Source organism: Dehalococcoidia bacterium, assembly GCA_030018455.1.
GTDB lineage: Bacteria > Chloroflexota > Dehalococcoidia > DSTF01 > JALHUB01 > JASEFU01.
Window position 1 is genome coordinate 459,860 of the sequence record JASEFU010000001.1, and the last position, 57,671, is coordinate 517,530.

Here is a 57,671-nt window from a genome sequence, read left to right on the forward strand (position 1 = left end):
CGATCGACCGCGCCCTTTCCGAGAACGCGGAGATGCGCAGCGCCTACGAGCTCGACGACCAGGTGCGGCGCCTCGTCGATACGGCGCAGCGGCTCGAGGGGCTGGCCCGACACGCCAGCACCCACGCCGCCGGCGTCGTCATCTCCGGCGAGCCGCTGGTCGAGCACCTGCCGCTTCAGCGGCCCGTCCGGAGCGCCCGGCCCGTCGGGGAGCAGGGCGACGAAGGATCCATCCCCATGACCCAGTTCGCGATGGAGCACGTAGCGGAAATCGGCCTGCTGAAGATGGACTTCCTGGGGCTCGTGAACCTGACCATCCTCGGCGAGGCGGTGAGAATCATCCGCGAGGCGCGCGGCGTCGATGTTGACATAAAGCACCTGCCCGACGGCGATGCGAAGACCTACGAGATGCTTGCCGCCGGCGAGACGTTCGGCGTGTTCCAGCTCGAAGGGCCGGGGATGCGACGCTATATCCAGGAGCTCAAGCCCGCTTCCGTCGGCGAGCTGGCGGCGATGGTCGCTCTCTACCGCCCCGGCCCCATGCAGCACATCCCCACATACTGCCGCGCCAAGCATGGCCTCGAGCAGATCCATTACCCCCACCCCGATCTCGCCGACATCCTCGACGAGACCTACGGCGTCATCGTCTACCAGGACCAGGTGCTGCTGGTGGCGCAGAAGTTCGCGGGCTACTCGCTGGGCGAAGCCGACATCATGCGCAAGGCGATGGGCAAGAAGATACCGACGGTGATGCGCGCCGAGAAGGAGAGGTTCATCGCCGGCGCGCGCGAGCGGGGCTACAAAGAGCGCGACGCGCAGCAGATCTTCGATCTCATCGAGCCGTTCGCCGGCTACGCCTTCAACAAGGCGCACGCAGTCTCCTACGCCACGATCGCCTATCAGACCGCCTATCTCAAGGCCAACTATCCGGCAGAGTACATGACGGCCGTCCTCATGCTCGCCTCCGGCCACCCCAGCGGCGCGCAGGAGCGCGTCGCGGCCGCCGTCAGCGAGTGCGTGAAGCTCGGCATCCCCGTCCTCCCACCCGACGTCAACCACAGCGACGTCAACTTCAAGATCGAGGCGCAGGCCGACGGGCGGCAGGCAATCCGCTTCGGGCTGGCGGTGATCAAGAACGTCGGGCAGGGCGCCGTGGACGGCATCGTGGCGGCGCGCGAAGAGAAAGGGCCGTTCGCCTCCATCGAGGACTTCTGCCGCCGCGTGAACGTCAGAGGGCTCAACAAGCGCGCGCTCGAGAGCATGATCAAGGCCGGCGCGTTCGATTGCCTGGGCGACCGCCCGACACTGCTCGCCGGCGTGGACCGCGTGCTTTCGTTCGCGCAGCGCGAGCAGAAGATGCGGGAGTCCGGCCAGACGACGATGTTCGACCTCTTCGGCGAGACGGTGGAAGCGCCCCTTCCGATGCTGGAGCTGGAGCGGGCGGAGGTGTCGCGCACCGAGGTGCTGGAGTGGGAGAAGGAGGTGCTGGGCATATACGTTTCTGAGCACCCCTTCACCGGCGCCGCCGCCGACCTCGCTGCCCACGTCACCGCCGTTTGCAGCGAGGTCAACGCCGAGATGGCCGGCCGCGAGGCGGTGCTCGCCGGCGTCGTCGTCTCCACGCGCAACCTCTTCACCCGCGAAGGCAAGCTCTTCTGCGCCGCCACCATCGAAGACCTCTCGGGCAACGTCGAGGTCACGGTGTGGCCGGACACCTATGAGCAGACCCGCGACCTGTGGGCCGAGGGCAACATCCTCATCGTCCTCGTCCGCGTGCGGGAGCGCAACGAGCGGCTGCAAGTTAGCGTGCAGCAGGTGGCGCTCTACCAGGCGGGCGGGTCGGAGCCGCTGCTGCTCCCGGGCTGGGTGCAGAAGAACAGGGAAGCGGCGCCGGCAGCGCCTCGCCCGGTGGCCGCCTCAGCGCCAAGGGAGAAGGCGGCCCCTCCGGCGAAAGCGGAGGTTCCGCCGTCGTCCAACGAACGCCCGATTCGGCGGCTCGTCATCTCGCTGCGGGAAACGGAAGACGAAGCGGCGGACCGCGAGCGGCTGCTGGACCTGGTGCAGGCGCTGGTGGCCTTCCCGGGCGAGGACGAGGTACGGCTGCGCGTCCACACGCGTCACGGCGAGGAGGTGGAACTGGCCCTCCCCTCCGCGGCCTTCTGTGACGGCCTGCACACGAGCGTCGTCCGGGTCCTCGGCGAGTGGGGAGAAGCGCGGATCGAGGAGCATCACGCGGAGACTTCGCCCGGCGCTTCCTGACACTCGCTCTTGCAGAGTCCCCCGGCCCCTTGCGTCGAAACAGGGATTGGGTTATAAACCGCTTGCGCGAAGGACGGAATCAATCAGCAGCACTAGTGTAACTAGTAGAGGAGGATCCAACATGGGTGACAGGCTAAAGGGCAGGGTTGCCATCGTTACGGGAGCCGGCCGTGGGATCGGCCGCGGCGAGGCGCTGGCCCTGGCGTCGGAAGGCTGCAACGTCATCGTCAACGACATGGGCGCCGCCGTCGACGGCACCGGCGGAGAAGCCACCCCCGCGGAGCAGGTTGTCCAGGAGATCAAGGCAATGGGCTGTCAGGCCCTCGCCGACTACGGCAACGTGGTCGAGACGGAGACGGGCGAGCGCCTGGTGAAGATGGCGCTCGACAACTTCGGCCGGCTGGATATCGTCATCAACAACGCCGGCATCCTGCGCGACCGCATGCTCTTCAATATGACGCCGGAGGAGTGGGACGCCGTTATCGCCGTCCACCTGCGGGGCCACTTCAACCTCGCCCGGCCGGCTGCCGTCTACTTCCGGCAGGAGCGCAAAGGCGGCGTGATCATTAACACGTCGTCGACCTCCGGCCTCGGCAACCCGGGTCAGACGAACTACGCCGCCGCCAAGGAAGGCATCGTCGGCTTCACGCGCACTCTCGCGCGGGAGCTCGGCCGCTACGGCGTGCGCGCCAACGCCATCAGGCCGCAGGCCGCCACCCGCATGACCCTCAGCCCGGACATGAAGGCGCGGTTTGAGCGCGCGGGAGAGGCGGGCGCGAGGATGCTGGCAGAGATCGAGAAGCAGGTGCCGGAGCAGGTCGGCCCGATGGTCGCGTGGCTCTGCACCGACGAGGCGGCGAACGTAAACGGGCGCACCTTCCTCGTGCGCGCCGGCTTCATCGGCCTCTACTCGGAGCCGGAGATCATCGCGTCAATCGAGTCCGACACGGAGTGGACGGTCGACAACATCTCGGAGCGGATATCGGCCGTGACGGGCAATCTCGTGAACGAGTGGCCGGCCCAGCCGCCGAAGGAATAGAATAAGGAGAGGACGCCGTCAGAGGAGTGGGCGGCCTCGCTGCCCACTCCTCCTTGCTTTTGTCATGAAGTGGGTAGACCTGGCAACCGCGCCCGACCAGCTCACCGCCGAGATGTGGTGCGAGCTCCTCCGCAACGAGGGCATCCCGGCGATGGTGAAGCCGTCCGACGCCGTTTCCTTCCTGGGCGTGTCGATGACGGGTTCGCGGGTGATGGTGCCTGAGGAGCGCAGGGCGGAGGCGGCGGCAGTCCTGACGGAGCAGACCGGCGGCGAAGCCGAAATCGAACCGTAGGCGGAGAGCAGGGAGGCGCAGAGGGGAACTTCCTGGGTCTCTGGGTGTCCCCCAGAATGACTCAAGACGCTTGCGGGCGGGCGGGCGCGCCCGCCGGTAGGCGGGTGGGAAGACAAGCGCCGATGTTACAGCGACCACGCCGACGCCGCCCGGCAAGAAGACGCCGCGGCTGCGCTCGAAGCGTTACCCTAGGGAGTGGCCGGCAGCGCGCCCTCGAGTTCGAGCAGCCGCTTCTTCAGGGGTAGACCGCCCCCGAAACCGCACAACCCGCCGTCGCCACCGATAACGCGATGGCACGGCACCACGAAGGGCAGCGGGTTCGCCCCCACCGCCTGGCCCACCGCCCGCGCCGCCCCCGGCCGCCCCACGCGCTCGGCGACCCACCGGTAGCTCCTCGTCTCGCCGCGCGGTATCTCCATCAGCGCCCGCCAGACCGCCTGCTGGAACGGCGTCCCGCCCGTCAGATCGAGCGGCAGGTCGAACGATACCGCCTCGCCGCTAGCATAACGCCGCAACAGCTCTCCCCACCGGCGCGACTCGTCGCTGTCGACAGGTCCGTCGGCGCCGAGCAGGCGCATCCCTTCCTCGACCCCCACAGCGTCGTCCTGCGGGCCCATCACGCCACACAGTCCCTGCCCGCCGAACGCGAGACCCAGCCAGCCCAGCTCCGTTTGACAAATGGAGTACTTCATCGCTCACCCCCCAGGCGCAGAATACGCCGCAGCAACCGCGATCGCAACTCCGCCCACAGCGTTTCCAGCCTTGCTCCCTCCTCCGTCGTCACAGGCTTCCTCCCGAAGCGCGCGCGCTCGTACGTTTGGAGCAGGAACGGCAGATCGCCCACCTCCGGCAGCCCGGCCTGCAGGTCGCGCACGTACTCCCGCGGCGTCTGCGTGGCCCTGCGGGGAAGGCCCGCCCAGGAAGCCAGACGCAGCGTCTTCTCCCATACCCGCTCCGGCGGGCTGAGCTCCGATAGGCCCCGGTTCCAGGCGTAGGCCAGGCCCGCCGCCGATCCGCCCGTAAGGAGTGCAATGCCCATCACCACCCCGAGGACGACCCAGAAGGTGGTGTCGTCGCTTTCCGAAACGGAAGTGGGCGTGAAGGGATGTGCGGGTGGCGCCCGTTCCTGCTGCGCATTGAAGTACTCCAGTCCCAGCAGCCCTTCCAGCGACGGCTGCTCCTTGGGGAGCATCGACATTTCCTCGTCGAGGCGGGCCACCCGCGGCTGCACGGGCGCGGGACTGAACTCGATCCAGCCCAGGCCAGGGAAGTAGACCTCCGGCCAAGCGAACGCGTCGGCGGCGTGGACGCGATAGATGTCGGTTGTCGGGTCGTCGTCCGGCCGCAGTGTGAAGCCCGCCGCCAGCCGCGAGGGAATGCCGACGCTGCGCAGCATCACGACCATCGCCGATGCGTGGTAGAGGGCGTGGCCGCGCTTCTGCTCGAAGAGAAAGTACTCGACGGCGTCCTCGTCCGCGGGAGGGCTCTCGGAGGTAAACTCGTGCGGGTAATCGCGCAGATACTCCTCAACAGCGCGGGCCTTGTCGTAGGCGTTGTCGTGGCCGGAGGTCAAAGCGCGCGCCAGCTCGCCAATCGGTTCCGGCAGGTCGTCAGGCAGTTGCAGATAGCGCTCCTCCACCCAGTCGGGATAGTCGTCACCGGCGCGGCGCAAGGCGCCTACGGACGCGGTCGACACCAGGCCGGTGGCCACGTAGGAGGTCCCCGCAGTGATCGTCCCCTCAGGCTTCAGCGCCGTCACGTCTGAGGGATCGCCGCCGTACTCCGCCTTTGCGGGGATGTCCTGCACCGCCAGCGGCTCGCCGAACGCAAGGAACACGGGCAGTTCCACCTCCGTCGTCACCTTCACGGGGACCGCCTGGCGGTGAGTATCCGTTGCCTGCTCGAGCGTTCGGGCGATCAATTCCAGGCGTTCGTCGAGCGGCTGGTCTTCTCGCTCCGCCATCTCCCACCCGCTCGACGTGTAAACCTCGTACACCAGGCCGCGCAGGAAGCCGTAGCGCGACGACTCCACGGTCATGAGGCTGCCCCGTCCCTTGCCTATGTACGTCCGGAACGGCAGGAACGATTCAAAGCGATGGGTCGGCGGCCCCTTCTTCCCCTCGACGGCGGCGAAGACGCGGCTCAGCCCCGCCACTTTGTTCGCCAGCGGCTGCGTCCACGGCTCCCACAGCGGCTCGAACGCCGCCGTCTTGTCTGCGAGCGGCATGAGCCAGGCGGCGCCGATCAGGAGGAGCGAGGCCCAGAGCGCCCCGTGCAGCGAAGAGAAGTGAAGATAGCGTGGATAGGGGACCCCCCGCCGCTTCCAGTCGCGCATCTTCCCCTGGAAGTGCATCCGCATGACCAGCAGGACCGCGCCGACGAGGTAGACGACGAAGGCGGGACTGAATTGCCCCGGAAGATAGCTGATGTTGAAGAGAAGCGCGATACCTCCCGGCACGAGGCCGACCCAGGGGCTGCGCCAGCGGAAGATGCTCCACGACGATACGTACGCGGCGATCCCGGTAAGGGTCACGACGATGAGGATGAAGGGAAAGTTATCGTTATTGATCCCGCCCAGGGTGAGGGCGTCGATCCAGGCGTCCATGCGCCGCACCATCTCATCCGCCCGTTCCCGAAAGCCTCCTTCCGGCAGCGCGGCCAGCACCTGCCGTAGAATCGCCGCGCTCCCGAGGATGACCGCCAACAGGTGCGCGACGAGCTCCGGCAGTCGCGTTCGGGCGAGGAAGAAGGCGAGCAGCAGGCCGAACGCGGCGATGGGGTAGAGGGAGGGCATATCGTCGACCCACTCAGCGCTGTCGATAGACCCGACGACGCTCAAGAAGACGATCATGACGATCGCCAGCGTGAGCCAGTCCTCCCATGAAAAGAACCAGCCGAGGAACCGGCCCGTCCGGCTCCTCCGGCCGCCATCGCCTTCGCTGGGACTATCGCTGGCTTCTCGCATTGCCCACTCCCGCGCTCATCCTGCCGCCGGTCTCGCTGCCAGAGGTCAAGGCGGTAAGAAGGTCGTCCGAGCGCTTGATCATGAACGTGTGGATGTCGGCGGCGGCCAGCGCGCCGAAGACGACGAGGGAATCGGGGGCGTCGCCGAAGGTGCTCGCCTCAAGCAGCACGCACGCCAGTCTCCCTCCTCTTTCGCCCATCGCCTTGAGGACGGCGACCCAGTCCTCCTGCGCGGAGGGCGTGATCGTCAGCACTGTTGTCTGGCGGCCGAAGCGCTTGCCTTCTTTGGGAAGCAGCTCCGCCAGCGGCACGTCGCCGGCCGCCTTCATGACCGCAAGCGATTCCAGTATGCGGACGTGGTGGTGGAGCCCCCGCTCCGGCTCGATGACGGTGAGCTTCCCGTCGAAGGCGATGAGCCCGACAGAGCGGTTGGCGCGGAAGAAGTAGCGCGCCACGGAGGCGGCGATGCGTATGACGTACTCCTCCGTGCTTTGCTCTCCCTTGCCGGCGTGCGCCTTCTTCTCCATGTCCAGCACGAGCCAGACATCGCTGGCGGGGTCCATCTCGAACAGCTTCACCATGAGATCGCCCGTCCTTGCCGTGCTCGGCCAGTGGATACGGCTGAAGCTGTCGCCGAACTCGTACGCGCGGATGCCGGCGGCGTTCGGCGTCACGTGATGTGTGGCGCGCCGCAACCGCTTCTCGCCCGTGAGCTGTGCGGGCGGAAGGTAGAAGCTCGTGAGGTCGAGCGCCTTCGGGTAGACGAGGATGCTTCGCGAGTGCCCGAAGCTGCGCGTGAGGCGGAACACGCCGAAGGGGTCGCCGCTGCTCACGGTCACGGGGCCGAGGGTGAAGACGCCGCGCCGCTCGCATCTCGTCGTCACCTTCCATGAGCGCGTCTCCCCGCGCCTGAGCCCGAGCACCCGGCCCGCGACGTGACCCGGCAGGTCCGAGGGGTCGTCCACCTCCAGCCACAGCTTGCCCAGAAAGTTGCGGTTACGGACGAAGAGCCGCTCCTCAAACGCCTGGCCCTGCTCCAGCCGGTCGACCCTACGTTCTGCCTCGGCGCTGACGCCCCACATGTTGACGCGCGCCCAAAGGTAGCACAGCGGTATCGCGGCGGCGATGACGTAGGCGAGGCGCGACGGCAGCCAGAATCCGGTCGCGAACGCCGAGACGAGGGAGGCTACGAGGATCACGATCAGCACGGTCAGCGACCGGTAGCGGCGGAAGACCAGGGTGAAAGCGGCAGACAGCGGCTTCATGGGTCGAAAACTAGCGGCCGTAGCCGCCGCGGGCGCGCGCTCCCGGCACGGGCACGCGCGTCATGCAGGCGGCGATGACGTCGCCGGGGGCGACGTTCTTGACACGAGCGGTGGGACTCACGATCACCCGGTGAGCGAGCGTGGGAACGGTAAGCTCTTTCACGTCGTCGGGCAGGACGTAGTCGCGGCCGCGGAGGAGGGCGAGGGCCTGCGAGGCGTGGAACAGCGCCAGCGAGCCTCGCGGCGAAGCGCCCAGGTAGACCGCCTCATGCTTTCGGGTCTCGTTGACGAGCGCGACGATGTACTGCTTGATGAGCGCATCAACGTACACTTCCGTCGCCGCCTGCTGGACTTCGAGGATCTCATCGGCGTCGGTTACTTGCTCCAGCGTCTCGATGGGATGTGAGCGCTGCTGCTGTTCCATGATCGTTATTTCATCGCTGTGCGACGGATAGCCGAGATGCACGCGGACGAGAAAGCGGTCGAGCTGGGCCTCCGGCAGGGGAAACGTGCCTTCGTATTCCACGGGGTTCTGCGTCGCCATCACCAGGAAGGGCCGCGGCAGCGGGCGCGTTACGCCTTCGACGGTGATCTGTCGCTCCTCCATCGCTTCCAGGAGCGCGGACTGCGTTTTCGGGGTCGCGCGGTTGATCTCGTCGGCGAGGACCACCTGGGCCACGATAGGGCCGGGCCGGAACTCGAAATCGCCGGTCTTCTGGTTGTAGACGGAGACGCCGGTGACGTCGCTGGGCAGGACGTCGGGAGTGAACTGAATGCGCTTGAAGGAGCAGCCGGTGGAGCGAGCGAGGCTGCGGGCGAGCATCGTCTTGCCGACGCCGGGCACGTCTTCGATGAGGGCGTGGCCGCGGCAGATGAGGGCGATGACAACGAGCTCGATCTCGCTGCGTTTCCCGATAATGACCTTCTCGACATTGTTGATAATGCGGTCGGCGATGTGTTTGGGGTCGTCGTTCACGTTCTCCCCTTTCTACTTGACCTCATTATATCAACCGATCGGGGTGGCGTCAGTCAACTTGACGATAAGTCACTGGCGGTCGGCTGCTCCCATTGTTCCCGATGCGCCCTATCCGGCGCTTGACGCCTTCGCTACGTTTTCCTTTCGGTTTCGTTGCGCTTTGGCGGGCGGGGGCCTGTCAACGGACATGGAAACGGATAAACGGATGGCTGAAGCGACGTCCGGCCGCAAGCATCGCGGGGCCTCACCGCTCCCAAGCGTTTGCCACAACCGTCGAATGCTGCTAGAGTTTATGTCTCCTACCTTTGCTCAGGGACGAGAAAGCGTGGACGGCAGAAAGCCCGATATCAACTACCGGATCGAGCAGTTCCCGCTCTACGAGGAACGTCAGACCCACTTCTATCTCCACCGCACCGAAGCGGCCGTCATCGAAGTGGTCGGGCGGGCAGGGGAGCGCGGCGCCAACCGCCGCCGCCTGCTCGACGTCGGGTGCGGGCTCGGCACGCAGGCGGCGAAACTCTGGCTCCGAGGCTGGGAGCCGCACGGCATGGACGCCTCCGACTCCATGCTCAGGTTGGGGCAGTACCGCTACCGCGTCGTGCACAAGACGGTGCGCGCCGTCCGCGCCATCGCCGAGAACCTCCCCTATCGTGACGCCACGTTCGACGCCGTCATGTGCCAGGGGGCGATGGACCACTTCGCCGATCCCTATGCGTTCGTCGAGGAAGCCGCGCGCGTCCTCAAGCCCGGCGGCCGCCTGATTATCGCCCTCGCCAACTACGAGAGCCTGTCCTGCCGCATCGGCCTGACAGTGAACCGCATGATGGGCTACATAGGCGTGACGACTCCGCCTAGGTACCGCTTCTGGACCATACCGGAAGACCACACCTTCAGAGGGAGCTACGCTTTTCTGAAGCGGCTCGCGCGCGGCCGGCTACGGCTGCTGAGGATGAAGGGCGCGTCGATGTTCCTCTTCCTGCCGCCGTGGCGCGGCTTTCTCGAAATGCTGCCGTTCGCCGCCGCTTCCGCCGTCTTCCGCGTCGTCGACCGCATTGCCTGGACGTTTCCCACCACTGCCGACGTCGTAATAGGAGTGTGGCAGAAGGAAGAGGTCAGCGAGAGAGCGCGCTGGCGAGAAGCTCTGGCTGAGTGGAAGAGACGAAGTAGCGCCGTGCCTTCTTATCTCGAGCGACGGTAATCTCCACTCCCCGCGGCGCCCCCAGCATGCTGTAGGCGCGCCTTCCGCCCCACGATAGCCGGATGCCCCAGCCGCCGAACAGCAACGGGTTGTACTTCTTGACCTCGCACGCCTGTATCGATCCCAGCGGCAGCGACTGCCCGAGCACGCCGAAGCCGAACTTCACCCTGTCGTCGTCGACCACCGTCTTCAACCGGCGGAACGTGAGCGTCGCCAGCGCAAGGACGACGACGCCCGCCAGCCGCGGCCCGCGCGTCGTGAGCCACGCCTTCCGCCCCGTCCGTCCGCCCGGCAGCGGCGCCATGAGTCCCGCCAGCAGGCCCACCATTCCACCCATGATCGCCGCCCACATGTATCGCGGCATCGTTACCGTCTCTTCGAAGCGGTATCCAGCGGCCATATTGCGCCTCCTATCGCTCCAGTGACGCCCTGCGGGCCTCATCATGATACACCACTCCGCGATCGGCCCACGGGGCGTCGCCGCGCCGCCTGTGCTATGATCTGAGGAAAGGCGGGGCCCGCAAATGGACAGAGAGCGGTTCCTGGGACTGGTCGAGCAGGCGCTCCTCGCCCTCCCCGAGCAGTTCCGCGACAAGCTGTCGAACATCGACATCCAGGTGGAGGACTACCCCTCGGCCGACGACCTGCGGGCAGCGAGAGCGCGCGGCAGAACGCTCCTCGGGCTCTACCGGGGCGTGCCGCTCACCCGGCGCGGCGTCAGCTACAACCTCGTCCCTCCCGACCGCATCGTCATCTTCCAGCGCCCCATCGAGAGGGTTTCGGGGAGCGACGAAGAAGTGGTCGAGCGCGTGGGGCGCGTCGTGCGGCACGAGATCGCGCACCACTTCGGGATCGACGACGAGAGCCTGCGCCGCATGGGCGTGTACTGAGGTGGACATCGATGACGATGCGTGACGAGGAAGCGGTCGACTCGTTCGAGGACGAGGCGGGAGAGCGCTGGGAGCTCGACCCCACCGACCCCGATCACCCCGACTTCGACCTCTCGGAGGCGGCGCCCTATTACGATTGGGAGCGTCCGCGCGGTTTCCTGCCCCTGCGCCGGTGGGTGGTGCTGCTGGTGACCGCGCTCGTGCTGCTCGCGCTCATCTGGCCCGCCTGCGCCCGCATCTTTGACTGATTCGCGTGGCTCAGAGAGCTGGGGACACTACTCCGCGACACTCCCCTGATGCCGGTGGATTTACCGGGTTCAGTCAAGGACCTCCGCATCACTCTCGTGGCAGTCGCTTGACTCGTACGTGTACTCCGCAAGATTGTCGCCGTAGGTAATATCGGCACCAACTATAGACGTAAACGCAACGGCAGCCAGAGCCGCCCCGATCGCGGCCAAGCCCAGCAGACTCAGGCGCCTGCCCAGCGTAAGAAGCGACTCTCTCATTCCCGGATGCTCCCTTCGCTAGAGGCTGGCCCGCCAGCCAAGGTGGGGGTCGGCGGAAAAGGTACGAAGGTGGGTTCGACGTAGGGAGGACACCTGTCGAAATTGGGCGGTGGGAGGTTGGAATCGGACAGATCTACGCTGACATTTCCAAGTGGAGTTAGTCGCTCTATCGCCCTTTCCACTCTTTCTGCGGAGCCACCGACCGCAATCATGGAGTCGCCTGTCCAGATGCGTACTCCGTGTTCATCCCGAAGCACCTTTGCCCCCCCGCGGAACTCGGACAAGTCATCTCGGGACATTCCAAGCTTCTCGGGAGGCGTGAAACAAAGGGGTTCTACTATGACCTGCAGAGGAGGTGGGCAGCCTTCGTTTCCGGGCTTAATAATGCACTGCCCATATACAAAGTACACCGAATTCATGGTAGGAGAGCCGCGGTCGGGGGTGGCCCAATGGATCCTCAGGTTCAGTGAATCGAAGCTCTCGCCCAGCCACCAGAGGGGGAATTCCTTGAAGTCACGCGCTTCCTGTAGCTTTTCGGGCGCTACTGGCGTGCCGGGAAGGGCCTGCTCCCCGACGGCGGATGGAGGCTCGAAGCTCTCGCCGCCGCGGTCATAAAGCAGCAGGAATGCAAGCATGCCTGCTGCCCCGAGCAGGGGAGCCAGCAGCCAGAGCCCCCACTTGCCAACCCTTTTTATTGTCTATCTCCTCTCATAGCGGAAATATCATCCGCTACGATACTCCGAAAACGCGGCTTGTCAAGCCTTGTATGACAAGTGAGGGGACGAAAGTATAATACTCTATACTTCCTTGAGCTTCCAGGCGCCGGCGTTGAAGCGGCGCCAGATAAGCGCGCCGCGCGCGTTCTGCTCCGCCACCGCGCCCAGCCACGCCCCCGGCGCCCCTAGCCCGAGCACGTGCGCGAACAGAAAAGCGGCCGGGATCCGCACCGTCCACGCTGTCACCGTCAGCACCGCGAGGACGTAGCGCACGTCGCCGGCGCCGCGCAGCGCGCCCGAAAGCGCCGTCCCCACGCCCATCATCGGGAACGCCAGGGCGAAGACCCGCAGGCAGTTCGCGCCGATGTCGACCACCTCCGGGTCGTCGACGAAGACGCGGACGATCCAGGGCGCGAAGAGCGCGACCACCGCCCCGAGCGTGACCATCGTCAGCACCGTCCAGTTGCGGGCCACCCTTCCCGCCCGTTCCGCCAGGCCGGGGAGGCGCGCGCCCAGGAACTGCCCCACCATCGCGGTGCCCGCCGTGCCGAGCGCGAACCCCGGCACCTGCGCGATCTCCAGCGCCCGCAGCTAATACGTGTAAGGCGGGATATAGCCCCAGCGGTTGAACGCGGCATCGCCGCTGTGGTCAGAGCTCGCGCCGCAGGTGTTGTAGGTCCCTATTGTGTGACCGCGAGTGCCCAGCTTGTGGGTGGTGAAAGCGGAGGTGCTGTAATACACCGGATTGCTGATGTAGCCGGAGGCCAGGCACACGGTGTTGTACAGGGTGGTGCTGCCGGTGGAAGAGCCGTTCTTAATGTGCAGCTTGAGGCCTATCGGCACCCCGTAGTAGCTCATCCAGTTAATGTATTGAAAGACCGTTGAACTCCCGCTGCGATAGTGGGTGAACATGTAGTTCCACCCGTCTTTCAGCGCCTGCTGGCTCATTATATAGTCGGAGCTCAACGGGCCACAGAAGCCGCTGTTCGAGCAGCTCTTGACCTTGTTGTACCACTTCGTGCCGTCGCCGGACGGCATGTTTTGATCCGACTGCGTGCCGAAGACCGTATTGCAGCTGGAGAAGCTGCCGGACAAGGATGTGTCCCAACACACCTTATAGTAATTGGCCCCACCTACGGCTGACCGCGTCAGCCGATTCTTGTAGTTGTAGCTGCCCAGGTAGACGAAGCTGGAGGTTATGCTGGATGGCGCGGGGGGTGGTGCCGTAGTGGCCGTAACCCAGAATGACGTGCTCTCTCCCCAACCGGCGTTGCCTACCGAGGCTATTCGAAAGTTGTATGTTGTACCCGGCGTCAACCCGGAGAACGTGTAAGGGGAGGAAATCCCCGATATCTGGGTCCAACTTGAGAGACTCGTCGATCGATATCCATTAAACGAAGTTTGGCCGGAGGCCCCGGAAAAGCCGACCTGTACGGAAGTAGGAGTCACGGACAGCACGGACAGACTCGTGGGTGGTTGAGGACGCCCTACGAATTCGGCCTCGGCGGTTGTCATCTCATCGAAGGTGGCCGCGCCGAGTGGCGTGCATTGCTGACTGAAAGCGCTGCACATCAGACCGGCCACATCGGCATTGGCCAAGAAGTGATCGTGGCCCAATTCGTGGCGCATCAAGCGAGAATAGAAGAGAACCCCGTCGATATACTCGGGATAAGTGGGGTTCATCAACTGCTCATCAAAGTCGTCTGTGTTCCAGATCAGGACACGCACGTTCAGGTCCGGGAAGGTGTGCAGCATTGCCAGCGGATACCCGCCGCCGTAGTCCTCCATGCTCAGACAGTGTTGACTGTCGAAATAACAGTAGGTCGTGCTCTCTTCTCCAGCGTCGAAAACCAGATCTACTTGAGCTGGGTTCGACGGCTCCCACCTCACCCCGTCAGCTAGGTACGAGTTTATCTGCCAGGATTGGGCCCTTTCATTCCAGTGCTCGATGGCGTTCTGCTGATACCCGTACATGTGAATGTAGAGCCTGCTCTCATTGTAGCCCCAGACTTCGGCTGCATTGACTGGCCGCGGAACGTCTCGGCCGAGAATTGCAGCAGCCGATGCGCCAGTGGGGGACAAGAGTGGCAGTGTCCCAAGGGAGATTAGTAGCAGCAGGCTGGCTGTCCGCAGTCTCATGGTGTGGCCGTCCCTTCCGCCGTCGCAGTCGGGGTGACCGGCACAGGTGTACTCATTCGTTCGGAGACAAGAGGGGGAGGTGTTCCCACGAATATCATGGTCGGTCGTGGCGGCGGGGGTGGTTGCTTCTCCATCCACTCTGGGACCCAGTCAGGAAATGGTTTGGCCGCAGTCAGCACCATGCATCGACCGTTAGGCAGGCTGTAGTATCTGGATATCCCTTTGTCGAAGACGCGGCCTCCGTGCGCCACCGCTTCCTCCGGGAACACTTCGACGGCGCCGCCGCCGGGAACCGTGCAGTTCCCGTACTCCCACCCCGGATGAACGATTCGCGGCGAATTCACAGTCCTCGGTCCCAACTCTTCAGACCGAGGTGACGCCGGCGCCTCGGGAGCGAGTGCGTCTTCATTTCCCCTGGCTTCTAACCCCCAGAAGCCGATGCCCAGTAGTCCGCCCCAGAGCAGTGTCAGAGCCATAAGTTTGGCGCCCGGTCTTCTCATGGCAAGACTCCCTTCTGTCGCTCGGTTTCTGCCAAACAGGATTGTCGCGCTACGCCGGTATTCGATCCTCACAGCTAGGTAGCTTGTACGTCGCGTCAGATCGGATGTCAAGCCTTGTATGACAAGTGAGGGGACGAAAGTATAATACTCTATACTTCCTTGAGCTTCCAGGCGCCGGCGTTGAAGCGGCGCCAGATAAGCGCGCCGCGCGCGTTCTGCTCCGCCACCGCGCCCAGCCACGCCCCCGGCGCCCCTAGCCCGAGCACGTGCGCGAACAGAAAAGCGGCCGGGATCCGCACCGTCCACGCTGTCACCGTCAGCACCGCGAGGACGTAGCGCACGTCGCCGGCGCCGCGCAGCGCGCCCGAAAGCGCCGTCCCCACGCCCATCATCGGGAACGCCAGGGCGAAGACCCGCAGGCAGTTCGCGCCGATATCGACCACCTCCGGGTCGTCGACGAAGACGCGGACGATCCAGGGCGCGAAGAGCGCGACCACCGCCCCGAGCGTGACCATCGTCAGCACCGTCCAGTTGCGGGCCACCCTTCCCGCCCGTTCCGCCAGGCCGGGGAGGCGCGCCCCCAGGAACTGCCCCACCATCGCGGTGCCCGCCGTGCCGAGCGCAAACCCCGGCACCTGCGCGATCTCCAGCGCCCGCAGCGATATCGTGTGCGCGGCGGCGGCGGCCGTCCCCAGGCCGGTGATGATTCGGGAGTAGACGAGGAACGCGAGCATGAACTGCAACTCCTCGAGTCCGACGGGAATGCCGATGTTCAGAAGACGCTTGATCTCCCGCGCGCCGAACCGGAGCGCCTGCGTCGGGCGGAAGCGCAGCGGCCCGTATCCGCGGATGATGACGGCCAGCGCAAGCACGCCGCCGGTGAAGCCCGCGCTCGCGAAGCCGGCGCCCGCGGCCACGACGCCGAGCTGCGGCAACCCCAGGAAGCCGCTGATCAGCAGGAAGGCGACGACGGCGTTTACCGTGTTCGCGATGACGAGGATGATCATGGGGGTGCGCGTATTGCCCACGCCCCGCAGGCAGCCGCTCGCCGCCGACATGAGGACGGAAAAGGGCATCCCCAGCGAGCTGACGAGTATGTAGTCGACGCCCGCGTTCAGCACGCCCGGTCGCGCTGCCATGAGCCGCATCAGCAGCCCCGCCATCGGCATGAGGAAGGCGATGACGGCGAGTCCCCAGAGGACCGCGAACGCGACCGTCGCGCGCACCGAGCGCTCCAGCTCGTCGAACGCCCGCGCGCCCGTGTCCCGCGCGACGACGACTGTGGCGCCGACGTTAACGGCCCACGCGCCCGACATCGGCAGCCAGAAGAGCAGCCCGGCGATCCCCACCGCGGCGACGCCGTCGGAGCCGACGAAGCGGCCGACGAGCACGGCGTCGACGATGTTGATCACCGTCATCGACAGCCGCTCGGCGACGAGGGGAATCGAGAGGCGGAAGAGGGTGCCGCGCAGCCGCTCCTCGCGCAGGTCTATGCCTACTGCCGGCGGCGCCGCTTCCGCGAATCCGTCCTCAACGGTCAATGGAGGGTCCTTTCTGCGGTTCCATCATTGTACCTGCTGGCGCGTCAGCGGACACGCTCCCGCGGGCGCAACGCGGCCCTGACCCACGTGCCACCGCTCTCGCCTTCGCCAGGCCTACCGCGCGAGGGAGAGTCTCCCTCTGAACTCCGCCGGGGACTTCGCTGTTGACGCTCACGCCGGCTTGTGTGCATGTTTAGCGCGAGTCCTTGCGCTTCGAGGGAGCGGAACACGATGGCATTCGCGGGCAGAAAGACGGCGCTGTCGGAGCGGAGACCGGCGGGCGCGTACGGATGGGTGATCGTCGGCGTAGCCTTTGTCGCCGCCCTCACCGAGGTCTCCTTCTACAACCCCGTGCTCGGCGTCTTCGTGCGTCCGCTCCAGGAGGAGTTCGGCTGGGACCGGCTCACCGTTTCCCTCGCCGTCACCATGGGCAACGTCGGCGGCGCTCTCGTCTCCCCGCTGGCCGGCGCCTTCCTCGACCGCCGCGGCGCGCGCCTGCCGATAAGCGGCGGCGCCCTTGTGATGGGCGGCTCGCTTATCGCCATCGCCTTCACGCAGGCCCTCGGCTGGTTCTACATCTTCTACTTCCTCGGCCGGGCGACGGCCATCGGCGTAATCGATTTGGCGGTCGCGGTCGCCGTGTCGAACTGGTTCATCCGCAGGCGCGGCGTCGCCATGGGGATCGCACTTCTCGGCAACCGCGCCGGCATGGCGCTGCTGCCTCTGCTGGTGCAGCTTGTCGTTGTCTGGGCGGGATGGCGCCAGGCCTGGTTCGCACTCGGCATACTGGTGCTGTCCCTTACCGTGCTGCCGGCGCTCCGTTATCTGCGAAGGCGCCCTGAAGACATCGGCCTCCTGCCCGACGGCGACCCGCGGGAAACCGTCGCGCCTGAGGTGCCCGCGCTCGCGCCCGAAAACGATTGGACGCTGCCCCAGGCGGTGCGGACGCCCGCGTTCTGGTTCGTGACCCTCGCCACCTCGAACGTCTTCCTCATCAGCGGCGCCGTGAACCTGCACCAGATGCCCCATCTCGAAGACAAGGGGCTCAGCGCGACTCTAGCGGTGGGCGTCGTGGCCGTCTTCGCCGTGTTCGGCGGCGTGGGCGGGCTGATCGCGGGCATGCTGCGCGACCGGATCGGGAGCCGCTGGACGATGGCGCTCAGCCTCATAACCTCGGCTTCGGGGATCGTTCTGCTCATCCACGCCACGAACCCCTTCCTGGCCTACTTCTACGGCGTATGGTACGGCCTGTCTTTCGGGGTGATGGTGACGATGATGGGAGTCATCCACGCCGACTACTTCGGGCGCACTGCCCTGGGGAGGATCCGGGGCTTTGTGGCGCCGGTGAACATCGCCTTTAACGCCGCCGGCCCGCCTCTTGCCGGATGGGCGTTCGATGTCTCGGGCAGCTACGCCCCCGTCTTCTGGGCATTCGCGGCGCTGCTGCTCCTCGCCTTTCTCTGGATGGTCCTCGCCTCGCCGCCGAAGGCGCGCCCCTCTGTCGCGTCCGTTTGACAACAATCCGGCGGCGAGATGATAATCTGCCTGATTCCGCCGATAAGAGGGCGGTGTTTGGCCGGGGGCATCAGAGTCCCCGGGCGAAAGCTCCTCAGTTTGAATAGAGATGCGAGGCATTTGAGATCGCCGTACGCGGGCTGGAGGTAGAGACCAATGGAAGTCTTGGACGAAGGAACCGGTGAGTTCAAGCCGCCCGATCCCGACGGCGTGCGGGAGTGGGTGAGGACGCACAAGGAACGCAAGCCGATCGTCAAGCTGATGACGGAACAGGAAGCCGTGTCGCGCTTTGTCGAGGACGGCGACTACATGGCCTACGACCAGAACGTCGCTTGCAGGGGCCCCTCGTCGCTGTTCCGGGAGATCATCCGTCAGCGCAAGAAAGACCTGTGGATCGCCGCCAAGTTTAGCTGGTCCGATACGAGCCTTCTGGTTGCCGGCGGCTGCGTGAGCAAGGTCGATGTGGGCTGGATGGAGACCGGCGCTATCGTCAATAAGGCGTTGCATGAGGGGCGCGTCAAGTTCATCGAGTGGTCAAACGGCACCCTGACCTATCGTCTCCTCGCGGGCTCGCTCGGGGTACCCTACCTGCCGATGCGATGGCTGGGCGGCACCGATACCTTCAAGAAGTCGGGAGCGAAGCTGGTGAAAGACCCGTTCACCAACAAGCCAATCGTCGTCGTTCCCGCCCTGAACCCCGACGTCGCTATCATTCACGCCCATCAATGCGACATCCACGGCAACGCCCGCATCTTCGGCGCCGGCGTAGCGCCCAAAGAGATCGCGATGGCCTCCCGCAAGCTGATCATCTCGACGGAGGAGCTCATCAGCAACGAGGAGATCAGGCGGGAGCCTCAGCGCACGACCATCCCATATTATCTTGTCGACGCCGTGGTGTACGCGCCTTTCGGCACCTACCCCGGCAGCACGCCCGGCCGCTACGCCGCCGACTTCGAGGCCGTGTTCGAGTTCGCGATGGCCCAGATGCAGGGCACCGTCGACCAGTACCTCGACAAGTACGTCTACAGCGTCGCCTCGCACGAGGAAATGCTCGACAAGAGGGTTGGCGCCGCCAAGTTACTGCGCCTGCGCTCCGAGGAGCTTATTCGGGAGGGCTACCTATGACAACCGAGATCACTTTCACCGACCTCGAAGCCAACATTTGCAGCATTTCCCGGCTCATCGAGGAGGACAAGCTCTACTTTGTGCAGATGGCGGGCCCGCCCCTGTTCGCGGCGCTGCTCGCCAAGAGGACGCACGCGCCCAACGTAGGCTACCTGGTGGAAGAGGGCGCCATTACCCCCAGCCCCAGCTTCCCGCTCCCTCGCATGATGCTCGGGGCCGGCCGCTCCCACTTCCGCTCCGTCGCCTGGGAAGGGATGAACATCGTCGACGCCCACTCCTGCCTGGGGTACGCCGACTACGGCATCCTCTCCGCTGTCCAGATCGACAAGTACGGCAACTTCAACTCCACCATCCTCGGGCAGGACTACGACAAGCCCGACCGCCGCTTCGGCGGCCCCGGCGGCGCCAACGAGATCGCCTCCACCGTATGGCGGACGATCATCATGACCAAGCTGGAGAAGCGTAAGTTCGTGGAGAAGTGCGACTTCGTCTCGTCGCCCGGTTACATCGACGGCTCGCCGGGCGCCCGAGAGCGCGCCGGTATGCCGCCGAACACGGGCCCGTACAAAGTGGTCACCGAGAGAGCGATCTTCGGCTTTGATGAGGAGACCCACGTGATGCGCCTGGAGGCGGTTGCCCCCTGGATCACGGTCGACGAGGTGCTGGAGCGGATGGAGTTCAAGCCCCTCATCGCCGAGAAGCTGGACGTGCTGCAGCCGCCGACCGAAGAGGAGTTGGCGATTATCCGCGCCGAAATCGACCCCGGAGGCTACACCCTCTCGCGCGGCGAATGGATCACGGCGACCGTATAGGGCCCGGTCGGCCGAACACCGGGCTTCCCATTCGACCCTCAGTTAGCACAGGAGAGAACGAATGACCGACAGCGAGGAGAAGCCGGCGAAACAGATGGTCCCCCTCAGACAGGGGATGTTTCGCCTGCCCGAAAAGCCGGACGGCAAGCCCATCCTCATCGGTAGCCGCTGCCCCGACTGCGGCACCTACTTCTTCCCCCGCCGCTACGTCTGCCTCACGTGCTATCGGCAAGGCCTCGATGAGGCAGACCTCAGCACGCGGGGCAAAGTGTGGACTTACACCATCGCCCGCCAGACGCCGCCCGGCTCCATGATCGAGGCGCCGTACGCCATCGCTGTCGTGGAGTTGCCGGAGAAGGTGGCGATCGAGACGGTGCTGACCGATGTTGACCTGGATGCCGTGCGCGTGGGAATGGACGTCGAAATCAAGCTTGTCAAAATGAAGGAAGACGAGGAAGGGAACGACGTCGTCTCCTTCATGTTCAGGCCGGTCAACAGCCGCTGATTCGAAGGGTTCTCCGAGGAGGAGCGAAATGAGCGACAAGAGAGTTGTGGTGCTCGGGGTGGGCCTTCACCCCTTCGGCCGCTTTCCCGAAAAGAGCATTAACGAGCTGGGCCGCACTGCGGGCCTGGAAGCGCTGAAAGACGCGGGAATGGACTTCCGGGACATCGACGCCGGTTTCTGCGGCCGGGTCGTCGCCGGAAGCGGCGTCGGACTGAGCGTCTTCGGCGAGCTGGGGCGAACGGGCCTGCCCGTTACGAACGTCGAGCTCGCCTGCGCCAGCTCCTCCCGCGCCGTTGACCTCGCCGCCAACTCGATCCTGGCCGGCATCTTTGACACGTGCATGATCATCGGCGTCGAGAAGATGGGGCGCGGCATGCTGCCCGTCGGCATGAACGCAGGGGGCGGCGTCAGCTTCCAGGGCGCGATGGGCCTCGCCCTCATGCCCGGCGCCTACGCCCTCATGGCGCAGCGTCACATGGCCCTCTACGGCACCAAGCCGGAGCACTTCGCGCAGGTATCGGTCAAATCGCACCGCAACGGCGTCCTCAACCCCTACGCGCAGTACCAGGCGCCTCTGACGCTGGAAGAGGTGATGAACTCGCGCATGATCGCTGATCCCATCACCCTCTACCAGTGCTGCCCGACGAGCGACGGCGCGTCGGCGGTGATCATTTGCTCGGAGGAGAAGGCGCGGCGGTACACCACGAAGCCCGTCTTTCTCGTCGGCTGGGGCGGCGCTACCCCTACTTACACGCCGGGCGAGGTCGCGCTGTCCGAAGGCCCGACCGAGATGCTGGCGAAAAAGGTGTACGAGATGGCGGGTCTCGGGCCGGAAGACGTCGACGTATGCCAGTGCCACGACGCCTTCACCCCCGGCGAGATACTCACCATCGAAAACCTGGGCTTCTGCAAGAAGGGCGAAGGCGGCCCCTTCGTCTGGGAGGGCGGCACGGAGATCACGGGCAAGAAGCCGGTCAACACCGACGGCGGCCTGCTGAGCCGCGGCCACCCCATGGGCGCGACGGGCGGCGCAATGATCACCGAGATCGTGCGTCAGTTGCGGGGCGAGGCAGGCCCGCGCCAGGTAGCCAACGCGAAGGTGGGCATCCAGCACAACGCCGGCGTCGGCGGCATCGAGATCATGATCTATCAGACGTGAGGCGGCTGCGCTGGCCATCTCGAGCGCACATTCCTCGTTGACGCTAGCCCCCCGGCGATTGTAAGATTGTGCAGAAATGCGCAATCAAAAAGCAGCGAGAGGGAACGTGGGGCTGTCGGCAGACAGCATCCCCCAGGTGGTGATCGACCGCCTGCCCGTGTACGCGCGCATGCTCTCGCTTCTGGAAAGCCAGGGGCGGCAGGTTGTCAGCTCGCAGGAGATGGGTGAGCACCTCGGCGTGACGCCGGCGCAGATCCGCAAAGACCTCAGCTACTTCGGCCGATTTGGGAAGCAGGGCCGCGGCTACAACGTCCGGCGTCTGGGCGAGGAGCTGAGGAACATCCTGGGACTCGACAGGGAGTGGGCGATGACGTTGGTCGGCGTGGGCGACCTGGGCCGCGCCATTCTCTGTTATCGCGGCTTTCCCCTGGGCGGCTTCCGCATCACCTCCGCGTTCGATTGCGACCCCGTTGTCGTGGGCGAGAAGGTGGGTGATGTTGTCGTTCACGACGTGAGCCAGTTGCGTTCAGTGTTGCGGCGGCACCCCGCTGACATCGGCATCGTGGCGGTCCCCGCGAGCGCTGCGCAAGAGGTCATCGACCGGCTGGCAGAGTGTGGAGTGAAGGCGATACTGAACTACGCGCCCATTTCGCCGCGGGTGCCGCCGGACGTCATTGTGCGCCACATCGAACCCGTGCTCACCCTTCAGAGCATGACCCACTACCTGAAGGAGTGCGGCAGGGCGGAGGCCGTCTCCTAGAGACTGGCCACCAGCGATTCCTCTTCCGTCGGCAGGCTCCGCTTGATCACGTCCAGATGCTCGAGGGCGATTCCCGCGCCTACCGCGGTGCAGTTCATGGGGTTCTCGGCGATGTGGCAGGGCACGCCCGTCTCCTGCATGAGGAGCACGTCGATGTTACGCAGGAGAGCGCCGCCGCCGGTGAGGACGATCCCCCGGTCGATGACGTCGGAGGCCAGCTCGGGCGGCGTTTTCTCCAGCACGGAGCGCACCGCCTGCACGATGCTCGCTAGGCAGTCCTGGATCGCCTGGGTAATCTCATTTGAGGTAGTTATGGTTGTTTTGGGGAGGCCGCTTATCTGGTCGCGGCCGCGGATCTCCATCGTCATCTCCTCCTCCATTGGAAGGGCGCTGCCGATGGCGATCTTTACCTCCTCCGCCGTCCTGTCGCCGATGATGAGGTTGTGACGCCTCTTGATATAGGCGGCAATCGCGTCGTCCATGCGGTCGCCGGCCACGCGCACTGATTCGCTGACCACGATCCCGTACATCGAAATCACCGCCGCCTCAGTGCGTCCGCCGCCTATGTCGACCAGCATATTGCCGCTCGCCGATCCTACGGGCACTCCGGCGCCGATAGCCGCCGCCAGGGGCTCAGGCACCAGGTGCGCGGGCCGTCGCGCTCCCGCCTGCTCGGCGGCGTCCCGCACGGCCCGCTGCTCGACGCTCGTGACTCCGGCGGGTATGCAGACCATCACCTCCGGCTTGATGAGGTTCAGCCGGCCGAGCGCCCTGCGGATGAAGTAGCGGAGCATCGACTCCGTGATGAGGTAGTCGGCGATGACGCCGTCGCGCATGGGCCGCACGACGGAGATCGCGCTTGGGGTCCGTCCCAGCATAATGCGGGCGTCGTTGCCCACAGCGACGACCGTGTTATCGCGGGGCGCCAGCGCCACGACGGAGGGCTCGTTGACCACGATCCCCTTCCCCTTGACGTACACGAGCACGTTCGCCGTGCCCAGGTCGATCCCCAACCTTTTCGTCAACATCAGCCTCTCCGAGCCTAGGTCATCATGATGACACTTGCATCAGACCCGCTGCACCGCCGCTCCCAGCGACCTGAGTTTCTGGTCCAGCGCCTCGTATCCTCTGTCCAGGTGGTACATATCGCTTATTTCGGTTTCTCCGCTTGCCGCCAGCGCGGCCAGCGCCAGCGCCGCTCCCGCCCTCAGGTCGACCGCGCGCACCGACGTTCCCACAAGACGGGTCGGGCCGGTTATGATGGCGGTGGTGCCGGAAGTGGTCACCTCCGCGCCCATCTTGCGCAGCTCGCTGACGTAGAGCAGCCGGTTCTCGAACACCCGCTCGTAGATCGAGCTCACCCCGTGCGCCTGGGTCAGCAGCGCGGCCAGGGGCGCCTGGAGGTCGGTAGCCAGGCCGGGGTAGGGTACCGCCTGGGCGTTGATCGCCTGCAGGCTGTCTTTTCCCCGGACAAGCAGATTGCCGTCCCTCTCTTCGATGTCGACGCCCGCCTCCCGCAGCTTCCAGAGCAGCGCATCGAGCTGCCGCGGCACCCCCTCGATGATCTCGACCTCGCCCTTCGTAATGGCGGCGGCGATGGCCAGCGTGCCCGCCTCGATGCGGTCGGGCAGGATGCGAAAGGTCACGCCACGGAGCTTGTCGACGCCTTCGATCTCGATGGTGTGCGTGCCGGCGCCGGATATGCGCGCTCCCATGGCGTTCAGCATGTCGGCGAGGCTGGCGATTTCGGGCTCGGAGGCGGCGTTGACCAGCGTGGTGCGCCCTTCCGCCAGAGATGCCGCCATCATCAGGTTCTGAGTGCCGAGCACGCTGGGGTAGTCCAGGAATATGCGCGTCCCCTTGAGCCGCTCTGCCCTGACGATGAATTTGTCCCCCTCCCGCTCGACGTTGGCGCCCAGCATGCGGAAGCCGATGAGGTGCACGTCCAGCGGACGCAGGCCGATAATATCGCCGCCCGGGGGGCAGCAGGCGCCCTCGCCGAAGCGGGCAAGCAACGGGCCGGTGACCAGAAAGCTGCCGCGGAGGTTAGTCGCCAGATCGCTGGGAGCGGTGAGGGTGTGGATATCAGCGGCGCTAACGCGCAGGGAGGAAGCGCCGGTCTGCTCCACTTCGGCCCCCAGACTGCGCAAGATGCCCGCCATCGATTTCACGTCGCCGATGTTGGGCACGTTTTCCAGGCGGCACTCTTCGCCCGTCAGCAACGTGGCCGCCATCGCGTGAATGGCGGCGTTCTTGTTGCCGCTCGTCCGCACCCGGCCTCGAAGCCGGCGCCCCCCCTCGATGAGAAAGCGGTCTCCAGACAAAGGCTGCTGTAGCTCCTGCGGTTTTCCCATAAACTACCATTACGGGCCTGCCACTTCAAGCAAGAGAGGGGATAAGAGGTCCGGCGACCCGCCGCCGCCGACAATCAAGTGGATGGGGGCGCCGTCCGTTTGTCGGTTTTCTTTCCGTTGACAGGCTGCGCGCATGACGGACGTGCGCAGGTCTGCCATGACCGGGCTTCGGCGGAAGCGCTGGCCCCGTGGTGATTCCTGCTGCCGGACGGGTGGAAAGGACAGGCGGGCAAGAACGGAAACGGAAAGGAACTAGACTCCGCCCGCCTGTCCCCCTCGTCGTCGCCTGCGTTCGGCGACCTTCAAGCGCGCGAGAGAACGGCGGAGCGCCGCCTCCGCCCGCGCAAGGTCTATCGCCTCTGCCCGCGATCTCAGCCGTTCCTGCGCCCGGCGGCGGGCTTCCTCCGCCCGCGCGATGTCGATCTCTTCCGCCCGTTCCGCCGCCTCGGCGAGGACGACGACGCAATTGTCCCGCACCTCCAGAAAGCCGCCGGTTACGGTCAGACTGGTCTCCTCGCCCGCCTTGCGAAGGCGGACCTCACCCGGCGTGAGGGTGGTGATGAGGGGCGCGTGAGACGGGAGTATGCCCAGTTCGCCCTCTATCCCCGGCGCTATGACGACGTCCAGATCGCTGTCTGAGAAGACCACCCGTTCGGCCGTGATCACTTCGATGCTAAGCTTGGCCATCGTCTTTGCCCCTACTCGCGGCCTGCCGCCGCCAGCCGCTCGCCTTCCTCCCGCGCCTCTTCGATCGTCCCCACCATCCAGAACGCCTGCTCCGGCAGGTCATCGTGCTTACCTTCGAGGATCTCCTTGAAGCCGCGTACCGTGTCGCGTATCGAAACGTAGCGGCCCGGACGCCCCGTGAACGCCTCGGCGACGAACATGGGCTGCGACAGGAAGCGCTGGATCTTGCGCGCCCTCTGCACCGTCAGCTTGTCCTCCTCGGAAAGCTCTTCCATGCCCAGAATGGCGATGATGTCCTGAAGGTCTTTATAGCGCTGGAGCACCTGCTGCACGCCCCGCGCCACCTGGTAGTGCTCCTCGCCGATCACGTTGGGGTCGAGGATGCGCGAGAACGAAGTCAGCGGATCGACGGCCGGGTACAGCCCCTGCTCGGCGATGGAGCGCTCGAGGGCTATGACGGCGTCCAGGTGCCCGAACGTCGTCGCCACGCCGGGATCGGTGTAGTCGTCGGCGGGGACGTAGATCGCCTGGAAGGAGGTGATCGATCCCTTGTGCGTCGAGGTAATGCGCTCTTCGAGGTCGCCGATCTCCGTCGCCAGCGTCGGCTGATAGCCCACGGCGGAGGGCATGCGCCCCAGCAGCGCCGATACCTCCATGCCGGCGAGGGTATACCGGTAGATGTTGTCGATAAAGAGGAGGACGTCCTGCCCCTCTTCGTCGCGGAAGTACTCGGCCATCGTCAGGCCCGTCAGGCCGACACGAATGCGAACCCCCGGCGGCTCGTTCATCTGTCCGAAGACAAGCACCGTCTTCGAGACGACGCCCGATTCGTTCATCTCCTTCCAGAGGTCGTTGCCTTCGCGGGAGCGCTCGCCCACTCCGGCGAAGACGGAGGTGCCGCCGTGCTCGGTGGCGATGTTGCGGATAAGCTCCATGATTACGAGCGTCTTGCCGACGCCGGCGCCGCCGTAGGCGCCCACCTTGCCGCCCCTCGTGAAGGGGGTAATGAGGTCGATGACCTTCAGTCCCGTTTCGAGCATCTGCGTCGTCGTCGCCTGCTCCTCGAAGGACGGCGGCTGTCTGTGGATGGGCCACCGCTCGGTCTCCGGCACTTCACCCTGCATGTCGATCGGCTCGCCGAGGACGTTGAAGAGGCGTCCCAGCGTCGGCGGGCCCACCGGCACCTTGATCGGCGCGCCGGTGTCGATGGCTTCGGCGCCCCGCGCCAGGCCGTCGGTGGAGCCCATGGCCAGGCAGCGCACCCAGTTGTTGCCCAGGTGCTGCTGCACCTCGACCACCAGCCTGCTCCCGTCCATCGGTATCTCTATGGCGTTGAACAGAGGCGGAAGCTCTTCCGGCGGAAACTCGACGTCCACAACCGTGCCGATTATCTGAACAACCTTCCCCTTGGCCATGCTGACCTCCGTACTACTGGCTCGTTCTCAGGGCTTCGGCGCCGCCGGCTATGTCGAGCAGCTCCTTGGTGATCGACTCCTGGCGCGCCTTGTTGTAGGCAAGCGTCAGGTCTTCCACCATCTCGTTCGCGGCGTCGGTTGCGCTGCGCATCGCCACCATGCGCGCCGACTGCTCGCTGGCGCTCTTCTCCAGCACCACTTCGTATATCTGCCGCTGCACGTAGAGCGGCAGCAGCCTGTTGAACACGTCGACGGGCGACGGCTCGTAGATGTACTGTATCGGCCGCTCCACGCCTCTGGGCACCTCTACCGGAAGCAGGAGCCTGCTCTCCGGCCGCTGCACCATCGTGTTGACGAACAGCGGGAATATCAGGTGCACCTGGTCCACGTTCCCGGTCACGTATTCATCGATGATGAGGCGGGCGATGGGGTTGATGTCCTCGAAGCTGGGGTAGTCGTCAAGGTTGGTGAACTCGGCGATGAGGGGGACGCCCGTCCGCAGGAGAAAGTCGCGGCCCTTGCGCCCGATTGCGATCGCCTGCACGTTGACGTCCTTCTGCTCGAGGATGAAGCCGGCGGCGAAGCGGTTGATGCTAGCGTTGAGGCCGCCGCATAGGCCGCGATCGGTGCTGATGACGACGACGGCCATGTTTCTGACGTTGCGGCGCTCGAGCAAAGGGTGTGGCGCTTCGAGCCGCAGGCTTTCGATGCTTTCCTCCAGGTCGATGAGCATCTCGCGCATCTTGTCGGCGTAGGGGCGCGCCGCGAGGGCGTTGAGCTGCGCCCGCCGCATCTTGGAGGCGGCGACCATCTCCATCGCCCGCGTTATCTTCGCGGTGTTGGTGACGGAGCGGATCCGCCTGCGTATTTCACGGATCGTCGGCATGATGACTTATCCCGTCCACTGATGGGGAACGGAGGTCTCTTCTCGACCCCCACCTAAAGGTGGGGGCATGAGGCGGGCCCCACTCCGGCTAAAGGCGGGGACATTGCCCTCGATGGGGCATGCCCCAGCCTTCAGGCTGGGGTGCCGGCAGCCCAGGCAGGGCCTGCGTATTTCACGGATCGTCGGCATGATGGCTTACCAGGTCAATGGCTGGGGGGACACCCCCCAGGTCTCCCGTCAGGGGGCTCCGCCCCCTGAACCCCCGGCTGCTAGTAGGGAACTGTCTCCTTGAACTGCGCGATGGCCTTCTTCAGCGACTCCTCGATCTCCGGCGTGATCTCCTGTTTCTCCTCGATGCTCCGCCCGATATCCGGGTGGTTGCTTTCCATGAAGCTGAGGAACGCCGTCTCGAAGTCGCGCACTTTCTCCACGGGCACGTCGTCGAGGTAGCCGTTGACGACCACGTACAGTATCTCCACCTCCTGCCGCAGCGGCATCGGGTTGTACAGCGGCTGCTTTAGCACCTCTGTCACCCGGCGTCCGCGTTCGAGCTGGTTGCGCGTGGCCACGTCGAGCTCCGCGGCGCCGAACTGCGCGAATGCCTGCAACTCGCGGAACTGCGCCAGGTCGAGCCGCAGCCGGCCGGCGACCTGCTGCATCGCGCGCCGTTGCGCCTTCCCGCCCACCCGCGACACTGAGAGTCCGGCGTTGATGGCGGGACGTATACCGGCGTTAAACAGGTCCGTCTCCAGGTAGATCTGGCCGTCGGTGATGGAGATGACGTTCGTCGGGATGTAGGCCGAGAGGTCGGCTGCCTGCGTCTCGATAATGGGAAGAGCGGTGAGCGAACCGCCCCCGAACTCCGGCGCCATCTTCGCCGCGCGCTCCAGCAGGCGGCTGTGCAGGTAGAAGACGTCGCCGGGATAGGCCTCGCGGCCCGGCGGACGCCGCAGCAGGAGCGACACCTGGCGGTAAGCCCAGGCGTGCTTCGACAGGTCGTCGTAGATTATAAGGGCGTCGCGTCCCTGCTCCATGAACTCCTCCCCCATGGCCGCGCCGGCGTAGGGCGCAAGGTACTGCATGGGAGCGGGGTCGGAAGCGCTGGCGGAGACGACGATGGTATGCTCCATCGCGCCGTGCTCCTCCAGTAAGGCGACGATCTGCGCCACTTTCGACTGCTTCTGGCCGATGGCGACGTAGATGCATGTGAGGTCGCCGCCCTTCTGGTTGATGATTGTGTCGATGCCGATGGCAGTCTTTCCCGTCGTGCGGTCGCCGATGATGAGTTCGCGCTGGCCGCGCCCGATAGGGGTGATGGCGTCGATGGCCTTGATGCCCGTCTGCACCGGCGTGTTCACCGGCGCCCGCATGATGACGCCCGGGGCGATTCTCTCGACGGGGCGCGTCTTCTCGGCGTTGATCGGCCCCTTGCCGTCGAGCGGCTGGCCCAGGGGGTCCACAACGCGCCCGATCAGCGCATCGCCGACGGGGACTTCCACCACCCGTCCCGTCGAGCGCACTTCGTCGCCCTCGCCCAGGGAGGCGTAGTCGCCGAGGACGATGATGCCGACGGTGTCTTCCTCCAGGTTGAGGGCGAGGCCCATGGCCCCGTTCTCGAACTCGACGAGCTCGCCAGCGAGGGCGTTGCGAAGCCCGTGGACGCGGGCGATGCCGTCGCCGGCCTCGATGACGACGCCCACGTCGACGGGGGCGACCTCGGCGCCGAAGCGCTCGATCTGCTGCTTGAGAATCGATGCTATCTCTTCCGGCCGTACTGCCATGATTCCTTCTCCGCTGCTACATCAGGACCGGGTCCCTGTCGTCGCTTTCTCCCGCCTCAGGAGGTCTGTCCCTCCAGTTGTTTTTTCAAGGCCAGCAGCCTGCTGCGGACGCTGCCGTCTATCAGGGTATCGCCGATGCGCGCCACCAGGCCGCCGAGGATGCCGGGGTCAACGCGCGGCGCCACGATGACCTGCTTACCCGTCATTTTGCTGAGCCTTGCCGCGACCGTTTGCGTTTCGTCGTCGGACATCGGCACCGCCGTCGTTACGGTAGCTCGCGCGATGCCGCGGTGCTCGTCGAGCAGGGCGTGGAACTCCTGCCGTATCTGGTCGGCGAGGCCGACGCGGCGCTTGTCGACCAGGAGCTGCGCCAGGTTCATCGCGCGGGGGTTCACGTCGGAAAGGGCGGCTTCCAGCAAGGCCCGCTTGTCGGCGTCCGTAGCCTTATCGCTTTGCAGGAAGGCCGCTGCCCGTGGCTCGCCCATCAGTGTCGTCAGCGCGTCCAGGTCTTCCGCCCAGCGTTCCACTTCTTCGAATTCGAGCGCGACGGCAAATGCCGCCTGGGCGTAGCGTTTGGCCGCTGCCTCTGTCCTCATATAAGTATACCTCTATTAAGAGGGAGCGCCCCTCTTAACGCAGACTAGAAAACGGCGCTCTCCTTAAGAAGCGCCGTCCTTTGACAAACCGGACTCCGCCAGCACCTCGTCGATGAGGCGCTGGTGCGCCTTGCGGTCGAGGGACTGGCCGATGACCTTCTCGGCGGCGGCGATCGTCAGGTCGGCGAACTCGCGCCGTATCTGCGAGATCGCCTCGTCGCGCTCGAGCTGGATCTCGTTGCGTGCGCGGGCAAGCAGCGCCTCGCCCTCCGACCGCGCCTGCTCGCGGGCCTCGTCCTGGATGCGCGCCGCTATCTGTTGCGCCTGGCCGATCAGGGCCTGGCCCTCCTGGCGGGCCTCTTCGAGCCGCTTCTGCACCTCGACGTCCGCCTGCGCCGCCTGCTCCTTCATCCGCTCCGACGCCTCGAGCCCTTCGCGGACGCGCCGCGAGCGCTCCTCCATCATGCGCATGAACGGCTTGTAGGCGACAAAGCGCAGAATGGCCAGCAGTATGGCGAAGTTTATGAGCTGGGCCAGAAGTCCGGGGATGTTTATTCCCAGGGCGTCCAAAGTCGTTCTTCCCCCTTTGACCCCACCACGTCGGCGGCGCTTAGAACACGAAGCCGATCATCACCGCCACGACGAGGGCGTAGATGGCGATAGCCTCGGCGAAGGCGATACCCAGGATCATGTTGGTCGTGATCACGGGCTGCGCCTCCGGGTTGCGGCCCAGCGCCTCCATTGCCCTGCCGGTGAGCATGCCGATGGCGAGAGCGGGGCCGATGGCGCCGATGGCGATGGCGAATGCCGCGCCGAGAAACCTCATCGCCTCGTCGCCTATCTCAAGAAGTGGTAGCAAGTTGACCAGGTCCATCTCTCCTCCCTCGATCTACTTATTGCCGATTATTCACAGGCCCTCGCCCTATTCGGGCACCGTTGGGCCCCCTGATTCTGCCTCGCCTTCGCCTCCGTGGCCGGAGACGGCGACCACGCCGAATACAAGCGTAAGCATCGCGAAGATGAAGCCCTGGATGAGCCCCACGAAGAGCTCCATCACGTACACAAACTGAAGGGCGATGAGCGGCAGCAGGAAGATCATCACCAGGAACAGGATCTCGCCGGCGAAGATGTTGCCGAAGAGTCGGAAGGTGAAGCTCAGGATGCGCGCCGCCTCCGCGATCAGCTCCAGCAGTCCGACAAACACGTCGATTATGCCGTCGAGCAGCTTCCCCTGCAGCAGCCTTCCAAAGTTGAAGAACTTGCTGGAGTAGCGGAAGAAGCCCATGCTGCTGATGCCCCAGAACTCGACGAAGATGGCCGACATGATGGCGAGTGCGAGCGGCGCGTTGAGGTCGGTGTTGACGCTGCGGAAGAAGGGGATGAAGAAACCCGCCTTTTCGTCCGGCTTCAGGTCGGCCGTCGCCTTTTCCAGCGCCGCCTCCTTTTCTTCGAGCGTGGCGTTTTCCGGTACCTCAACCTCGACTGTCGACGGCTCGGCGGGCGGCCACGCCGGGGGAGAGGGCATGATGACGTTGATCCCCCCGACCTCCTCGAACACGAAGCCTTTTTCGTGGAACTCCGCGCCCTCCTCGACGTGCAACTCCTGCACCTTGCCTATCGTCGCTACGCCGGGGAAGAGCCCGAGCCAGTTGGCGAAGACGACGTAGAAGAATATCGTCGCGACGACGGGGAAGAAGCGGCGCGCGTTCGACTCTCCGGCCGTGCCCGCCACCATGTTGTAGAAGCCTTCCATGATCGTCTCGAGGAAGTTCTGCAGGCCGCGGGGAACGAGCCGCGGGTTGCGGAACCCGAAGTAGGTGATTATGACCATCAGAACGACGACTACCCAGGCAGTGAGGATAGTGTTCGTGAGGGGGAAGGGCCCGATTTCGAGGATCGTCTCTGCTTTGAGCTCGACGATGGGCCGGGGTGAGCGCAATGAGAGAAAACCGATGACCAAGAGGGCGACGAAAAAGACGGCAACCAGGACTGTGGTGCCTCTACGCACTATCTCGCCTTTCTCTTCTGTTCGATTGCCTTCAGCACGTCTACAAGCATCAGGTAGCCGCCGAGGAAGGCTGCGGCCAGCCCGAGGAACAGTCCCGTCATGGTGAGCGCAGGTGTCAACTCGAACCTGCGGTCAAGCCAGACTCCGCCACCCACGCCTAAGGCGATACAGAGCGCTATGTACCAGCCTATGCCCACCAGTCTGAGGGCCGGCGGGATGGCACCCATCGCTCACCTCGTCCGCTTGGGGCCGTTCCCAGTGCGGGACTATATCACCGAAGCCGTTTTTAAAACAAGCGAAGTAGACGTAGGGGCCTTTCCCGGTGGGGCGGGACTCCGTGCCCGCCCAGGCCTCTCCTTGCGGGCGGGGGTACGCGGGCTGCGCACTTTGGGGTCAGATTTGAACGGGCGCCCGCCCTTCGCGGCGCCGCTCCGCCTCGATGATCTGCAGTATCCGCTCCACCGTCTCGTCGAGGCGCCCTTCGCGGTTGACGACGACGTGGTCGAACTGCGTCCGGCGTTCCATCTCGGCGCGCGCCGTCTCCAGGCGCACCCTGATGTCGGCGTTGGTGCCGTCGCGGAGTCGCAGCCGGCGCTCCAACTCGTCGAGCGACTCGGGCGCGAGGAAGACGAACACGGCGCCGGACGCCAGCCTTCGGATCGTCTCTGCCCCCTGCACGTCCACGCGCACGATCACGTCGCGGCCGCGCGCCAGCGCCTCGCGCACCTGCGCTTTCGGCACGCCGTACTTATACCCGTAGACTACCGCGCTCTCGAGAAAGGCGTCCTCCGCCCGCAGCCGATCGAACTCCTCGTCGCTGAGGAAGAGGTAATCGCCGCCGTCCGTCTCCTGATTCCGGGGCGGGCGCGTCGTCGCCGTGGTGACGAAATGCGCCTCCGGTTCGACGGCGCGAAGCCGCTCCAGCACGGCGTCCTTGCCCACGCCGGAAGGCCCGGAGATGACCACCAGCAGCGGCCCGGACTGCGCTCCGCCTTCGCTCACGCCGGCGCTCCCGCCACCGCCTCCGACGGCTCCCGATGGGCCGCCGCCCGCCGCCCCGTCGCCCTTGCCGCTATCGTCTCCGGGGTTATCGCCGCCAGGATGATGTGACCGTCGTCCATGAACATCACCGACTTCGTGCGGCGTCCGCTCGTCATGTCGATCACCATGCCCTTGCCTTTGGTGTCCTGGATGACGCGGCGGATCGGCGCGGAATTAGGGGAAGCGACAGCGATAACGTGGTTGGTTGCCAGATGATTCCCAAACCCGACATGGATGAGGTCTGCGCTCATGGCTCACCCCTTCTCTACAGCCCCGGCCGCCGGTGACGTCAGCGCCCGCAGGTCGTCCCAGAAGCCGGGATAGGAGACGCCGACGGCGTCGGCCCCCGAAATCACCGTGTCGCCCCGCGCGACAAGCCCCGCCACCGCCAGCGCCATCGCCAGCCGGTGGTCGCCGCGGCTGTCGCAGCGGGCGCCGGTGAGCGCGGGCACGCCCTCGATCACCAGCGAATCATCGCTGCCTTCGATGCGCGCGCCCAGCTTTCGCAGTTCCTCGACTGTGGCCGCCACGCGGTCCGATTCCTTGACACGCAGCTCCGCCACGCCTGATATGACGGTGCGCCCTTGCGCCAGGGCGGCAGCGACCGCCAGCACCGGCACCTCGTCGATGAGACGGACCACAAGCGGCCCCTCGATGCGAACGCCGCGCAGGCGGCTCGAACGCACCGTGAGGTCCGCTTTCGGTTCGCCGTCCTCCTCACGCTGGTTGTCGACGCGCAGGTCGGCGCCCATCATGCGCAGCGCTTCGATGACGCCGGCGCGCGTCGGGTTGACGCCCACGCCCTCGAGCCGTATCTCCGCGTTCGGATGGATGGCGCCCGCGACGAGCCAGAAAGCGGCGGCGCTGATGTCGCCGGGGACGCGCATGCTGAGCGGCGCGAGACGCTCCGACGGCGAAAGGACAAGCGCCTCGCCGTCCGAACGCAAGGACGCGCCCATCGCTCTGAGCATCCGCTCCGTGTGGTCGCGCGACGGTGCCGGCTCCGTCAGCCGCGTCTCGCCCTCCGCCTGCAAGCCTGCGAGCAGCAGCGCCGATTTGACCTGCGCGCTCGCCACCGGCATCCGGTGGTCGATCCCGCGCAGCGGGCCGCCGCGTATCGTCAGGGGCGCAAGGGTATCGCCGTCGCGCCCGCGGACCTGCGCGCCCATCTCGCGCAGCGGCGCCACGATGCGCCCCATGGGACGGCTGAGCAGCGAGCTGTCGCCGGTGAGGACGGAAAGGAAGGGACGCCCCGCCAGCAGGCCGGCGAGAAGGCGCATGGTGGTGCCGGAGTTGCGCGCGTCGAGCGCGGCGGCAGGCTCGCGCAGGCCGTCGAAGCCGCGCCCCTCGACGATTAGGCGGGGTTTGCGTTCGCTTCGCTCCAGCAACAGGTCGACGCCCAGCGCGCGCAGGCAATCGAGGGTGGCGAGGCAGTCGTCGGCGGGAAGGAAATTGTCGACGGCCGCCTGCCCCGAGGCGATGGCATTGAGGATCGCCGCCCGGTGCGATATCGACTTGTCGCCGGGCGCGATCACAGCGCCCTCGAGCCGACGGGCCGGCTTTACCGTGATCTCCGGACTCATTTCCTTCGCGGGCGTCTCTCTCGCGCCCTGCGTTCCTGCTCTTCGAGCGACTTCATGATCTCGCGCGTGCGCCGGGCCGCCCACTCGCCAACGAGCAGGTCGGAGACGGTGACGCCCGCGTCGGGCATGGGCGCCGCCGCCTCTTCCCGCCGCCTGGCGCCGGTGGTGATGTAGGTGTCGCGCTCGAACTGGATCCTAGCGAACGTCTTGAATACCTCGTCCTCGTCGCCCTTCTCTATCAGGTCGCGAAGACGGATCAACTCCTGCACCATACGGTTCACCCAGTGAACGACCTGCTCGCGGTTGGTGCGGACGATGTCGTCGGTCAGTTCAGGGTTGGTTGAGGCGAGGCGAGTGGCGTCGCGGAAGCCGGTCGACGCCACCTGCGACATCTCCGGCCACGCAGGGCTCTCGCGCGCCAGCGAGAACAGGGCGGCGGAAGCGACGAGCGGCAGGTGGCTGACGGCGGCGGCGTAGCTATCGTGTTCCTGCGCGTCGAGGTAGACGGGGACGGCGTTCACCAGTTGCGCCAGCCCGACGATGGAGTTGACGGCCGTTTCCTTTGCCGAGACCGACGGCACGACGCAGTAGGCGCGCCCCTCGAAGATACCTGCCTCCGCGGCGTCGATCCCCGACTGCTCTTTGCCCGCCATCGGGTGGCCGCCCACGAAGCTGACGCGCCGCGGCAGGAGCTCCTCCGCCCACCTCAGCACATCCGTCTTCGTGCTCGCCGTGTCGGTGACGATGCAGTTGTCGGGCAGCGCCTCTGCGATCTCGCCCATCACCTCGCGCATGGCCGAGATCGGCGTGGCGATTATTACGATGGCCGCTTCCCGCACGGCCGTCTGCGCGTCGGGCGCTGCGCGGTCGATGGCGCCGATGCGTTGCGCCTTGGTCGCGACGCCGCGTTCGACGTCGTAGCCGGCGATTTCGATGTCCTTCAGGCGTGACTGCTTGAGTGCGAGGCCCATCGACCCGCCGATAAGTCCCAGGCCGAGTATCGCTATTCTAGCCAACCGGCCACCCCCTTCCGTCTGGACTTAGCGTCTAGCACGATTCGTCGGCCGCCCGCAGCGCCGCCGCCCGCGGGTCGTCGCCGCCCGCATGCTCGTGCGTTCGCACCAGCCTCACGACTCCCTCGGGCGCGCCCGCCGCCTCCAGCAGCGACGCCCCGCGGGTCGAGTGGTCGCTGAATGAGGCGAGAGCGCGTCGCCAGCCGCTCCCCTCGGGGCGGGCGAGCGCCTTGAGTAGTCGTGGCGACGCTGCCCTGATGACGACGTATGCCACGCGGTGCCACAGCCTTACCGGCCCCTTGCCGACATCGTGCAGGAGGGCGGCGAGGAGCAGTTCGCTGTCGTCGTGGCCCCTGCTCTGCAGCGTCCGGAAGACCTCAACACAGTGGCGCTGGTCGCGCGGCGTCATCCCGTAAAACAGCGCCAGGAGGTCGCCTTCCAGCCGGCGTTCCACCTCGGCTTTGTCGTCGTCGCTGAGCGAGGCGCCGATGGAGGTGAAGAACTGGCGCGATCGGTAGAGCGTTCTAGCCAAAGACACCACCGTCAACTCCGGTGAACGCGCGCGCGAGACCGTTTATCGCCGGGGACATGACCTCGTGGAGGATGCTCACGGAGCCGGATGTGAGGAACGGCAGGATGAGCAGGAGCAGCAGGATGGCGGGGCCGTATTGCTCAAGGCTTATCACCGTCTCCGACAGCTCTCTCGGCAGGACGCCCGCGGCGACTCGAAAGCCGTCGAGGGGGGCGAGCGGGATCAGGTTGAAGACGGCGAGCACGCAGTTGAAGATGACGGTGGTGCTGAGGAACAGCCCCAGGTAATCGGAGCCATCCCAGAAGGAGACGCTCGAGGGGACGAGGAACGGGGTGCGCCAGGGCACCATGCCCGCGTGTATGGGAAAGCCGGCGACGCCCGCGACCACCAGGTTCGAGAGAGGGCCGGCGAAGGCGACCATTGCCATGCCCGCCTTCGGCCCGTTGCGCAATCGAAAGTGATTGACCGGCACCGGCTTCCCCCAGCCGAACCCGCCGATGAAGAGCAGCAGCGTGCCCATCGGGTCGAGGTGCACCTTCGGGTTCAGGGAGAGGCGGCCCATGTTTCGGGCCGTCGGGTCGCCCAGAGAATAGGCGGCGAAGGCGTGGCTGAACTCGTGGAAGGTGATACCTACAAGCAAGGCCCCGAGAACGGAGCCGAAGAAGACGAGGAACAACCAGAGGCTGACCTCTAATAGATCGAGATAAGAGAATAACAACTCGTTTTCCTTAGCAATTTAGCGAAAACATTATAGCACAGGCAGAAAAACGCCTGTAAGGGTGCGGAAACGGCTGCCGTAGGCTTCAGATGTTGTGGAACCGGGGCCGGGCAAAGGCCCATTGGGGAGCGGTTGGGGTTGACAGGGCCCATGAGCGCGGGCTAAAATGCATCGAGAGTTAACAAGGGAATACGGCTGAATCCCACTGTGGTGGGAACGGGGGAACCAGGTCCCTGGGGTGTATCTCGCGGTCGCGAGAGGGGCAGGCTCTTTCAGCCCTAACCCGTCAGCTAACCTCGTAAGCCACTGGAAGAGGGCTGGTCTGCGAGCCGGGGGACGAGCCTCCGGCTTTTTGTATCCCCGCATCTGGGCACCGCCGCTGGGCAAGCGGATTCTGCGGGTGAGCATGGCCTCTTCCCAAAGCAAAGGAGGGCACCGGTGGATACCCAGAGACTGTCGACATCAGGAAAGAATGACGACGGAGGTGGCGACCAAAGACGCATCATCGTAGTCAGCAACCGCGGGCCCCTTGAGCACTTCGTCGACGAGCAAGGGGAGTTGCGCCACCGGACGGCAGGCGGCGGCGTCGCTACTGCCCTTTCATCCGTGGCTGAATCTGTGCCCCTCACCTGGATCGCCAGCGCCCTGTCGGAAGGCGACCGGGAAGCGGCCAGGAGAGGGCCAATCTATCTCGGACGGGGAAAGCGCCTGCGGCTTGTCGCCGCCGATCGCGGAGCACTCGACCTCTTCTATAATCACTTCTGCAATCCTCTCCTCTGGTTCCTCCAGCATTCCCTCTACGACAACGGATACCTGCGGCCCCAACTCATCGAGAAGGCGCCGGAAGCTTGGGAGCGCGGCTATCTTCCTATCAATCAGGCCCTGGCGGAGGCGGCCGCAGCGGAGGCGAGAGGACGGGGCGACTGCCGCGGCGTCATGCTGCACGACTATCACCTGTACGCGGCGCCGCTCTTCATCCGCAACCTCTGCCCGCGGGTCGCCCTGCAACACTTCGTGCACATCCCCTGGCCCAGCCTGGAAGCCTGGCAGCTGCTGCCGCGCCCCATCGTCGATTCCATTCACGAGGGGCTCCTCGCCAACGACAGCGTCGTCTTCCAGAACGAGGCGTCGGCGCAGCAGTTTCTCGTGTCCTGCTGGTCGTTCGTCCCTGACGCCCGCATAGATTTCAGTCAGTCGGTTATCCGCCACCGCGGCCGGAGCATCCGCGTGTGGGCGAACCCGATGGCAGTGAACGTGTTCGAGCTGCGCGCCCGTCTTGCGTCGCCGGAAGCCGAGCGTTACCGTGAGGCCCTGCAGGCAGAAGCGGGCGAGCGAACGATCGTCCGTGTCGACCGCATGGACCCGAGCAAGAACATACTCGGCGGTTTCCGCGCCTTCGGCCGCCTGCTTCAGGAGCGCCCGGAGTGGCGAGGAAGAGTGAAGTTCCTCGCGTTCCTGGTGCCTTCACGCACGAGCATCCCCGAGTACCGCGCCTACGCCGAGAACGTCCTCAAGCTTGTGGACGAGATTAACGCCCGCTACGGCAGCCCCGGCTGGTCGCCGATCAAGGTCTTCTACGAGCAGAACCGCCTTCAGGCCCTGGTCGGCCTCACCCTCTACGACGTGCTGCTGGTGAATTCGCTTGCCGACGGCATGAACCTCGTCGCCAAGGAAGGGCCGGCGGTCAACCAGACGGACGGCGCGCTCGTGCTGTCGACGACGGCGGGGGCGTTCGAGGAGCTGCGCGATGGGGCGATCGCGGTGCGAGCGGACGACGTGGAAAACACGGCGAGGGCGCTGCACACGGCCCTGTCGCTTGGCGATGACCAGCGGCGGGAGCGGGCCTATTTGCTGCGGCGGGCCCTGTTCCGCCACGACCTCGGGCGCTGGCTGCGCCTGATGCTGGAAGACCTGGACGAGGCGATGACGAGCGTGGCGGCGGCAAGCCGCAGCTTCTCCTCGGGCCGCCTCGACCTGCGGGCCTAGGCCGAGCAAGGAAGGCCCGGCCGCAACTTCAACCCCCCATGCCGGAAATCTACGGGGCTTTTCCGGCACGCCTGTCTGCACCGGAGGCGGCTGCCAGCCGACCGTTTCCCGTTCGACGCAAGCAGCGACGGCAAGCGCGACGTGGTCGCAACACGGCCTCGCCGCAACCTGTACGCCGATGGGCAAACCTTCGGGCGAGGAACCGGCGCGGACGACCACGCACGGCCAGCCGGTGAAGCTGTACCGCAGCGCGTAGATGAAGTCCTCGTCCCGCTCTGCCCCGTGCGGGGGCGCCGGATAAGGGCATACGGGCGAGATGACGGGGATTCCCGATGTCAGCCTGCGAGCTCCGGGAGTCGCCCTCACGGTTTGCCTTGACCCCGCCGTTCGCGCCTTGCTACACTCAATCGACGCCTCCCTCAAATAGGGGCGCGTCCAGCAATAGCCGGAGCCGCGTGCCCTGATCTCAGGCATAGAAGAAGCGATCCTCGACTTCATCCGCAACACGTACGACGTCATCGAGTGGCCCGGCGTCGTCGTGCTGATGGCCATTGAGAGCGCCTGCATTCCCCTTCCCAGCGAGATCATCATGCCCCTCTCGGGCTGGATGCTCATAAAGGAGCGTTCGCTGGGCGCGGAATGGCTCCTCCTTGCCGCTTTCTGCGGCGCCCTCGGCAACTACCTGGGCTCGCTGCTCGCCTATTACGTCGGCGCCTGGGGCGGGCGCCCGCTGGTGAACCGCTTCGGGCGCTACGTCCTGATTTCCCCCCACGATCTTGATATCGCGGAAAGATGGTTTACAAAGTACGGCAACTGGGCTATATTCTTCTCACGCGTGCTGCCGGTAGTGCGGACGTTCATAAGTCTGCCCGCCGGCATGGCGCGGATGAACATATGGCGCTTTAGCCTGTATACTTTCGTCGGGTCGTTCCCCTGGTCATTGGGGCTCGCCTGGGCGGGATACGTCCTGGGCGAGAACTGGGAGCGGATCCGGGACTGGATGAGGCCGGCAGACGTGCCGATCCTTATAATAGCCCTCATTCTCATAGGGCTGTACGTCTACCGGCACATAAAGAGGGCTTGGCAGGAGCCGGAGCCATCGGGGCCTGAGGCGTAGCGGGGTCAGAAAGGCGGGGTGCTGGCCGCGAAGGAGTAGCTCCTACGGGGGCAGAGACAGGTCTCAAGCCTCAAAGCTGAGGACATGATCTTGGCCCAAAGCCTGAAGGGACATCTGCGAGCGGTGGCAAGGAGCGCCGGGGCAGCCGCCGTCATCGCCGTCTCCGCTTTCCTCCTCTGGCATTTCGCTTTCGACTCCCGGGAAGCCCCCACTCGGTCTATCGCCGTTGCCACCGGCGCCCCGCAGATCGTCTTCAGCGAGTTCGGCCCCAACGCCGATACCATCTGGGCCGCTTCCGCCGAGAATCCCTCGCGTCGCACCGCTGTCGCCGTCGTCGAGCACGCGCCCGAGTACGGTATCTTCCCCAGCCTGTCGCCGGACGGGCGGCGCATCGCGTATACCGTGCTGCCGCCGGGCGGCGCCGCCGACATCGATGCGCCGGCGGAGCTGTGGGTGATGAACGCCGACGGCTCGAACAGGCGTCTTCTGGCCACCGACGCCGACCTGCCCGTCACGCCCGTCTGGTCGCCCGATAGCGGCTCGCTGGTCATCCGGCGCAGCGCCCCCGCGCACAACGCGGCGGGCTCGTTCCGGCTCGTGCGCGTCGGCCTCTCGGGCGGTGAGACGTTGCTGGCGCAGGCGAACGCCGGGCTCTTTCCTGTCGGTTTCTCCGCCGACGGCGCGGTCTTCTATTTCGTCCGCCTGTCCCCGAACGGGACGGATCTCGGCAGCGTGGCGTCCGGCGGAGGGGCAGCGACGGCCGTGGCCCATCTGAGCGACGGCTTTGCCCGCGACTGGCGCCTCTCCCCCGACGGAATGCGCCTCGCTTACCTGAAGCCGATGTCCGACGGTGTCACCAGTTTCTACGGCGCCGTCGTGCTCGACCTCGCGGGCGGCGCTTCGATGATGAAAGCGGCGGCTATCGGCGGCAAAGGCGACTTCAGCCCCGTCTGGCACCCGAGCGGACAGAAGCTGACGGTCGGGCGCGTGGGCGAGGCGGGGAGGCCCGCGGGCGCCCTCCAGATCGCGGTCGCCGGCGCGGGCGGCGCGCAGGCGCTCGCGGCCCCCGCAAGAGGCTTCGATGTTCCGCTCGCCTGGTCGCCGGACGGCGGCTACCTGGCTGTCCGCTCGTTCGAGGGCGGTTCGCCTGCCAGCCCCGGCCGGAGCTGGGTGATGCTCACGGACGGCAGCGGCGAGCGGCAGAAGCTATCCTCGGTGAGCGATATCGAGATCGCAGGCTGGATCGACGGAGGATAGCCCGTGCGACGGTTGGTGCTGGCGGCGTTGGTGGTGGTCGTCTCAGGTCTCATCTCCTCCGGACGCGCTTCCCCCGTTTCGGCGTGTTGCCTGCCCGAGGCGCCCCAGACGTACGAGTGCATGGAAGACCGCGGCCTTTACCTCCAGACGATGGAGCTGGCGGCCTACAACATGCTCTTCCCCGGCGACGCCTACTTCGGGCTGCCCCGCCTCGAAACGGGGCTGCGCGGCACCCGCAGCAGCACGCAGCCGGTCGTCCCTCCCGTGCTGCTGAAGTCGATCGGCTGGATCGAAAGCGTAATCACCCAGGCCTCCCGCGAGATACCGTTCGGCGGCGTCGGCCCCGCGCTCATCTCATTCGATTGCGGACACGGCATCATGCAGATCACGAGCGGCATGACGACCCCGCTCGGCGAGAACGGCCACGCCAGCCCCGAGCAGGTGCTGGTGGCCACCCACTTCGCCTACAACATAGCGCGCGGCGCAGCGATGCTAGTGGATAAATGGAACGCAGCGCCGGAAAACCGTCCCATCGCGGGCACCGATACCAACGGCGACCCGTCGCTGGTCGAGAACTGGTACTTCGCCGTCTGGAGCTATAACGGCTTCACCGGCCCCGGCGCGAACCGCAGCAATCATCCCATGGACCCCATCTACGGCGGCTGGCCGCGCGTCCCCTATAGCTGCGGCCCCTCCACCGACGGCTTCGGCCATAACCGCGCCAAGTACCCCTACCAGGAGCTGGTCTGGGGCTGCGCCGCTCACCCTCCCGTCGTGAAAGGCGCCGCCCTCTGGCAGCCGTTCGAGGTCTCATACCCCGATCTGAACGACCCCCGCTTCAGCGGCCCGCTCAACCTGGCGAACTTCGTCTTCCCGTACGCCAACATGGACATACCGACGCCCGGTCCCGCCCATCAATACCCGACGGCAAAACCCCCGAGCAGCCTGCGCGACCAGATCATCGGTTCACCGCGGCTGGCGGTGAGCGCGGGCGACATCCGTCTCGTCGCCGATCAGGGCGGGAACGTCGCTTCTCAGGAGGTGATCGTCTCGAACCAGGGGAGCGGCGTCCTGTCGTGGATGGCTGTCCCTTCCGCCCCGTGGCTGAAGGTGACGCCGCCGGCCGGCGTCGCCATCGACTCCGCGCTTCCCTGCGCGCCCGACGCGCCGTGCGACCGCCAGGCGAAACTCACCATCAGCGTGAATCCGTCTCTCCTGACCGGCGGGACGCAACGGGCCACCCTGCGCATCATCGCGCCCGGAACGGGGGAAACGCGGTCGGTCAGCGTCTCTATCGTGTCGATTATGAAGATGAGAATCCCGGGCGTCATGAGGAATTAGCGGAGGAGAGCGGGGCAGAAGGACAGAGCAAGGCCCGCGAAAGGGGCCTTATGCTATACTCGTTGTGAGGAGGCGACATGTTGAACAGGTTTGTGGCGGCGGTGCGACGCAATCACGCTCTCGAGCACGCGACAATCGCTGTGCTGATGCGGCGTTTGGGCCCTAACACTCGGATGGTCGGGCGGGCGACGCCGAGCGGCTTTTACATCTACGGCGACATGCCGGAAGGTTCGGTCGAGGAGTCGGCGCGGGAAGGTCTCGCGCGCCTGAAGAACGGCGAGTCTGGCCTTGCCGTCTCCGCCCTCTGCGGCACGAACCTCGCCGTGGCCGGCGTCATGGCGGGGCTGGCGGCGCTCATTGCCAGTGGCGGGCGCAACCGCTGGGAGCGCATGCCGACGACGTTGCTGTCGTCGATGCTGGCGGTGCTGGCGGCGCAGCCTGTCGGGCGCTGGTTGCAGAAGAACCTGACGACGAGCGCGGACGTATCAGGGCTGGAGATAACGGGCGTGCGGCATGCCGGCCAGGGCGTACGGCATTATCATAAAGTAGAGACATCGCAGGGTTAGGCGGTTCGGCGCCGGCCCGGCTAACTGCAGCGTCCCTGTAGCTCAGTGGATAGAGCGGCTGCCTTCTAAGCAGCGGGTCGGGGGTTCGAGTCCCTCCAGGGACGCCAAATCATTCCCCGAGACACATCTTCCCAGACCGCTTGTTTCCAGTTAAGCGTCACATCCTCTTCCTTATCTTTCTGCTCTGGCCCTGTTACGGGTTCCTGTGTTAGACGTATCCTGAAACCGACGGTGAGGAAGAACATGTTCATAGAAGAAGATTGCACGTTTTGCGGGGCATGTCTCGCGGAATGTCCGTTTCTCGAGATGTCTCTGGAGGACGCGCGGGAGGAGATAGCCCGGCTCATCCGGACAAGAGAACCCGGCGACATGTCGAGAGATTGTGCCGGCTGCTTCTACTGCGACGTAGTCTGTCCCGTCGAAGCGAACCCTTCGCACCTTATGAGAGAGGTCCGGTCCGCTAAGGCCCGCGGCAAAGGCGCAAGTTGCCTATCGCTCATGACGGAAGAGGTGCCGTGCAACATCATGTCCGTCGGACTGGAGTTCGAAACGGAGGAAAAAGCCAGGGACCTGAACGCCTACACGAACCCCGCGCCGGCCAGGGAAGTCTTCTATCTGGGATGCAGCCTTTCATACATCTTCACCGACCTTGCGAAGACGAAGCTCCTTGAGCGCTTGCCCAAAGTGGGCGGGATGAAATACTGCTGCGGGCTCGACGTGTACGCGCTGTTTGGAGAAGAAGAGGCCAGGATCAAGGGACGGCGCTTGCTGGATGCGCTGAGGAAGACCGGAATCGAAAGGATGGTCACCTTCTGCCCCGGCTGTGACGATATGATCAGTCAAGTCTACCCGAAGCTCATTCCCGAATTCGACATCGAGACCCTGACCATTGCGGAATACCTGGTGCAACAGCATCAAAAAGGCGAGATCAGGTTCACCAACCCCATCAACCGCAGAGTGACCTTCCATGACCCCTGCGCCTGGAGAATGATGGCCACGGACGTGCATGACAGTCCGAGAAGGCTTCTCGAACTGATGGGGGCAGAGGTCGTCGAGATGAAACACAACCGGAGGGAATCGCTGTGTTGTGGGACCCCGGTAGCGGGGCGGAATCCTCAACTGACGTCTGCCATCTCCGCGAGACGGGTATCCGAGGCAAGAGAAACGGGCGCAGAGGCCATCGTCGTAAGTTGCACCGGTTGCCTTTCCTTGTCGGCTCAGGCCCGGGAACAGGATATCGAGGTCTACAACATCACAGAGCTGGCCCAAATGGCTATCGGCGAGCAACCGCCGCACCGGGTTGCGGAGATCAGCAGGCAACTCAGGAGCGACATCGTCAAGAAGGTCGTTGAGCATCCGGAGCTACTGCGCGAAAGGTACGTGATTCGGGACGGGAAGGTGGACCGCGTCTAGACCGTCCGGCTCGGACTGAGAGTCTTCGGCGACATTCACCGCAGACCGCAGCGCTCCACTCGCCCTCTTGGCGAGCTCTCTCCGGTCGCCGCCACATCACAGGTCCGCTGTTCCGCCGGGGCTAGGCCGCCAGGTCGGGGATGCGCCTCTGCAGCTCCCGCCAGGCATCGGGCCCGATCAGCTTCCTGGCCTCCTCGAACGCGGGCGCCAACGCCTGCGGAGGAAGGGTTCGCATCACCGTCTGCAACTGGTCGGCCCGCTCATCAGGGTCGAGCGCGTTGATCATCCAGCCGAAGATGCGGGGCATCTGCTCGCGCGGGTAATGCTCCAGCGAGCGGCGCACCGTTTCCCCCTGCTCCTCGAACCCGAAGTTCTGCTCGACAAGGGGTACCAGGTGAAGCTCTTCCTTGCGGAAGTGGTTGACCAGGTCGGTGTTCAGGGCGATGAAGCCTCGCTGGATCCCCCACAGCAGCTCTGACCGCCTCTGCTCCGAGCTTGCCTCTCTCAGCTCGCCGATCAACCGTCCAACCGTCTCAAACGCCTCGTCCTTCGCCCGGTGGTCGAGGACGTAGGGCTCTGTAACGTTCGGCACCTTCGTCTCGAGCTCGGGGAACATTACCTCGTCCTCGCCGTCGGAGTGCGCCCGCACCACCATTTGCAGGAACGCGTGCCGCTCTGCCAGACGGTCGAGCGCTTCTCGATCGTTCGGGTTGAGGGCCAGCGCTTCCTGTTCCAGCCTGTCCAGTTCCTTCCGGATTGCCTTGTGGATGTACCTGATCTTGCGTACCGGAGCCTCCATGTCTTCACCTCCCGTGTCGCTTCGTAAAACGTTTGCGTAGCCGCATGACCGACACGTTATCGGGGCGACGTGAAGGGCGTGTGAAGAGGGCGCTATTTCTGATGAAAACAATGTGAAAAGTTGGATAACCTCTTGCACGGCGGCCCGGCGGTAGTTGTCTCAGCCGATCCTTCGGGCGTGGTCGCGAGGGGACTGAGCAGGGGCGCCTCAGATGCCGGTCTGCGTAACCCAGACGATCATGGCGGCGATGCAGACGGCGCTCGCCGGCGCAAACGACCACGATACCCACAGCCGGCGAAAGGCCCCCCGGCGGAAGGGCACCTCGATGAGATTGTACGAGACGGCGGCAATGAACACCGTGAGAGCGACCCGAGCGGCGAACAACGGGTAGCCTTCCAGCTCCACGCGGTCGGGCGTAAGGACCCAGTAGACAGGCCAGTGCCAGAGGTAGATGCCGTACGATATGAGACCGAGCTGCGGCAGCGGGGGAAGCGCCAGCAGCCTTCCTACGAAAGCGCCCTCAGGCTGCAGGGCCGCCAGAATGACAACGGCGACCGCGAGCGCGAACAGCAGGTAACCGCCTCGAAACAGGAACTCATCGTGGAGAGCGATGGACCACCACGAATAGACCACCGCGGCGCAGCACGCCAGCGCGACGACCTGCAAGGCGAAGTTCACGTAGCGACCCCGTAGCGGACCGCGCTGCGCCAGCACGGCGGCCAGCGCCGCGCCCACCAGCAGCGACTGCGCGCGCGTGTCGGTGCCGAAGTGGATGCGCGTCGGGACGACGTCCGGGTCGTACAGCCACACCGACAGAAAGACCGACACAAGCCCCACGGCCAGCGTGCCGTAGAGCAGCCCCTTCATCGGGTCGCGGGCCACCCGGATGAAGGCGAGGAAGAGCAAAGGCCAGACCACGTAGTACTGCTGCTCAATAGACAGCGACCACATATGGCGCAGCGGTGTGAAGTACTCGCGGTCGATAATCAGGGGCCACCAGTTGGAGATGCCCGTCAATACGGCGATAACGTCTTCGCGCAGCCTGTCCAGACGCACCGTATCCGAGAAGATGACGGCATAGCCCACCATCCAGAGCAGCACCAGATAAAGGGCCGGGAGAAGGCGGCGCGCCCGCCGCGCCCAGAAGCCGGAGAGGCTTATGCGGCCCGTGCGGCGCCACTCCACGATGAGCAGGCTTGTGATCAGATAGCCGCTGAGGACAAAGAAGGCGTCGACGCCGAGGTATCCGCCGCGCGCCCAGGAGTAGCCGGCATGGAAGGCGAGGACAGCCGCCACCGACAGCGCCCGAATGCCGTCGAGCGCGGGCTGATACCCCAGAGTGTAGCGCCCGGCCGGCTGGCCTCCCGAAGAGCGCGTTTCACTGGCGGCTGCGTCCGAGGAACGAGCCGCGAGGGCTGGGCCGCCGGGATTCGCTTCGGCCATCGAGAAAGCCAGAAACAGCGACGGGGTTTATTGTTCAGTATATTAACCCTTTCTATGAAGGAGCACTAGTAGCCCAGGGCGCTCAAAGCCGCCCGGTACCGTTCCTCGACGTCGATGCGGTCGCCCGGTTCCGGCAGCTCGCGGCTCGCCCGCTCAATCATCAGCATCGTCGAGAGGTGGTGAATGAAGAAGATGAGAAGCCCGATGCTGGCAAGGGCGAGCAGGAGCGCGACCGTGACGGAGACATACGGCACGAAGACGGTCTCGTCGGTCCGGACGGTGCGGAGCACGAGCAGAGAGTATATGAACGTGGCGACGAACGTGCCCAGGACCACCTGGTTCCAGGGATCGCGGATGAAGCTGCGGATGATGCGGGGCCCGAACTGCGACGAGGCGAGCGACAGCGTGGCGATGGTGATCGAGAAGACGACGCCGGCGACCGAGATCATCGACCCCGCTGTCGCCTGCAAGAGCGCTCGTGCGCCGTCGCCGCCGCCCGAATAGATGCCGAACTTGCCTTCGACGTCGCTCCCTTCGATGCCGCGGTCGATGGCCACGGCCGCAAACGATAGACCCGTCGCGAACGCGACCATGAGGACGGGGATCGCCCAGAAGCTGTTGCGCACCTTCTCCCAGAGGTTGCCCAGCCGCGTCTTCATGCGTCTCCCCCCGAGCCGGCGCGCCGGTAATAGCGGACTCCTCACAAGAAAGCGTACCATCGCTGCCCGGCGCGTTCGCGCGTTCCGCATTCTCGGCCGCGACCCGCTTCTCCGACTGGAAGCTATTCTTTACTCTCTTCGGCGACCGTTTACGCCACGTTTATGTTGCGGCCGCGCACGTCGTCGCCCGGCGGGCAGCGTTCTTCGAAGGCCCTCTCTTGATGGAGCGCCCCGGTTGAATTAGTATTCAGCCGCGTTCAAGCAATGAAGGCCGCGGCCGAGGGAGGTGCCCACATGGGCGATGACATTCTGCTGAAGGAGGGCCGCCTGTACGGCCCGTGGCGACAACCGCGCAATCTGCACAACCGCATTCCCGGCTCCATCCACGACGACGCGACGGCGCAGGCGCTCGGCTTTCGCGGCGGCACCGTCGCCGGCAGCATCCACTTCGAGATGCTGGTGCCCCTTTTGCTGGAGGCATTCGGGCCCCGCTGGTTCGAGAGAGGGACGCTGTCCGTCGACTTCAAGTACGCGACGGTCGACCTGGAAGAGGTCAGGGGCATCATGGGTGTGCCGCCGGACGGCGCGCGGGACGCGCAGGTCGACGTTTTCATCGAGCGGCCGGACGGAACGGTCGTGGGCCTGGGGACGGCCTCGGCGGGCGATTGCGCGGAGCCGACCTGCCTCGCGCAGAAGAACCTCGCGAAGTACTCGGTCGGCGAGTACGGCATCCTGGAGCGCGTGCTGCCGGGGGAGAGCTTCCCCGTCGAAGAGGTGACGGTGCCCGCGCAGGCGATGATCGATAGACTGCCGGTGATAACCGAGGCGCTCCCCTGGTACGTCGGCGACTCCCCCTGGGGCGGGCCGATCGCCAGCCCGACGGTCGCCGTGTCGGCGATGACGCGCGCGTACACTCCGTACCTCCAGGAGCGCGGCGTCCGAGCCGTCGGACTCTTCGGCGCCATCGAGGTGCGGCACGTCAACGGGCCCGTCTTCCTCGACAGGCCGTATCTGAACGGCGGCCGAGTGGTGGCGCGCGGCCAGAGCCCGAAGACGGAGTACTTCTGGTTCGAGTCGTATCTCGAAGAGGAAGGCGGCAAGCGCGTCTCGGAGATGCTAATGCAACTCCGCTTCATGAAAGGGTCGGAGTCGCTGCTCACGCAGTAGGCGCTCGGGGCCTCGTGGAGCGCAGACGCCGGGGAGAGCGATCGGAGAAGACTGCCCTGGCTCGGCGGCAGGTTTTCGGTGCCGCCTCCCAACCAGCCTACTCCACGGTGCGCTGAATAGCGTGGGTGTAGGGGGGCCGGGACCGGCGCATCGAAACGCGCAGCGACGTGCTCGCTGTCCGTTTGTTCGCTTCCTACCCGTTGGCAGGCCCCGCGCGCCTGGTCGGGTACGTAGCCCCGGCCCTACAGACGCGCATCGACGGCGGCCCGTCCGTTGAGCCGCATCTCGATGAGCGTCCCGTTTCGCGTCCGGCGCCGGCGCGGCTTCTCGGCGTCGCCCGCGAACGCGACCTCGCGCAGCCCTTTCGGCTCGATCAACCGTATCTCCAGCCGCTGCCCCGATGCCGCGAGGTCGAGCCGCACCCGTTCGCGCGTCCGCCGCGCCCGCACGCGGACCCTGCCCTCCGGCATCTGTACATCCAGCGCGCCTCGAGACGCCAGCCGGACGTCGAGCCGCAGGGAGTCGCAGGGGCGCTGGCCCACGAACTCCTGCTCCGGCGCGAACGGCAGTATCGAGTCCTGCCGCACGAAGATCGGGATGCGCTCCAGCGGAACGGTGAGGTCAAGACTGCGCGGGCCGTCGATCGTCTCGCCGCTCCAGAAGTCCCACCAGCGGCCCGCCGGCAGATACACGCGGCAACGCCCCTCACCGTTGAACACGGGCGCCACCAGCAGCCACGGCCCAAGCATATACTGGAGCTGCAGCGACGCCGTGAGCGGATCGTCGGGGAACTCGAGGTACGTGGGCCGCACGACGGGGGCCAGGCTGCGGCTCGCCTCCTGCGCGCACGCCCACAGGTAGGGAAGAAGCCGGTAGCGCAATCGGGCGAACTCGCGCACGATCTCGACCGCCCTCTCGCCGTAGTACCAGGGCTCGCGCTCCTGGATGCCGTGAAAGCGGCTGTGCGACGAGAGCAGTCCCCATTGCGCCCAGCGTATGTACAAATCGACGGGCGGCCGGCGAAAGCGGTCGGGGTTCGTAAAGCCGCCGATGTCGTGCGACCAGAACGGCACCCCCGACATGCTCAAACTGAGCCCGCCCGCGAGCGCGCCCGCCATGCCGCCCCATGTGCATTGCGTGTCGCCCACCCAGTGGACGGGGTAGCGCTGCGACCCCGCATAGCCGGAGCGCGCCCACACCATTGCCTCGTCGCCGCGCTCTTCGCGTATCACTTCGAAGACGGCGCGGTTGTAGAGGAGCGGGTAGATGTTGTGCACCTGCGCGCCCGTGCGTCCGTCGGAGAAGCGGGCGTCTTCGGGCACGCCCTCGCCGTAGTCGCTCTTGAACAGCGCGACGCCCATGCGCAGGTAGGGCCGGTGCTTCTCCTGCCACCAGCGCGCGGCCTCCGGGTTGGTGAAGTCGGTGACGACGTTCTCGGTTTCGGGCGGGTTCTCCAGCGACGGCGCGGGACTGCCGTCAGGCGCGAGCGCGAAGTACCCCTTCTCGACGCCCTCGCGGTACATCTCGCTGTCCTTCCAGACGTACGGGTTCTCCCACAGCGACAGCTTCACCCCCCGTTCCGCGAGCCAGCGCACGAAGCCTTCGGGGTCGGGGAACGCCTCCTCGTCCCACTCGAAGTCGCAGGCATCGCGCTGGTGGTGTTTTCGATTCCGCAGCCAGCGGGGGTCGACGTGTATCACGTCCAGCGGCATGCCGAGCGCGCGCGCCGTCTCCACGACCTCCTCCACCTGCTTGCGGTCCATGTACATGCAGCGCGACATCCACACTCCGAACGACCACAGCGGCGGCGCGGGCGCGAGGCCCGTCAGTTCGCCGTAGCGGGCGAGTATCTGCTTGGGCTGCGGGCCGTAGATGAGGAAATAGTCCAGATAGGGGTCGTCGACGCGGAAGGCGCCGGTGACGATAGACGGGAAGCCGAGCTCGTAGACGGCGCGGCTGCTGTGGTGGAGGAAGACGCCGTAGCCGCGGCTGCTCCAGAAGAAGGGCGTATTGTGGTACGTCAGGTTCGTCGTGTTTGTGCCGCCGACCTCCCGCGACCAGGAGACGATGCGCTGCCCTCGCTTGTCTGGGGAGCCGTACTGCTGCCCCAGCCCGAAGAGATGCTCGTCCGGTTCCAGCTCGAACGCTTCGTGGAAGGCGACGCGGCCGCGCTCGTCCGTCGAGTAGCCGAGCGGAAAAGCGACCAGATCGAGGAACGACCTGTCGCCGATCTGGTGGACGAAGAGCCTGCGCCCCGCCGTATCGAACAGGCCGAAGTGGAACGGCTGCCGCACCACGCGCAACTCGACGGACGGCGTCGCCATCACCGCCTTGCCCGGCTCCGCGCGCACCTCGACCTGCGGCGCCGCCCGCTTCTTCTCGACGAGCATTGGCGACGTGAGGGGCGGCTCCTTTCCCGGCGGGTAGGCGCGCACCCTGAAGATGTCCGCCGTGACGCACGCGATGTCGAGGACGAGTTCGCGGCCTTCCTTCGTCACCAGGTAGAACCGGACGCCGTCCCTCGTGCGGCGGTAACGTCGGTAGCAAGCGGCGTAGTCGTACTCGCGCGCGGGGTCGGCGAAGATGGGGACGTGGTGATCGATAAGCTCCGCTATCTTGTTTTTCGCCCGAACCATCGTCTGTCCCTTCCTTCGCCGCTTGCGGCTACTCCCGCGCCCAGCCCTTCGCCCGTTCCAGCGCCCGCTTCCAGCCGGCGTACAGCTCCTCCCGCTCGTCGTGGCCCATGCGCGGCTCGAAGGCGCGGTCGGCACGCCAGAGCGCAGCGAGCTCCTCCAGCCCCTTCCAGACGCCCGCGCCCAGCCCGGCGAGGTAAGCGGCTCCCAGCGCCGTCGTCTCGAGCACGGCGGCGCGCACGACGCGACGCCCCAGGATGTCGGCCTGGAGCTGCATCAGCAGATCGTTGCGGGCGGCGCCGCCGTCGACCCGCAGCTCGCCGAGGGCGATGCCTGACTCGCGTTCCATCGCCTCGACGACGTCGCGCGTCTGGAAGGCGATCGACTCCAGTGTGGCGCGGGTGATGTGGGCGCGCGTGGTTCCCCTCGTAATGCCGAGGACGGCGCCGCGGGCGTAAGGGTCCCAGTGGGGCGCGCCCAGCCCGACGAACGCCGGCACGACGTATACCCCCTCGCTGGAATCGACCGACGCGGCGAGCGCCTCGCTCTCAGAGGCGCTCTCGATGATACCCAGCCCGTCCCGCAGCCACTGCACCGCCGCGCCGGTGATGAAGATGCTGCCTTCGAGGGCGTAATCAACCCGGCCGTCGACCTGGAGGGCCACGGTGGTCAGCAGGTCCTGGGAAAGAGGAGGCGTTCCGCCGCTGTTGAGGAGGAGGAAGGAGCCGGTGCCGTAGGTGTTCTTCGCCATGCCGGGCTCGAAGCAGCACTGGCCGACGAGCGCCGCCTGCTGGTCGCCGGCGATCCCCGCGATCGGTACTGCCGCGCCCAGGAGGGAGGGCTCCGTCTCGCCGACGACGGCGTTGCCCGCGCAGACGCGTGGCAGCAGCGGCTCCGGGATATCGAGCTCGCGGAGCAGGTCGTCGTCCCAGCGCCGGTCGCGGATATTGTAGAGCATGGTGCGGGAGGCGTTCGTGGCGTCGGTGACGTGGGCGGCGCCGCCCGTCAGCCGGTACACGAGCCAGCTATCGACGGTGCCGAAGGCGAGTTCGCCGCGTTCCGCCCGCTGTCTGGCTCCATCAACGTTGTCGAGGATCCAGCGCAGCTTGGTGCCGGAGAAGTAGGCGTCGATGACAAGTCCCGTCTTCTCGCGCACCCACGGCTTGAGTCCGCGCCGTCGCATCTCGTCGCACATCGCCGCCGTGCGCCGGCACTGCCAGACGATGGCGTTGTAGACGGGGCGGCCGGTTGCGCGCTCCCAGACGAGCGTCGTTTCCCGCTGGTTAGTGATGCCGATCGCGGCGACCTCGCCGGGAGCGATGCCCGCGGAGGCCATCGCGCTTCGCGCCGCCCCCAGTTGCGAGCGCCATATCTCCTCGGGGTCGTGCTCGACCCATCCCGGCTGCGGGTAGATCTGGGGGAAGGCGCGGCCGGCATCGGCGACAGGACGTCCCGCGTCGTCGAAGAGGACAGCGCGCGAGCTCGAGGTCCCCTGGTCAAGCGCGAGGATGTAGCGTGACACGGGCATGCTGACGGCAGTTTAGCCAAGTCGGGCGATAGTGTCACCGGTAGCCATCGGACGCCGCGCCCCTCCTGCGGCGGGCGGGCGTTTCCAGCAGGGTACCGCTGGCGCCCGGCGCGCGACAGCGTAACGTTCGGCTATGCGGCCGCGTTTGAAAACTTGATAATAAGCAGTAAAGCTGTTATAGTTCCGCAAGCTGGGGCTGGTGGCGGAATCAAGTCCCATACTCTCAACAAAGCACCGGCAGGCCGGCTCATGCCGGTCGGTTGGAGTTGAGCCGGAAACGCCGACAGGGGGAGCCGCCTCTGGAAAGCCCAGAGACGGGAGCGGCGGGATCACCGCAGGGAGGCGGCGGATAGGAGGTGGCACTTGGCGGCTCATCGCCTGGCCGGCCTGACCGTCATTCTGGCGCTGCTGCTCGCGCTCGTCATTCCCCTATCTTCTCTCACCTCGCGAAACCATTTGTCGGCGGCCGTGCTCGACACCGGCCTGCTCAGCCCCGCGCTCGAATCCGCTGATCTCGGCGGCGACGGCGACGGCTTCGAGCTGAACGCGGGCGACGCCTTCAGCGACGACCTCCTCTACGCCTCGAACGTCGACGGCCCCGGCGACCAGCACCGCTTCTCCGGCTACGGGGTTGCCCTCCCTCAGGGCGCAACTGTGAAGGGCATCGAGGTCCGCCTCGATTGGTGGATCGATTCCGATGTCGACGCCGCGAGTCTGCAGGTCGACCTGTCGTGGGACGGCGGCGCGAGCTGGACCGCCGCAAAGGAGGACGCCGTCGAGAGCACGACCGAGCGCAGCGTCACCCTGGGCGGCCCCGAGGACTTGTGGGGCCGCGCCTGGAGCCTCGACGAGTTGAGCGACTCGAACTTCCGCGTCCGCGTCACCTGCGCGTGCTCCGGAACGTACTGTGAGGAGCGCGATTACTATCTCGACTGGGCGGCGGTCAAAATCTACTACGAGGAAGCTCCCACCCCGACCGACACTGATACGGCCACGCCCACCTCAACAGACACCGCGTCGCCGACCGCCACCGACACCGCGTCGCCGACCGCCACCGACACCGCGACACCGCTGCCTACGGACACCGAGACTCCCGAGCCGACCGCCACCGATACGCCTCTGCCGACGCCGACGCCGACGGATACGCCTCTGCCGACGCCGACGCCGACGGATACGCCTCTGCCGACGCCCACGCCTACCGACACACCTACACCCACACCGACCGACACACCCCTTCCAACTCCCACGGACACGCCCACACCGACAGATACCCCTTTGCCCGCGCCGACTGACACGCCTACGGCAACGCCTTTCGACACCGATACGCCGACGCCTACTCCCACGGACACCGACACGCCGACGCCTACTCCCACGGACACCGATACGCCGACGCCTACTCCCACGGACACGGACACGCCGACGCCGACTCCCACGGACACGGATACGCCGACGCCTACGCCCACGGACACCGACACGCCGACGCCCACGCCCACGGACACGGATACGCCGACGCCTACTCCCACGGACACGGATACGCCGACGCCCACCGACACAGCGACGCCTACCCCGACGGACACGCCAACGCCGACCGCGACCTCTACGCCGGCGGCCACACGGACAATAGTCGTCCTCCCGGGTCAGACGCTCGTCCCAGGGAGCGGTGTGCAGGGCTCACCCGACGTTCAGGAGGCAGGCGTACCTTTCGACGTGACCGTCTACGCCGTCGATGACGGCTACAACGTCATCACCTACGCCGTCGGCACCGTCTCCGTCGGCACGTCGGATCCCCACGACGTCGAACCGGGCCCGCAGGCGCTCGTAAACGGACAGGCCACCTTCGCCATCTCGCCGCGGACGGCCACCGTCAGCGGCTGGGTGGTCATGCCCACAGGCGGCCCCGGCTCCAACATCGTTTCCGACTACTACGTCGTTGCGCCTGCCGCCCCCGTCGCGACAATCGTCATCTTGCCCGGCCGGACGCTGGAACAAGGGCTGGGGGTCACGGGGACGGCCGCGAAGCAGGCGGTTAACGTTGCCTTCTATGCCCACGTCTACGCGGTCGATAGCTATTACAACGTCGCGACGGGCGCCTCCGGTCTGGTCTCGCTGACCACGAGCGATCCTTCGGACTCCGAGCCGCCGCCGGCAGGCCTCATACAGGGTCACGCCGCGTTCCTTCTCCGCTCCATGCTCGCCGGCTCCTGGGTCATATCCGTAAGCGGCGGGCCGGGGGAAAACATAGGCGCCCCCTATGAGGTCGACGCCCGCATTACGACGCTCGCCGGAAGCGGGTCCTCCGGCTCCTCCGGCGACGGCGGCCTAGCCATCAACGCATCGCTCACGAACCCTTCCGGCGTGCTTATCGACCCCTCCGGCTACACGTTCATCGGCGATACGGGCAACGCGCGCGTCCGCAAGGTCGATCTCGCGGGAATAATCACCACGGCGGCGAAGAACATGAACGGAGTCATCGGCCTCGCACCCGATGGCCGGGGGAACCTGTACATCGTGGCCCACCTCGGGCACGCCGTGTTCGGCAGGGCGCCCAACGGCTCCGTCACCCAGATGGTCGGCACCGGCATCCGCACCGGGTCGATAGACGGCGAGGGCGGCGACTCCCGCGACGATCTCGGCGACGGCGGCGACGCCTTCACGTGCTCTCTTAACTTCCCCAGCGACATCGCTCTCGACGCCGCCGGCAACCGCTACATCGCCGATAAGAACAATCACCGCGTCCGCAGAGTGGACGGCAAGACAAACGTCATCACCACCATCGCCGGGACGGGCGTCGCCGGCTCGACCGGGGACGGCGGCCCCGCGACGGCGGCAACTCTCAACCTGCCCTCTGGCGTGGCGTTCGACTCCGCGGGCAACCTGTACGTAACGGAGCAGGGCGGCAACCGCGTTCGCAAGATCACGCCCGGCGGCACAATCTCGACCGTCGCCGGCACAGGCGTCTTCGGCTACGCAGGGGACGGCGGCCCGGCGACGGCCGCGAGGCTGGGGAGCCCGTTCGGCATCGCCGTCGATAGCTCGGGCAACCTCTACATAGCCGACGCCAGCAATAGCCGGGTCCGCAAGGTGGATACGTCCGGCATCATTACCACTGTCGCCGGCAGCGGCGTGTCCGGCTTCGGCGGCGACGGCGGGCCGGCGACCGGCGCGAAGCTTAATCAGCCTATGGATGTCTCGGTTGATTGCGCCGGCAACCTGGCCGTCGCCGATACCTACAACCATCGCGTCCGCAGGCTGGAGTTTGTCGGCGGCGTCAGCGCTGGCGCAGATAGCGACGGCGACGGGCTTGGCGATTGCGCGGAGCTGACGCTGGGAACGAGCCCCTCTAACCCCGACACGGACGGCGACGGCTTCGGCGATAGGCCGGAGGACGACTACCAGGCAGTGAACACCGATACGACTGAGGACAACTGCCCTCTGGTTCCGAATCCCGACCAGCTAAACAGCGACGGCGGCGCCATCGACAACGGCGCGGTCGTCACCGGCGACGACATCACAAACCCCTGGGCCGACAACCTCGGCGACGCCTGCGATGACGACAGCGACAATGACTGGTTGGAAGACAGCGCCGAGTTTGCCGCCGGCACACACCCGACCGATCGCGACACCGATGGCGATGAGGCGCTGGACGGGGCGGAAGTCCTCCTCGGAAGCAATCCCCTTGACGCAAACAGCAGACCGTCGTGCAGCGGCATCGTCGACGCCGACCGTGACTGTCTGTCGGCGAGCGTCGAGAGCCTCTTCGGCTCCAGTGACGCCATGAAAGACAGCGACGGCGACGGCATCGGCGACGCGATTGAAGTCGTGGGCTGGGGGACGTCCCCGAGCGTGAAAGACAGCGATGGCGACGGCTGCGACGACGACAAAGAGGTGGCCGACGTCAACGGCGACGGCATAGCGAACGCGCTGGACTACGTGCGCATCGCTCAGCGGGTGTTCGGAATCCAGGATGACGACCCCAACGATGGGAACCCCGTGCCGGACCCCGTGATGCTGGTGAGCCCGGCCTTTGACATCAACAAGGACAGGTCCATAAATTCGCTTGACCCCGTTCTCGCGGCCCTGAATTCGAGCCTGGTTGAGCCGGCAGAGGAGTGCGACTGCCGCTGACCTCCTTCGGTAGCGGCTCGGAAGACGGGGCTTGACGCAGGCGCGGGTCTGGTGGAAAATGCGCGGCGTCAGGGGCTCGCTACCAGGCTGGTGGGGGAGCGCAGCCACAAGAGCAGCCGATTTAGCGTCCGGTTGAGGAGGGCAAATAGCCCTCCTTCTTCCTGTCCCGCCTCTGTCTTGGATTCCGTTCATCTCGCGTTTACTTCCCGTTCGCTGCCGCTCGATTCTGCGCGGCAAATGCTGAGAAAACGCACCGTTTCGGGCCGGGCCATCGTATAATGTGGGCGTAGCGGGCCATGCAAGCGAAAGGAGGAGCAGTATGCCGCATCGGATGCTGGCGGTCGAAGGCCGGGTGCACAGAACGGGCTACACGCTAACGGTTCGTGCGTCCTACCCGAACAGGGTCGGCATGCTGGGGAGAATAACGTCGGCGATCGGCGAGGCGGGAGGCGACATCGGCGCCGTCGACATCGTCCAGTCGACCCAAAATATGATGGTGCGTGACATAACGTTCACCGCCCACGATGTCGACCACGGCTATCAGATCATCGAGCGGATCAAAGCCGTCGAGGGCGTGCACATACGGAGCATCTCCGATCCCGTCTTTCTCCTCCACCTCGGCGGGAAAATAGAAATAGCCAACAAGGCGCCGGTCAAGACCCGCGGCGACCTTTCGGCCGCGTACACGCCCGGCGTCGCCCGCATCTGCCAGGCGATCCACAAGGAGCCGCTCGCCGTCTGGAGCCTGACGATCAAAGGGAACAGCGTCGCCGTTGTGACCGACGGCAGCGCGGTGCTCGGCCTCGGCGACATCGGGCCGGAGGCTGCCCTCCCGGTGATGGAGGGCAAAGCGATGCTCTTCA

Annotated in this window: 53 protein-coding genes, 1 tRNA gene and 1 riboswitch (2 of these 55 running past the window's edge); of the genes, 22 read left to right on the forward strand and 32 right to left on the reverse strand. The window is 65.9% G+C overall.

Translation table 11 applies throughout. The annotated features are described in order from the left end of the window. The 3 genes from QME71_02225 to QME71_02235 all read left to right on the forward strand — a co-directional run. On the forward strand, positions 1–2,258 hold the 3' portion of the coding sequence (locus tag QME71_02225; protein MDI6857114.1) for a DNA polymerase III subunit alpha. 1,396 nt of this gene lie to the left of the window's left edge; only the last 2,258 of its 3,654 coding nucleotides appear in the window; the start codon falls outside the window, past its left edge; its stop codon occupies positions 2,256–2,258. 121 nt (positions 2,259–2,379) lie between these two features. After that, positions 2,380–3,297 carry an SDR family oxidoreductase gene (locus QME71_02230; GenBank protein MDI6857115.1) on the forward strand — a complete coding sequence of 306 codons (918 nt, stop codon included), beginning with the start codon at positions 2,380–2,382 and terminating at the stop codon, positions 3,295–3,297. Between the two features lie 64 nt (positions 3,298–3,361). Continuing rightward, positions 3,362–3,589 (forward strand): DUF2007 domain-containing protein, encoded by a 228-nt coding sequence (locus QME71_02235; GenBank protein MDI6857116.1) that lies wholly within the window; start codon positions 3,362–3,364, stop codon positions 3,587–3,589. Between the two features lie 188 nt (positions 3,590–3,777). Here the strand turns inward: QME71_02235 and QME71_02240 are convergent, their stop codons facing one another. The 4 genes from QME71_02240 to QME71_02255 are packed head-to-tail and all read right to left on the reverse strand — an operon-like array spanning position 3,778 to position 8,794. Continuing rightward, positions 3,778–4,281, reverse strand: a complete 504-nt coding sequence (locus QME71_02240; GenBank protein ID MDI6857117.1) for a methylated-DNA--[protein]-cysteine S-methyltransferase — start codon at positions 4,279–4,281, stop codon at positions 3,778–3,780. Then, entirely contained in the window at positions 4,278–6,554 is a 2,277-nt protein-coding gene (locus QME71_02245; protein MDI6857118.1) for a transglutaminase domain-containing protein, read from the reverse strand. Before QME71_02245 ends, QME71_02240 begins: the two co-directional genes overlap by 4 nt. After that, complete coding sequence (locus tag QME71_02250) at positions 6,535–7,818, reverse strand: DUF58 domain-containing protein (protein ID MDI6857119.1); 1,284 nt, start codon at positions 7,816–7,818, stop codon at positions 6,535–6,537. The genes QME71_02245 and QME71_02250 overlap by 20 nt, the downstream gene beginning before the upstream one ends. A 10-nt stretch (positions 7,819–7,828) precedes the next feature. After that, on the reverse strand, positions 7,829–8,794 hold the full coding sequence (locus QME71_02255) for a MoxR family ATPase (protein MDI6857120.1): 966 nt from the start codon (positions 8,792–8,794) through the stop codon (positions 7,829–7,831). A gap of 325 nt (positions 8,795–9,119) precedes the next feature. Here QME71_02255 and QME71_02260 point away from each other — a divergent pair, with 325 nt between their 5' ends. Next, positions 9,120–9,992, forward strand: coding sequence for a class I SAM-dependent methyltransferase (locus tag QME71_02260; protein MDI6857121.1), 873 nt, complete (start codon positions 9,120–9,122; stop codon positions 9,990–9,992). Here the strand turns inward: QME71_02260 and QME71_02265 are convergent. Further along, positions 9,907–10,392 (reverse strand): hypothetical protein, encoded by a 486-nt coding sequence (locus QME71_02265; GenBank protein ID MDI6857122.1) that lies wholly within the window; start codon positions 10,390–10,392, stop codon positions 9,907–9,909. The genes QME71_02260 and QME71_02265 overlap by 86 nt on opposite strands. A 124-nt stretch (positions 10,393–10,516) precedes the next feature. Between QME71_02265 and QME71_02270 the strand changes: the two genes are divergently transcribed. Both QME71_02270 and QME71_02275 read left to right on the forward strand, forming a co-directional pair. After that, positions 10,517–10,882: a metallopeptidase family protein gene (locus QME71_02270; GenBank protein ID MDI6857123.1), complete on the forward strand. Its 366-nt coding sequence runs from the start codon at positions 10,517–10,519 to the stop codon at positions 10,880–10,882. An 11-nt stretch (positions 10,883–10,893) separates the two neighbouring features. Then, the gene (locus tag QME71_02275) at positions 10,894–11,130 is read left to right on the forward strand and encodes a hypothetical protein (protein ID MDI6857124.1); all 237 of its coding nucleotides are present in this window, start codon (positions 10,894–10,896) and stop codon (positions 11,128–11,130) included. Between the two features lie 69 nt (positions 11,131–11,199). On the opposite strand, the gene QME71_02280 is transcribed toward QME71_02275, so the two are convergent. The 5 genes from QME71_02280 to QME71_02300 form a co-directional block, all read right to left on the reverse strand. Next, positions 11,200–11,388 carry a hypothetical protein gene (locus QME71_02280; GenBank protein ID MDI6857125.1) on the reverse strand — a complete coding sequence of 63 codons (189 nt, stop codon included), beginning with the start codon at positions 11,386–11,388 and terminating at the stop codon, positions 11,200–11,202. Continuing rightward, complete coding sequence (locus QME71_02285) at positions 11,385–12,023, reverse strand: hypothetical protein (GenBank protein MDI6857126.1); 639 nt, start codon at positions 12,021–12,023, stop codon at positions 11,385–11,387. The genes QME71_02280 and QME71_02285 overlap by 4 nt, the downstream gene beginning before the upstream one ends. 162 nt (positions 12,024–12,185) lie before the next feature. After that, positions 12,186–12,680, reverse strand: a complete 495-nt coding sequence (locus QME71_02290; protein MDI6857127.1) for an MATE family efflux transporter — start codon at positions 12,678–12,680, stop codon at positions 12,186–12,188. Between the two features lie 15 nt (positions 12,681–12,695). After that, entirely contained in the window at positions 12,696–14,078 is a 1,383-nt protein-coding gene (locus QME71_02295; protein ID MDI6857128.1) for a fibronectin type III domain-containing protein, read from the reverse strand. A gap of 814 nt (positions 14,079–14,892) precedes the next feature. Beyond that, positions 14,893–16,284 (reverse strand): MATE family efflux transporter, encoded by a 1,392-nt coding sequence (locus QME71_02300; GenBank protein MDI6857129.1) that lies wholly within the window; start codon positions 16,282–16,284, stop codon positions 14,893–14,895. Between the two features lie 231 nt (positions 16,285–16,515). Between QME71_02300 and QME71_02305 the strand changes: the two genes are divergently transcribed. From QME71_02305 to QME71_02330, 6 genes are all read left to right on the forward strand, one after another. Then, positions 16,516–17,799 (forward strand): MFS transporter, encoded by a 1,284-nt coding sequence (locus QME71_02305; GenBank protein MDI6857130.1) that lies wholly within the window; start codon positions 16,516–16,518, stop codon positions 17,797–17,799. A gap of 156 nt (positions 17,800–17,955) precedes the next feature. Beyond that, positions 17,956–18,924 carry a CoA-transferase gene (locus tag QME71_02310; GenBank protein ID MDI6857131.1) on the forward strand — a complete coding sequence of 323 codons (969 nt, stop codon included), beginning with the start codon at positions 17,956–17,958 and terminating at the stop codon, positions 18,922–18,924. Continuing rightward, positions 18,921–19,736, forward strand: a complete 816-nt coding sequence (locus QME71_02315; protein MDI6857132.1) for a CoA-transferase — start codon at positions 18,921–18,923, stop codon at positions 19,734–19,736. The genes QME71_02310 and QME71_02315 overlap by 4 nt, the downstream gene beginning before the upstream one ends. 61 nt (positions 19,737–19,797) lie before the next feature. Next, positions 19,798–20,241: a Zn-ribbon domain-containing OB-fold protein gene (locus QME71_02320; GenBank protein MDI6857133.1), complete on the forward strand. Its 444-nt coding sequence runs from the start codon at positions 19,798–19,800 to the stop codon at positions 20,239–20,241. A gap of 28 nt (positions 20,242–20,269) precedes the next feature. After that, entirely contained in the window at positions 20,270–21,400 is a 1,131-nt protein-coding gene (locus tag QME71_02325) for a thiolase family protein (protein ID MDI6857134.1), read from the forward strand. Positions 21,401–21,506: 106 nt separating this feature from the next. Next, positions 21,507–22,160, forward strand: coding sequence for a redox-sensing transcriptional repressor Rex (locus QME71_02330; protein ID MDI6857135.1), 654 nt, complete (start codon positions 21,507–21,509; stop codon positions 22,158–22,160). Here QME71_02330 and QME71_02335 read toward each other — a convergent pair. The 17 genes from QME71_02335 to QME71_02415 all read right to left on the reverse strand — a co-directional run bounded on the left by QME71_02335 (position 22,157) and on the right by QME71_02415 (position 36,774). After that, a complete protein-coding gene (locus tag QME71_02335) occupies positions 22,157–23,185 on the reverse strand; it encodes a rod shape-determining protein (protein ID MDI6857136.1) in 1,029 nt (342 codons plus the stop codon). The genes QME71_02330 and QME71_02335 overlap by 4 nt on opposite strands. A gap of 42 nt (positions 23,186–23,227) precedes the next feature. Then, positions 23,228–24,514, reverse strand: coding sequence for a UDP-N-acetylglucosamine 1-carboxyvinyltransferase (gene murA / locus QME71_02340; protein MDI6857137.1), 1,287 nt, complete (start codon positions 24,512–24,514; stop codon positions 23,228–23,230). Positions 24,515–24,766: 252 nt separating this feature from the next. Then, positions 24,767–25,201 carry a F0F1 ATP synthase subunit epsilon gene (locus QME71_02345; protein MDI6857138.1) on the reverse strand — a complete coding sequence of 145 codons (435 nt, stop codon included), beginning with the start codon at positions 25,199–25,201 and terminating at the stop codon, positions 24,767–24,769. An 11-nt stretch (positions 25,202–25,212) separates the two neighbouring features. After that, positions 25,213–26,616: a F0F1 ATP synthase subunit beta gene (gene atpD, locus QME71_02350; protein ID MDI6857139.1), complete on the reverse strand. Its 1,404-nt coding sequence runs from the start codon at positions 26,614–26,616 to the stop codon at positions 25,213–25,215. Between the two features lie 13 nt (positions 26,617–26,629). Next, on the reverse strand, positions 26,630–27,502 hold the full coding sequence (atpG, locus tag QME71_02355; protein ID MDI6857140.1) for an ATP synthase F1 subunit gamma: 873 nt from the start codon (positions 27,500–27,502) through the stop codon (positions 26,630–26,632). Between the two features lie 269 nt (positions 27,503–27,771). Next, on the reverse strand, positions 27,772–29,283 hold the full coding sequence (atpA, locus tag QME71_02360) for a F0F1 ATP synthase subunit alpha (protein ID MDI6857141.1): 1,512 nt from the start codon (positions 29,281–29,283) through the stop codon (positions 27,772–27,774). 56 nt (positions 29,284–29,339) lie between these two features. Further along, positions 29,340–29,879, reverse strand: coding sequence for a F0F1 ATP synthase subunit delta (locus tag QME71_02365; protein ID MDI6857142.1), 540 nt, complete (start codon positions 29,877–29,879; stop codon positions 29,340–29,342). Between the two features lie 63 nt (positions 29,880–29,942). Continuing rightward, the gene (atpF, locus tag QME71_02370; GenBank protein MDI6857143.1) at positions 29,943–30,449 is read right to left on the reverse strand and encodes a F0F1 ATP synthase subunit B; all 507 of its coding nucleotides are present in this window, start codon (positions 30,447–30,449) and stop codon (positions 29,943–29,945) included. Positions 30,450–30,489: 40 nt separating this feature from the next. Continuing rightward, a complete protein-coding gene (gene atpE / locus QME71_02375; GenBank protein ID MDI6857144.1) occupies positions 30,490–30,705 on the reverse strand; it encodes an ATP synthase F0 subunit C in 216 nt (71 codons plus the stop codon). Between the two features lie 96 nt (positions 30,706–30,801). Further along, positions 30,802–31,887 carry a F0F1 ATP synthase subunit A gene (locus QME71_02380; protein ID MDI6857145.1) on the reverse strand — a complete coding sequence of 362 codons (1,086 nt, stop codon included), beginning with the start codon at positions 31,885–31,887 and terminating at the stop codon, positions 30,802–30,804. Beyond that, positions 31,887–32,114, reverse strand: coding sequence for an AtpZ/AtpI family protein (locus QME71_02385; GenBank protein ID MDI6857146.1), 228 nt, complete (start codon positions 32,112–32,114; stop codon positions 31,887–31,889). Before QME71_02385 ends, QME71_02380 begins: the two co-directional genes overlap by 1 nt. Before the next feature lie 166 nt (positions 32,115–32,280). Then, positions 32,281–32,889, reverse strand: coding sequence for a guanylate kinase (gmk, locus tag QME71_02390; GenBank protein ID MDI6857147.1), 609 nt, complete (start codon positions 32,887–32,889; stop codon positions 32,281–32,283). Next, complete coding sequence (locus QME71_02395) at positions 32,886–33,179, reverse strand: DUF370 domain-containing protein (GenBank protein ID MDI6857148.1); 294 nt, start codon at positions 33,177–33,179, stop codon at positions 32,886–32,888. Before QME71_02395 ends, gmk begins: the two co-directional genes overlap by 4 nt. A gap of 3 nt (positions 33,180–33,182) precedes the next feature. Next, positions 33,183–34,511 (reverse strand): 3-phosphoshikimate 1-carboxyvinyltransferase, encoded by a 1,329-nt coding sequence (gene aroA, locus QME71_02400; GenBank protein MDI6857149.1) that lies wholly within the window; start codon positions 34,509–34,511, stop codon positions 33,183–33,185. Continuing rightward, positions 34,508–35,527, reverse strand: coding sequence for a prephenate dehydrogenase/arogenate dehydrogenase family protein (locus QME71_02405; protein MDI6857150.1), 1,020 nt, complete (start codon positions 35,525–35,527; stop codon positions 34,508–34,510). The genes aroA and QME71_02405 overlap by 4 nt, the downstream gene beginning before the upstream one ends. A gap of 31 nt (positions 35,528–35,558) precedes the next feature. Further along, positions 35,559–36,056 (reverse strand): HD domain-containing protein, encoded by a 498-nt coding sequence (locus QME71_02410; GenBank protein ID MDI6857151.1) that lies wholly within the window; start codon positions 36,054–36,056, stop codon positions 35,559–35,561. Then, the gene (locus QME71_02415; GenBank protein ID MDI6857152.1) at positions 36,049–36,774 is read right to left on the reverse strand and encodes a site-2 protease family protein; all 726 of its coding nucleotides are present in this window, start codon (positions 36,772–36,774) and stop codon (positions 36,049–36,051) included. The genes QME71_02410 and QME71_02415 overlap by 8 nt, the downstream gene beginning before the upstream one ends. 183 nt (positions 36,775–36,957) lie before the next feature. Further along, positions 36,958–37,094, forward strand: a riboswitch (cyclic di-AMP (ydaO/yuaA leader). A 118-nt stretch (positions 37,095–37,212) separates the two neighbouring features. On the opposite strand from QME71_02415, the gene QME71_02420 reads away from it, so the two are divergent. The 7 genes from QME71_02420 to QME71_02450 all read left to right on the forward strand — a co-directional run bounded on the left by QME71_02420 (position 37,213) and on the right by QME71_02450 (position 44,454). After that, the gene (locus tag QME71_02420) at positions 37,213–38,760 is read left to right on the forward strand and encodes a trehalose-6-phosphate synthase (GenBank protein ID MDI6857153.1); all 1,548 of its coding nucleotides are present in this window, start codon (positions 37,213–37,215) and stop codon (positions 38,758–38,760) included. A gap of 544 nt (positions 38,761–39,304) precedes the next feature. Next, positions 39,305–39,877, forward strand: a complete 573-nt coding sequence (locus QME71_02425; protein ID MDI6857154.1) for a DedA family protein — start codon at positions 39,305–39,307, stop codon at positions 39,875–39,877. A 123-nt stretch (positions 39,878–40,000) separates the two neighbouring features. Next, entirely contained in the window at positions 40,001–41,134 is a 1,134-nt protein-coding gene (locus QME71_02430; GenBank protein MDI6857155.1) for a hypothetical protein, read from the forward strand. A 3-nt stretch (positions 41,135–41,137) separates the two neighbouring features. Beyond that, the gene (locus tag QME71_02435) at positions 41,138–42,475 is read left to right on the forward strand and encodes a hypothetical protein (GenBank protein ID MDI6857156.1); all 1,338 of its coding nucleotides are present in this window, start codon (positions 41,138–41,140) and stop codon (positions 42,473–42,475) included. Positions 42,476–42,552: 77 nt separating this feature from the next. Then, positions 42,553–43,041 carry a DUF6391 domain-containing protein gene (locus QME71_02440; protein ID MDI6857157.1) on the forward strand — a complete coding sequence of 163 codons (489 nt, stop codon included), beginning with the start codon at positions 42,553–42,555 and terminating at the stop codon, positions 43,039–43,041. Positions 43,042–43,072: 31 nt separating this feature from the next. After that, positions 43,073–43,148, forward strand: a tRNA-Arg gene (locus tag QME71_02445). Between the two features lie 124 nt (positions 43,149–43,272). After that, complete coding sequence (locus tag QME71_02450; protein MDI6857158.1) at positions 43,273–44,454, forward strand: (Fe-S)-binding protein; 1,182 nt, start codon at positions 43,273–43,275, stop codon at positions 44,452–44,454. 121 nt (positions 44,455–44,575) lie between these two features. Here the strand turns inward: QME71_02450 and QME71_02455 are convergent, their stop codons facing one another. The 3 genes from QME71_02455 to QME71_02465 all read right to left on the reverse strand — a co-directional run bounded on the left by QME71_02455 (position 44,576) and on the right by QME71_02465 (position 47,355). Then, the gene (locus QME71_02455; protein ID MDI6857159.1) at positions 44,576–45,253 is read right to left on the reverse strand and encodes a hemerythrin domain-containing protein; all 678 of its coding nucleotides are present in this window, start codon (positions 45,251–45,253) and stop codon (positions 44,576–44,578) included. A 207-nt stretch (positions 45,254–45,460) separates the two neighbouring features. Then, complete coding sequence (locus QME71_02460; protein ID MDI6857160.1) at positions 45,461–46,696, reverse strand: acyltransferase; 1,236 nt, start codon at positions 46,694–46,696, stop codon at positions 45,461–45,463. A gap of 65 nt (positions 46,697–46,761) precedes the next feature. Next, entirely contained in the window at positions 46,762–47,355 is a 594-nt protein-coding gene (locus QME71_02465; protein MDI6857161.1) for a DUF2254 family protein, read from the reverse strand. 294 nt (positions 47,356–47,649) lie between these two features. On the opposite strand from QME71_02465, the gene QME71_02470 reads away from it, so the two are divergent. Further along, positions 47,650–48,522: a hypothetical protein gene (locus QME71_02470; protein ID MDI6857162.1), complete on the forward strand. Its 873-nt coding sequence runs from the start codon at positions 47,650–47,652 to the stop codon at positions 48,520–48,522. A gap of 242 nt (positions 48,523–48,764) precedes the next feature. Here QME71_02470 and QME71_02475 read toward each other — a convergent pair whose 3' ends face one another. Both QME71_02475 and glpK read right to left on the reverse strand, forming a co-directional pair. Then, positions 48,765–51,158, reverse strand: coding sequence for a glycoside hydrolase family 31 protein (locus QME71_02475; GenBank protein ID MDI6857163.1), 2,394 nt, complete (start codon positions 51,156–51,158; stop codon positions 48,765–48,767). A gap of 28 nt (positions 51,159–51,186) precedes the next feature. Next, on the reverse strand, positions 51,187–52,677 hold the full coding sequence (glpK, locus tag QME71_02480) for a glycerol kinase GlpK (protein ID MDI6857164.1): 1,491 nt from the start codon (positions 52,675–52,677) through the stop codon (positions 51,187–51,189). A gap of 369 nt (positions 52,678–53,046) precedes the next feature. Between glpK and QME71_02485 the strand changes: the two genes are divergently transcribed. Both QME71_02485 and QME71_02490 read left to right on the forward strand, forming a co-directional pair. Then, positions 53,047–56,808, forward strand: coding sequence for a hypothetical protein (locus QME71_02485; GenBank protein ID MDI6857165.1), 3,762 nt, complete (start codon positions 53,047–53,049; stop codon positions 56,806–56,808). A 319-nt stretch (positions 56,809–57,127) separates the two neighbouring features. Beyond that, positions 57,128–57,671 carry the 5' end (the start) of a malic enzyme-like NAD(P)-binding protein gene (locus QME71_02490; GenBank protein MDI6857166.1) on the forward strand. It continues 926 nt past the right edge of the window, so only the first 544 of its 1,470 coding nucleotides appear in the window; the start codon lies at positions 57,128–57,130; its stop codon lies beyond the right edge, outside the window.

Bases quoted from the DNA above. Each gene is read 5' to 3' on its own strand.
- QME71_02230 (MDI6857115.1), top strand. From the start codon at position 2,380: ATGGGTGACAGGCTAAAGGGCAGGGTTGCCATCGTTACGGGAGCCGGC.
- QME71_02235 (MDI6857116.1), top strand. From the start codon at position 3,362: ATGAAGTGGGTAGACCTGGCAACCGCGCCCGACCAGCTCACCGCCGAG.
- QME71_02240 (MDI6857117.1), bottom strand. From the start codon at position 4,281: ATGAAGTACTCCATTTGTCAAACGGAGCTGGGCTGGCTGGGTCTCGCG.
- QME71_02245 (MDI6857118.1), bottom strand. From the start codon at position 6,554: ATGCGAGAAGCCAGCGATAGTCCCAGCGAAGGCGATGGCGGCCGGAGG.
- QME71_02250 (MDI6857119.1), bottom strand. From the start codon at position 7,818: ATGAAGCCGCTGTCTGCCGCTTTCACCCTGGTCTTCCGCCGCTACCGG.
- QME71_02265 (MDI6857122.1), bottom strand. From the start codon at position 10,392: ATGGCCGCTGGATACCGCTTCGAAGAGACGGTAACGATGCCGCGATAC.
- QME71_02270 (MDI6857123.1), top strand. From the start codon at position 10,517: ATGGACAGAGAGCGGTTCCTGGGACTGGTCGAGCAGGCGCTCCTCGCC.
- QME71_02275 (MDI6857124.1), top strand. From the start codon at position 10,894: ATGACGATGCGTGACGAGGAAGCGGTCGACTCGTTCGAGGACGAGGCG.
- QME71_02280 (MDI6857125.1), bottom strand. From the start codon at position 11,388: ATGAGAGAGTCGCTTCTTACGCTGGGCAGGCGCCTGAGTCTGCTGGGC.
- QME71_02285 (MDI6857126.1), bottom strand. From the start codon at position 12,023: ATGCTTGCATTCCTGCTGCTTTATGACCGCGGCGGCGAGAGCTTCGAG.
- QME71_02295 (MDI6857128.1), bottom strand. From the start codon at position 14,078: ATGTACGGGTATCAGCAGAACGCCATCGAGCACTGGAATGAAAGGGCC.
- QME71_02305 (MDI6857130.1), top strand. From the start codon at position 16,516: ATGGCATTCGCGGGCAGAAAGACGGCGCTGTCGGAGCGGAGACCGGCG.
- QME71_02310 (MDI6857131.1), top strand. From the start codon at position 17,956: ATGGAAGTCTTGGACGAAGGAACCGGTGAGTTCAAGCCGCCCGATCCC.
- QME71_02315 (MDI6857132.1), top strand. From the start codon at position 18,921: ATGACAACCGAGATCACTTTCACCGACCTCGAAGCCAACATTTGCAGC.
- QME71_02320 (MDI6857133.1), top strand. From the start codon at position 19,798: ATGACCGACAGCGAGGAGAAGCCGGCGAAACAGATGGTCCCCCTCAGA.
- QME71_02325 (MDI6857134.1), top strand. From the start codon at position 20,270: ATGAGCGACAAGAGAGTTGTGGTGCTCGGGGTGGGCCTTCACCCCTTC.
- murA (MDI6857137.1), bottom strand. From the start codon at position 24,514: ATGGGAAAACCGCAGGAGCTACAGCAGCCTTTGTCTGGAGACCGCTTT.
- QME71_02345 (MDI6857138.1), bottom strand. From the start codon at position 25,201: ATGGCCAAGCTTAGCATCGAAGTGATCACGGCCGAACGGGTGGTCTTC.
- atpD (MDI6857139.1), bottom strand. From the start codon at position 26,616: ATGGCCAAGGGGAAGGTTGTTCAGATAATCGGCACGGTTGTGGACGTC.
- atpG (MDI6857140.1), bottom strand. From the start codon at position 27,502: ATGCCGACGATCCGTGAAATACGCAGGCGGATCCGCTCCGTCACCAAC.
- atpA (MDI6857141.1), bottom strand. From the start codon at position 29,283: ATGGCAGTACGGCCGGAAGAGATAGCATCGATTCTCAAGCAGCAGATC.
- QME71_02365 (MDI6857142.1), bottom strand. From the start codon at position 29,879: ATGAGGACAGAGGCAGCGGCCAAACGCTACGCCCAGGCGGCATTTGCC.
- atpE (MDI6857144.1), bottom strand. From the start codon at position 30,705: ATGAGGTTTCTCGGCGCGGCATTCGCCATCGCCATCGGCGCCATCGGC.
- QME71_02385 (MDI6857146.1), bottom strand. From the start codon at position 32,114: ATGGGTGCCATCCCGCCGGCCCTCAGACTGGTGGGCATAGGCTGGTAC.
- QME71_02395 (MDI6857148.1), bottom strand. From the start codon at position 33,179: ATGAGCGCAGACCTCATCCATGTCGGGTTTGGGAATCATCTGGCAACC.
- aroA (MDI6857149.1), bottom strand. From the start codon at position 34,511: ATGAGTCCGGAGATCACGGTAAAGCCGGCCCGTCGGCTCGAGGGCGCT.
- QME71_02425 (MDI6857154.1), top strand. From the start codon at position 39,305: ATGGCCATTGAGAGCGCCTGCATTCCCCTTCCCAGCGAGATCATCATG.
- QME71_02440 (MDI6857157.1), top strand. From the start codon at position 42,553: ATGTTGAACAGGTTTGTGGCGGCGGTGCGACGCAATCACGCTCTCGAG.
- QME71_02455 (MDI6857159.1), bottom strand. From the start codon at position 45,253: ATGGAGGCTCCGGTACGCAAGATCAGGTACATCCACAAGGCAATCCGG.
- QME71_02460 (MDI6857160.1), bottom strand. From the start codon at position 46,696: ATGGCCGAAGCGAATCCCGGCGGCCCAGCCCTCGCGGCTCGTTCCTCG.
- QME71_02465 (MDI6857161.1), bottom strand. From the start codon at position 47,355: ATGAAGACGCGGCTGGGCAACCTCTGGGAGAAGGTGCGCAACAGCTTC.
- QME71_02470 (MDI6857162.1), top strand. From the start codon at position 47,650: ATGGGCGATGACATTCTGCTGAAGGAGGGCCGCCTGTACGGCCCGTGG.
- QME71_02475 (MDI6857163.1), bottom strand. From the start codon at position 51,158: ATGGTTCGGGCGAAAAACAAGATAGCGGAGCTTATCGATCACCACGTC.